Source organism: Mesorhizobium sp. WSM4306, from assembly GCF_007003975.1.
GTDB lineage: Bacteria > Pseudomonadota > Alphaproteobacteria > Rhizobiales > Rhizobiaceae > Mesorhizobium.
The window spans coordinates 56799-114469 of sequence record NZ_VFTC01000018.1; the positions used below are offsets into that span (position 1 = coordinate 56799).

48 protein-coding genes, 1 tRNA gene and 1 other RNA gene (1 of these 50 only partly in view) are annotated in these 57671 nt (G+C 61.4%); 28 read left to right on the forward strand and 22 right to left on the reverse strand.

Annotated elements, in window-relative coordinates:
- The 3 genes from pgi to FJV77_RS20630 all read left to right on the forward strand — a co-directional run.
- Window positions 1-1275 carry the 3' portion of a glucose-6-phosphate isomerase gene (gene pgi, locus FJV77_RS20620; protein WP_246691316.1) on the forward strand. Its footprint begins 333 nt before the window's first position, so only the last 1275 of its 1608 coding nucleotides appear in the window; the start codon falls outside the window, past its left edge; it ends in the stop codon at window positions 1273-1275.
- Window positions 1272-2003 carry an HAD family hydrolase gene (locus FJV77_RS20625; protein WP_142868478.1) on the forward strand — a complete coding sequence of 244 codons (732 nt, stop codon included), beginning with the start codon at window positions 1272-1274 and terminating at the stop codon, window positions 2001-2003. Before pgi ends, FJV77_RS20625 begins: the two co-directional genes overlap by 4 nt.
- Before the next feature lie 289 nt (window positions 2004-2292).
- Entirely contained in the window at window positions 2293-5664 is a 3372-nt protein-coding gene (locus FJV77_RS20630; protein ID WP_142868479.1) for an adenylate/guanylate cyclase domain-containing protein, read from the forward strand.
- 235 nt (window positions 5665-5899) lie between these two features.
- Here FJV77_RS20630 and FJV77_RS20635 read toward each other — a convergent pair whose 3' ends face one another.
- Together FJV77_RS20635 and FJV77_RS20640 are read right to left on the reverse strand one after the other, a co-directional pair.
- Window positions 5900-6583: a methyltransferase gene (locus tag FJV77_RS20635; RefSeq protein WP_142868537.1), complete on the reverse strand. Its 684-nt coding sequence runs from the start codon at window positions 6581-6583 to the stop codon at window positions 5900-5902.
- A 73-nt stretch (window positions 6584-6656) separates the two neighbouring features.
- Entirely contained in the window at window positions 6657-8642 is a 1986-nt protein-coding gene (locus FJV77_RS20640; protein ID WP_142868480.1) for a long-chain fatty acid--CoA ligase, read from the reverse strand.
- Between the two features lie 477 nt (window positions 8643-9119).
- On the opposite strand from FJV77_RS20640, the gene FJV77_RS20645 reads away from it, so the two are divergent.
- From FJV77_RS20645 to FJV77_RS20665, 5 genes are read left to right on the forward strand one after another with little or no spacing between them, the layout of a single operon-like run.
- The gene (locus FJV77_RS20645; RefSeq protein WP_142868481.1) at window positions 9120-10718 is read left to right on the forward strand and encodes an ABC transporter substrate-binding protein; all 1599 of its coding nucleotides are present in this window, start codon (window positions 9120-9122) and stop codon (window positions 10716-10718) included.
- 47 nt (window positions 10719-10765) lie between these two features.
- Window positions 10766-11773: an ABC transporter permease subunit gene (locus FJV77_RS20650; protein WP_142868482.1), complete on the forward strand. Its 1008-nt coding sequence runs from the start codon at window positions 10766-10768 to the stop codon at window positions 11771-11773.
- 26 nt (window positions 11774-11799) lie between these two features.
- Window positions 11800-12684 (forward strand): ABC transporter permease subunit, encoded by an 885-nt coding sequence (locus tag FJV77_RS20655; protein WP_246501501.1) that lies wholly within the window; start codon window positions 11800-11802, stop codon window positions 12682-12684.
- A complete protein-coding gene (locus FJV77_RS20660) occupies window positions 12684-13529 on the forward strand; it encodes an ABC transporter ATP-binding protein (protein WP_142868484.1) in 846 nt (281 codons plus the stop codon). Before FJV77_RS20655 ends, FJV77_RS20660 begins: the two co-directional genes overlap by 1 nt.
- Window positions 13529-14359 (forward strand): dipeptide ABC transporter ATP-binding protein, encoded by an 831-nt coding sequence (locus FJV77_RS20665; protein ID WP_142868485.1) that lies wholly within the window; start codon window positions 13529-13531, stop codon window positions 14357-14359. The genes FJV77_RS20660 and FJV77_RS20665 overlap by 1 nt, the downstream gene beginning before the upstream one ends.
- 120 nt (window positions 14360-14479) lie before the next feature.
- Here the strand turns inward: FJV77_RS20665 and FJV77_RS20670 are convergent, their stop codons facing one another.
- The 5 genes from FJV77_RS20670 to FJV77_RS20690 form a co-directional block, all read right to left on the reverse strand.
- On the reverse strand, window positions 14480-16276 hold the full coding sequence (locus FJV77_RS20670) for an ABC transporter ATP-binding protein (protein WP_142868486.1): 1797 nt from the start codon (window positions 16274-16276) through the stop codon (window positions 14480-14482).
- Complete coding sequence (locus FJV77_RS20675; RefSeq protein WP_142868487.1) at window positions 16276-17322, reverse strand: glycosyltransferase family A protein; 1047 nt, start codon at window positions 17320-17322, stop codon at window positions 16276-16278. Before FJV77_RS20675 ends, FJV77_RS20670 begins: the two co-directional genes overlap by 1 nt.
- Window positions 17319-18431 (reverse strand): glycosyltransferase, encoded by a 1113-nt coding sequence (locus FJV77_RS20680; RefSeq protein WP_142868488.1) that lies wholly within the window; start codon window positions 18429-18431, stop codon window positions 17319-17321. Before FJV77_RS20680 ends, FJV77_RS20675 begins: the two co-directional genes overlap by 4 nt.
- On the reverse strand, window positions 18428-19603 hold the full coding sequence (locus FJV77_RS20685; protein WP_142868489.1) for an acyltransferase: 1176 nt from the start codon (window positions 19601-19603) through the stop codon (window positions 18428-18430). Before FJV77_RS20685 ends, FJV77_RS20680 begins: the two co-directional genes overlap by 4 nt.
- A gap of 965 nt (window positions 19604-20568) precedes the next feature.
- Window positions 20569-21477 (reverse strand): LysR family transcriptional regulator, encoded by a 909-nt coding sequence (locus tag FJV77_RS20690; RefSeq protein ID WP_142868490.1) that lies wholly within the window; start codon window positions 21475-21477, stop codon window positions 20569-20571.
- Between the two features lie 1578 nt (window positions 21478-23055).
- Here FJV77_RS20690 and FJV77_RS20695 point away from each other — a divergent pair.
- From FJV77_RS20695 to FJV77_RS20730, 8 genes are all read left to right on the forward strand, one after another.
- Complete coding sequence (locus tag FJV77_RS20695; RefSeq protein WP_142868491.1) at window positions 23056-24261, forward strand: tyrosine-type recombinase/integrase; 1206 nt, start codon at window positions 23056-23058, stop codon at window positions 24259-24261.
- A gap of 213 nt (window positions 24262-24474) precedes the next feature.
- Window positions 24475-24735, forward strand: a complete 261-nt coding sequence (locus FJV77_RS20700) for a helix-turn-helix domain-containing protein (protein WP_142868492.1) — start codon at window positions 24475-24477, stop codon at window positions 24733-24735.
- Window positions 24736-24889: 154 nt separating this feature from the next.
- Complete coding sequence (locus FJV77_RS20705) at window positions 24890-27367, forward strand: hypothetical protein (RefSeq protein ID WP_142868493.1); 2478 nt, start codon at window positions 24890-24892, stop codon at window positions 27365-27367.
- Window positions 27368-27767: 400 nt separating this feature from the next.
- Entirely contained in the window at window positions 27768-28343 is a 576-nt protein-coding gene (locus FJV77_RS20710; RefSeq protein WP_142868494.1) for a hypothetical protein, read from the forward strand.
- The gene (locus tag FJV77_RS20715) at window positions 28340-28750 is read left to right on the forward strand and encodes a hypothetical protein (protein ID WP_142868495.1); all 411 of its coding nucleotides are present in this window, start codon (window positions 28340-28342) and stop codon (window positions 28748-28750) included. The genes FJV77_RS20710 and FJV77_RS20715 overlap by 4 nt, the downstream gene beginning before the upstream one ends.
- Entirely contained in the window at window positions 28750-29115 is a 366-nt protein-coding gene (locus FJV77_RS20720) for a hypothetical protein (RefSeq protein WP_142868496.1), read from the forward strand. Before FJV77_RS20715 ends, FJV77_RS20720 begins: the two co-directional genes overlap by 1 nt.
- Window positions 29116-29127: 12 nt before the next feature.
- The gene (locus FJV77_RS20725) at window positions 29128-29871 is read left to right on the forward strand and encodes a hypothetical protein (protein ID WP_142868497.1); all 744 of its coding nucleotides are present in this window, start codon (window positions 29128-29130) and stop codon (window positions 29869-29871) included.
- 3 nt (window positions 29872-29874) lie between these two features.
- Entirely contained in the window at window positions 29875-30447 is a 573-nt protein-coding gene (locus FJV77_RS20730) for a hypothetical protein (RefSeq protein WP_142868498.1), read from the forward strand.
- Between the two features lie 21 nt (window positions 30448-30468).
- Here FJV77_RS20730 and FJV77_RS20735 read toward each other — a convergent pair whose 3' ends face one another.
- Complete coding sequence (locus tag FJV77_RS20735) at window positions 30469-31245, reverse strand: hypothetical protein (RefSeq protein WP_142868499.1); 777 nt, start codon at window positions 31243-31245, stop codon at window positions 30469-30471.
- A gap of 140 nt (window positions 31246-31385) precedes the next feature.
- Entirely contained in the window at window positions 31386-32255 is an 870-nt protein-coding gene (locus FJV77_RS20740; RefSeq protein ID WP_142868500.1) for a hypothetical protein, read from the reverse strand.
- 193 nt (window positions 32256-32448) lie between these two features.
- Between FJV77_RS20740 and FJV77_RS20745 the strand changes: the two genes are divergently transcribed.
- The gene (locus FJV77_RS20745; protein WP_142868501.1) at window positions 32449-32844 is read left to right on the forward strand and encodes a hypothetical protein; all 396 of its coding nucleotides are present in this window, start codon (window positions 32449-32451) and stop codon (window positions 32842-32844) included.
- A gap of 175 nt (window positions 32845-33019) precedes the next feature.
- On the opposite strand, the gene FJV77_RS20750 is transcribed toward FJV77_RS20745, so the two are convergent.
- Window positions 33020-33095 (reverse strand) — tRNA-Thr (locus FJV77_RS20750).
- Between the two features lie 351 nt (window positions 33096-33446).
- Here FJV77_RS20750 and FJV77_RS20755 point away from each other — a divergent pair.
- Complete coding sequence (locus FJV77_RS20755) at window positions 33447-34640, forward strand: hypothetical protein (RefSeq protein ID WP_142868502.1); 1194 nt, start codon at window positions 33447-33449, stop codon at window positions 34638-34640.
- Window positions 34641-34647: 7 nt separating this feature from the next.
- Here FJV77_RS20755 and FJV77_RS20760 read toward each other — a convergent pair whose 3' ends face one another.
- Window positions 34648-36246 (reverse strand): cisplatin damage response ATP-dependent DNA ligase, encoded by a 1599-nt coding sequence (locus FJV77_RS20760; protein WP_142868503.1) that lies wholly within the window; start codon window positions 36244-36246, stop codon window positions 34648-34650.
- Between the two features lies 1 nt (window position 36247).
- Window positions 36248-37258: a ligase-associated DNA damage response exonuclease gene (locus FJV77_RS20765; protein ID WP_142868538.1), complete on the reverse strand. Its 1011-nt coding sequence runs from the start codon at window positions 37256-37258 to the stop codon at window positions 36248-36250.
- A gap of 105 nt (window positions 37259-37363) precedes the next feature.
- On the opposite strand from FJV77_RS20765, the gene FJV77_RS20770 reads away from it, so the two are divergent.
- Window positions 37364-38293, forward strand: coding sequence for a methyltransferase domain-containing protein (locus FJV77_RS20770; protein ID WP_142868504.1), 930 nt, complete (start codon window positions 37364-37366; stop codon window positions 38291-38293).
- A gap of 108 nt (window positions 38294-38401) precedes the next feature.
- Complete coding sequence (locus tag FJV77_RS20775) at window positions 38402-38761, forward strand: hypothetical protein (RefSeq protein ID WP_142868505.1); 360 nt, start codon at window positions 38402-38404, stop codon at window positions 38759-38761.
- A gap of 12 nt (window positions 38762-38773) precedes the next feature.
- On the opposite strand, the gene FJV77_RS20780 is transcribed toward FJV77_RS20775, so the two are convergent.
- The 7 genes from FJV77_RS20780 to FJV77_RS20810 form a co-directional block, all read right to left on the reverse strand.
- Window positions 38774-39715 carry a glyoxylate/hydroxypyruvate reductase A gene (locus FJV77_RS20780; RefSeq protein ID WP_142868506.1) on the reverse strand — a complete coding sequence of 314 codons (942 nt, stop codon included), beginning with the start codon at window positions 39713-39715 and terminating at the stop codon, window positions 38774-38776.
- A 94-nt stretch (window positions 39716-39809) separates the two neighbouring features.
- Complete coding sequence (locus FJV77_RS20785) at window positions 39810-41438, reverse strand: ABC transporter ATP-binding protein (protein ID WP_142868507.1); 1629 nt, start codon at window positions 41436-41438, stop codon at window positions 39810-39812.
- Window positions 41435-42574, reverse strand: a complete 1140-nt coding sequence (locus FJV77_RS20790; protein WP_112560684.1) for an ABC transporter permease — start codon at window positions 42572-42574, stop codon at window positions 41435-41437. Before FJV77_RS20790 ends, FJV77_RS20785 begins: the two co-directional genes overlap by 4 nt.
- Window positions 42574-43671 (reverse strand): microcin C ABC transporter permease YejB, encoded by a 1098-nt coding sequence (locus FJV77_RS20795; RefSeq protein ID WP_142868508.1) that lies wholly within the window; start codon window positions 43669-43671, stop codon window positions 42574-42576. Before FJV77_RS20795 ends, FJV77_RS20790 begins: the two co-directional genes overlap by 1 nt.
- Before the next feature lie 30 nt (window positions 43672-43701).
- The gene (locus FJV77_RS20800; RefSeq protein WP_142868509.1) at window positions 43702-45570 is read right to left on the reverse strand and encodes an extracellular solute-binding protein; all 1869 of its coding nucleotides are present in this window, start codon (window positions 45568-45570) and stop codon (window positions 43702-43704) included.
- Window positions 45570-47447, reverse strand: a complete 1878-nt coding sequence (locus FJV77_RS20805) for an extracellular solute-binding protein (RefSeq protein ID WP_142868510.1) — start codon at window positions 47445-47447, stop codon at window positions 45570-45572. The genes FJV77_RS20800 and FJV77_RS20805 overlap by 1 nt, the downstream gene beginning before the upstream one ends.
- A gap of 153 nt (window positions 47448-47600) precedes the next feature.
- Window positions 47601-48260 carry a cytochrome c family protein gene (locus FJV77_RS20810; protein ID WP_142868511.1) on the reverse strand — a complete coding sequence of 220 codons (660 nt, stop codon included), beginning with the start codon at window positions 48258-48260 and terminating at the stop codon, window positions 47601-47603.
- A gap of 191 nt (window positions 48261-48451) precedes the next feature.
- Between FJV77_RS20810 and FJV77_RS20815 the strand changes: the two genes are divergently transcribed.
- Complete coding sequence (locus FJV77_RS20815; RefSeq protein ID WP_142868512.1) at window positions 48452-49180, forward strand: 3-deoxy-manno-octulosonate cytidylyltransferase; 729 nt, start codon at window positions 48452-48454, stop codon at window positions 49178-49180.
- Between the two features lie 9 nt (window positions 49181-49189).
- Complete coding sequence (locus FJV77_RS20820; RefSeq protein ID WP_142868513.1) at window positions 49190-50053, forward strand: prephenate dehydratase; 864 nt, start codon at window positions 49190-49192, stop codon at window positions 50051-50053.
- Here the strand turns inward: FJV77_RS20820 and FJV77_RS20825 are convergent.
- The 3 genes from FJV77_RS20825 to FJV77_RS20835 are packed head-to-tail and all read right to left on the reverse strand — an operon-like array spanning window position 50050 to window position 51775.
- Entirely contained in the window at window positions 50050-50355 is a 306-nt protein-coding gene (locus tag FJV77_RS20825; RefSeq protein WP_142868514.1) for a Dabb family protein, read from the reverse strand. The genes FJV77_RS20820 and FJV77_RS20825 overlap by 4 nt on opposite strands.
- A gap of 22 nt (window positions 50356-50377) precedes the next feature.
- Entirely contained in the window at window positions 50378-51319 is a 942-nt protein-coding gene (nudC, locus tag FJV77_RS20830) for an NAD(+) diphosphatase (protein WP_142868515.1), read from the reverse strand.
- Window positions 51320-51355: 36 nt separating this feature from the next.
- Complete coding sequence (locus tag FJV77_RS20835) at window positions 51356-51775, reverse strand: HIT family protein (RefSeq protein ID WP_142868516.1); 420 nt, start codon at window positions 51773-51775, stop codon at window positions 51356-51358.
- A 158-nt stretch (window positions 51776-51933) separates the two neighbouring features.
- Here FJV77_RS20835 and ffs point away from each other — a divergent pair.
- The 6 genes from ffs to FJV77_RS20865 all read left to right on the forward strand — a co-directional run bounded on the left by ffs (window position 51934) and on the right by FJV77_RS20865 (window position 57477).
- Window positions 51934-52030, forward strand: an RNA gene (ffs, locus tag FJV77_RS20840) — signal recognition particle sRNA small type.
- 104 nt (window positions 52031-52134) lie between these two features.
- Window positions 52135-53967: a DNA polymerase III subunit gamma/tau gene (locus tag FJV77_RS20845; RefSeq protein WP_142868517.1), complete on the forward strand. Its 1833-nt coding sequence runs from the start codon at window positions 52135-52137 to the stop codon at window positions 53965-53967.
- Window positions 53968-53997: 30 nt separating this feature from the next.
- On the forward strand, window positions 53998-54321 hold the full coding sequence (locus tag FJV77_RS20850) for a YbaB/EbfC family nucleoid-associated protein (RefSeq protein ID WP_112560695.1): 324 nt from the start codon (window positions 53998-54000) through the stop codon (window positions 54319-54321).
- A gap of 217 nt (window positions 54322-54538) precedes the next feature.
- A complete protein-coding gene (locus FJV77_RS20855; protein ID WP_142868518.1) occupies window positions 54539-55507 on the forward strand; it encodes a cell wall hydrolase in 969 nt (322 codons plus the stop codon).
- 97 nt (window positions 55508-55604) lie between these two features.
- Window positions 55605-56210 (forward strand): recombination mediator RecR, encoded by a 606-nt coding sequence (gene recR / locus FJV77_RS20860; RefSeq protein WP_142868519.1) that lies wholly within the window; start codon window positions 55605-55607, stop codon window positions 56208-56210.
- 25 nt (window positions 56211-56235) lie between these two features.
- The gene (locus tag FJV77_RS20865) at window positions 56236-57477 is read left to right on the forward strand and encodes a lytic murein transglycosylase (protein WP_142868520.1); all 1242 of its coding nucleotides are present in this window, start codon (window positions 56236-56238) and stop codon (window positions 57475-57477) included.
- Window positions 57478-57671 lie beyond the last annotated feature (194 nt).

Consider the following 57671-nt stretch of genomic DNA (forward strand, 5'->3'; position numbering starts at 1 on the left):
GGCGCCTTTGCCGACGCCATTCGCTCGGGTAAGGCCGCCGGCGCCACCGGCAAGAAGATCACCGACATCGTCAACATCGGCATTGGCGGCTCAGATCTCGGCCCGGCCATGGCGACGCTGGCGCTCGCCCCCTATCACGACGGCCCGCGCGCGCACTACGTCTCCAACATCGACGGCGCCCATATCCACGACACGCTGAAGGGCCTTTCCGCCGAAACCACCTTGTTCATCATTGCCTCGAAGACCTTCACCACGGTCGAGACGATGACCAATGCGCAGACGGCGCGTGACTGGGTGCAGAAGGCGCTGGGCAAGGAAGCCGTCGGCAAGCATTTTGCCGCCGTCTCGACCGCGCTCGACCTGGTGGCCAAATTCGGCATTGAGGCCGATCGCGTGTTCGGCTTCTGGGACTGGGTCGGCGGCCGCTATTCGCTGTGGGGCGCCATCGGCCTGCCGGTGATGATTGCCATCGGCCCGCGCAATTTCCGCGCCTTCCTCGATGGCGCGCATGAGATGGACGAGCACTTCCGCACCGCCCCCCTGCAGAAGAACCTGCCGGCGCTGCTGGGACTGGTCGGCTGGTGGCATCGCGTGATCTGCGGTTATCCGGCCCGTGCCGTCATCCCGTATGACCAGCGCCTGTCCAGGCTGCCGGCCTATTTGCAGCAGCTCGACATGGAATCGAACGGCAAGGGCGTCACCCTCGATGGCACGCCGGTGACGACGCCGACCGGGCCGCTGGTCTGGGGCGAGCCCGGCACCAATGGCCAGCACGCCTTCTTCCAGCTGTTGCACCAGGGCACCGATTTCATCCCGGTCGAGTTCCTCGCCGCCGCCGTCGGCCATGAGCCTGATCTCGAGCACCAGCACGATCTGCTGCTCGCCAATTGCCTGGCGCAGTCGGAAGCGTTGATGAAGGGCCGCACGCTCGAAGAGGCGCGCGCGCAGATGCTGGCCAAGGGCATGAAGCCGGCCGATGTCGACAGAATAGCCCCGCACCGCGTCTTCTCCGGCAATCGTCCGTCGGTGACCATCCTTTATCGCAAGCTCGATCCGCGCACTTTCGGCCGGCTGATCGCGCTCTACGAGCACCGCGTCTTCGTCGAAGGCACTTTGTTCAACATCAATTCGTTCGATCAGTGGGGCGTCGAACTCGGCAAGGAGCTGGCGACCGGCCTTTTGCCTGTCGTGGAAGGCAAGGAGAGCGCCGCCAAGCGCGACGCATCGACGGCCGGGCTGGTGGCGCGCGTCCAGCAGCTGCGGGGTGCGCAATGAAAAACCCGGCGGACATCAAAGGCATATTGTTCGACAAGGACGGCACGCTTGTCGATTTCAACGCGACCTGGCTCAGCATCGCCGATTTCATGGCCATGGACGCCGCCGAGGGCGATCGCTGGAAGGCCGACAGGCTGCTTTCGGCGGCAGGCTTCGATTTTGTCGCCAAGCGCTTCAAGCCGGATTCCATCTTCGCTTCCGGCACCAACATGGATGTCGTCGAACTGTGGTTCCCGCGCCTGTCCGACGAGGACCAGATGCTGGCCGTCGCCCGCTTCAACGAGATCACCTCCGTGCAGGGCTCATCGATGGCGGTGGCGCTGCCCGGCATCGTCGGGGCGCTGACGGCGCTGCACAAACGCACCTACCGGCTCGGCGTCGCCACCAATGATTCGACCGCCGGCGCGGAGAAGACCATGGTCACGCTCGGCGTCGCCCAGCTCTTCGACGCCGCCTATGGCTATGACGCGGTTGCCAATCCGAAACCGGCGCCCGACACCATCCTCGCCTTTTGCGACCTGACCGGGCTGAGGCCGACCGAGATCGCCATGGTCGGCGACAACCGCCACGACCTGGAGATGGCGCGAGCCGGCGGCTGCGGGCTGGCGATCGGCGTGCTCTCCGGCACCGGCACGCGGGAATCGCTGTCGGCGATCGCCGATGTCGTTCTGGATTCGGTTGCCGATCTGCCGGATTTTCTGTCGGCGCGGGTCAAGGAGACGGTCTGACGGGGGAGGCCTCGGCAAAACGGCACTTGCCGTCAATGGCCGAGATGGGGCCGACAGCGGAATGGCGGCTTCTGGCGTCCGAAGAACGATAGCGGACGTTCAGCTCAGCGCGAGCATCGTCCTGACCTGACCCTCTCCAGTCATTGGTCGACGCCGAACTCGATGTCGCGGATAGGATGAATGTTGCCATTCCCTGCGTCTGCCGCGGCGGCAGCAGCGCAACGCCGGGAGGGGTTCCGCCGTGCGCCCGCGTAGTGCTAAGCTTGTCTCAGCCTGCACGGAGGGTGTCATGGACATTGCCGCTTGGCTCTCGAGCCTTGGGCTCGGCAAATATGCCACAGCCTTCGCCAAGAACGAGATCACGCCCGAAGTGCTCCCGCATCTGTTGGATGAGGACCTCAAAGCGCTGGGGCTGCCGATAGGCCCGAGGAAGCTCGTGTTGGCCGCGATCGCGGAGCTTGGCAAGCCCGATATGCGGGGTCCCAATCCGGCGGCCGGGTCAACGCCCCGCCCGGAGCCAGAACGTCGCCAGTTGACGGTGATGTTTGTCGATCTGGTTGGATCGACCGCATTGTCAGGTCGGCTGGACCCGGAAGAGATGGGGGAAGTGATCCGGAAGTACCAGAACGCGGTGGCCGCAGAAATCACGCGTGTGGATGGCCATGTGGCGAAGTTCATGGGGGATGGGATCCTAGCCTATTTCGGGTGGCCTCGGGCCCACGAGAACGAAGCCGAGCGGGCGGTGCGGGCCGGGCTCGCCATTGCCGGCGCGGTCGCCAAGCTGGCGACCCCCGCGAAAGAGCCACTGGGCGTGCGTGTCGGCATTGCCACGGGTCTGGTGATGGTAGGCGACTTGGTCGGCGAAGGTGCAGCGCAGGAGGAGGCGGTGGTCGGCGAGACGCCGAACCTCGCAGCCCGGCTGCAGCAGGCCGCAGGGCCGGACCAGGTTGTGATTTCGGAAACCACCCGGCACCTCGTCGGAGGGATTTTCGACCTGGAGGACCTGGGAAGGCAGCCGATCAAGGGGATCGGCCCCTCGGTAGCCCTCTGGCGGGTCCACGGCATCGGGCGCAGTGAAAGTCGGTTCGAGGGACTTCACGGCACGATGCTCACGCCGTTCGTCGGCCGAGGCCGCGAGATCGATCTGCTGCTCGAACGCTGGGGGCGGGTCAGGCGAACGATGGGCCAGTGTGTCCTCGTAACCGGGGAGCCCGGGATCGGAAAATCGCGACTGGTGCGCTTTCTCGGGGATCGACTGAGAGGGGACCGGCTCCAGGAAATCCATTTCGACGCCTCGCCGTACTACGCGAACTCGGCGCTACGGCCCGTCATCTCTGAAATCCGGCGCTCCGCAGAGTTTGCAAGCATTGACCCGGACGAAACACAGCTCAGGAAGCTCGAGCATCTTCTGGGAAGGGCTTTGTCCGATACCAGCGGCGCCATCCCTGTCATCGCCGATCTGCTCGGCGTTCGAACCGGCGAGCAGCATTCGTTACGTGATCTGACCCCTCAGCACAGGAAGGCCATGACGTTTGCAGCGCTGCTGAACTGGGTTGAGGGGCTCGCGACCCGGCATCCGCTGCTCGTGGTCGTCGAGGACGCACAATGGCTCGACCCGACGACGCTGGAACTGGTCGATCGGATCAACGATCGGATCGCCCAATTGCCGGTGCTGCTGCTCGTCACTTTCCGGCCGGAGTTCAAGCCGGCCTGGAGCGGCGCACACGTTGACTGGATCGTGCTCGAACGGCTCGATCCGATTGAGGCGGCCGCAGTGGCCGAGGCCGTTGCGGGCAAGCGTCTTCCGCAGGAAGTCTTGAACGAGATCGTCGCGCACACCGACGGCATTCCGCTGTTCATCGAGGAATTGACCAAGGCGATGCGCGATCTCAACGTCCTTGTCGACGCAGGAGATCACTTCGACCTTTTGGGATCTCTGCCTGCAGTCACGGTTCCCGTGACACTTCAGGACGCGCTGATGGCTCGGCTCGACCGCCTGCCGCCCTCCGCAAGGCATGCCGCGCAAGTCGGTGCCGTGATTGGGCGGGAGTTCGATCGTGCGCTGCTGGCGAGCGTGAGCGACATGCCTGCCGGTGAACTGGAGACGGCGCTCTCGGAACTGATCGGAGCCGAGCTAATTTTGAGCGGCGGCACCGCGGCCAGCCCGGCACACATCTTCAAGCACGCTCTCATTCAGGACGCCGCCTACGGATCGCTCCTCAAAAGGCGCCGCCGGGAACTGCACGGCGCGATTGCCGACGCGCTGGTCAACAGATTCAAGGACACAGCCACAGCTCATCCCGAACTCATCGCCGGCCACTACGGCAGGGCCGGGCTCGTCGGGAAGGCAGTGCCATATTATCAGGCTGCGGCACGCACGGCGATCATGCGCTCGGCGACAAGGGAAGCGCTGGACCAGCTTGATAACGGTCTCTCGCTTCTCGAAACGCTGCCGGAAGGCTTAGAGCGCAACCGATTTGAACTCGGGCTCCGCCTTGCGCTCGGGGATGCGCTCCGGGCGGCTAGGGGCACGGCGGCGGTCGAAACGGGCACCGCTTATGCTCGCGCCCGATTCCTGGCAGGGCAAACGGGAGCGGAGCACGAGAACCTCCGGGCCAGCTACGGCGAGTTTCTCTGTTACTACAATCGCGCGGAGCTCGACCGCGCGCGCGAAGCCGCCAACGAGCTAATGCGCGCGGCGGCGCGCGCATACGGCGAGGGTGGCCCAATCGGAGTGGACGCAGCCGGATTCGTTGCCCTTTGGATGGGCGATTTTGCCACCGCACGCTCTTTCCTGGAGCAGCGGGTCTCGACAAGGGCACTTGACCTGGATCCTCTGCTCGGTGCCGACATCGCCGACGCCGGACCGAACCTCTACCTTGCCCGGACGCTGCTCATTCTGGGCTACCCCGAGCTGGGGTACCGGCGGTGCCGGCAGGGTCTGGAAACCGCGGAGAAAACGCGCCAGCCCTTCGCGATCGTGTTGGCTCTCGCCAACACCTGCGTCTACTACCACTTGTGCAAAGACTGGCTCGCCCTTCGGCGCGACAGCGAGCGCCTGATTGCTCTCGCGTCCGAAAAGGCCATGCCTGCGATGTTGAACAAGGGACGGGGCTTTCGAGCTGCCGCACTCATCGCTGAAGGAAATGCAACCGAAGGCCTCGAGACCCTCAAATCCTGCTACGAGCACGACGTGAACGCCGGTTACCTGGTGATGATGCCGTACTACGAGTCCATTCTGGCTGAGGCTTACCTTAGTAGTGGCAGCGTTGAAGATGCGCGACGCGTGCTGGACGACGCGTTCGAGCGTGCGACTTCGACCGGCGAGCGTTGGTTTGATGCCGAGCTGTACCGACTGAAAGGGGAGTTTGCTTTGCGCGAGCCTGGTCGCGACGGCGACTTGGCGGCGGAATCTTTCGGCAAATCGGTAGAGACTGCCCGGGCGCAGGCCGCCAAATGGTGGGAGTTGCGAGCCGCGACGCAGCTCGCACGCCTGTGGGCAGAGCGAGGCGCCGGGGAGAAAGCCCACAGTTTTCTGACACCCGTTCGCGACTGGTTCACCGAGGGTTTCGAAACCGCCGACGTCAGAGAGGCCGAGGCCCTGCTCAGCGAGCTGGAGCGTGCTACGCTATATGACACGCCCTCGGCTCGGCGGGAATAGCCTTGGCCGTTAGTTGGTGGAAGGGGCAGCGCGTTCAACGGGCGCGGTCGCGCCAATTGCAGTCATTCCAGAACACGTTTGACTGGTGCTACCGGCGCGACCGCGACCTCCGGCCTGACCGCCGGTAATGTCCGCTATAAGGCGGTGGCAAGCCTGACTTCAACGGCCGAAATGAGGCGCCAGGCAGTCGTTCACGTCGGTGCCGGCGTAAGTCGGCTTGGGTAGAACCGATCATTCAGTGATCGGGCTTTGCCGCATCAGCGCCCTCAGCCTCAAACGAAAACACCCCGCTCGGCCTGATCACGGCACCCTTCGCGTCACCAAAATCCGGCACCGTATACTCAGCCAGCAACCGCAGCCGGGACAGTGGCAGATCGTTGCGGCGGGGATCGCCGACCAGCACCTCAATGCCGGCTGCCAGGCAGCGGTCGAGGAATGGGGTGACATGCAGAGCGACCTCACGGCCGTAGAAAACGTCGCCGGCGAGCACGAGGTCGACCGCCGGCGGCGGGCCCGTGGTGATGTCCTTGTCGACAATGGTGATCTCGACGCCGTTGGCCTCGGCGTTGAGGCCGATGGCGGCAACGCCGTTGCGGTCGATCTCGGCCGCGATCACCGTGCTGGCGCCGGCCTTGGCGGCGGCGATGCCGACGAGGCCCGAGCCGGCGCCGAGGTCGAGCACGCGGCGGCCGGCCACGCTTTGCGGATGGTCGAGTATATAGCGCGCAAGCACCGCGCCGCCGGCCCAGGCATAGGCCCAGTAGGGCGGCTGTGGCTCAGGCGCGTCGTCTTCGAGCGCGACTGCATCGTCGTCCGCGTCGCCGCTTTGGCGCGGCTCGGCAAGCCGCCTCAGGCCACTGGCCGGATGGGCTGTGTAGAGCAGGATTTCGGGAAGTGCTGGAACAGGCGCAAGGCGCATGTTCGCCTTGATGAACGTCGCCGCCTCGGAACGCGGATTGTCGTCTGCACCGCGACTACACTCGTCGCTCAAATTATTCCCGCAGCGCCCGGCGCAAAATCTTGCCCACCGGCGTCTTCGGCAGTTCGGTCCGGAACTCGATGTATTTCGGCCGCTTATAGCCGGTCAGGTTCTCGCGGCAATAGGCGGTCAGTGCCTCGACGGTTAGCGCCGGGTCCTTCTTGACTACGAACAATTTTGGTACCTCGCCCGAATGCTCGTCCGGCACGCCGATTGCCGCCACTTCCAGCACGCCCGGATGCTGGGCGACGACTTCCTCGAGTTCGTTCGGATAGACGTTGAAGCCTGAGACCAGGATCATGTCTTTCTTGCGATCGACGATCTTGGTGTAGCCGCGCTCGTCCATGAAGCCCATGTCGCCGGACTTGAAGAAACCGTCCTTGGTCATCACCTTGGCGGTCTCGTCCGGCCGGTTCCAGTAGCCGGCCATCACTTGCGGACCGCGGATGCAGATCTCGCCGACTTCGCCCAGCGGCAGATCGTTGCCGTCGTCGTCGCGGATGGCGATCTCGGTCGACGGCAGCGGCAGGCCGATCGTGCCGGTGAAATTGCTGTCGCTGAACCTGTTGGCGGTGGCCACGGGCGAGGTCTCCGACAGCCCGTATCCCTCGGTGATCGAGTTGCCGGTCAACGCCTTCCAGCGCTCGGCAACCCCCTTCTGCACCGCCATGCCGCCGCCCAGCGTCATGATCAGCGGTTTGAAGTCGAGCTTGCGGAAATCCTCATTGTTGAGCAATGCGTTGAACAGCGTGTTGAGGCCCGGGAAAATGTGCATCGGGTATTTCTGCAGTTCCTTGACGAAGCCGGGAACGTCGCGCGGGTTGGGAACGAGCACGTTCTGGGCGCCCTGCTGCATGCCCATCAGCGCGTTCACCGTCAGCGCGAAGATATGGTAGAGCGGCAGCGCGCAGATGAAGTTGAGATGCGCCGGCTTCGGCTTGATCGCGTAGGCGTCCTGCAGCCACAGCGTGTTCTGCGCGACATTGGACAGCACATTGGAGTGCAGCAGCACAGCACCTTTGGAAATCCCCGTGGTGCCGCCGGTATATTGCAGGAAGGCGACGTCGCTTGCTTCCATCTTGGCTGGCTTGAAGGCGATACCGGCGCCGGCCTTCACGGCCGCATTGAACTTGACATGGCCGGGCAGCGACCAGGCCGGCACCATCTTCTTCACCCGGCGCACGACGAGGTTGACGATCGTGCCCTTGAGGCCGCCGAGCATGTCGCCCATCGCCGCGACCACCACATGCTTGACATCAGTCCTGGCAATCACCGCGTCCAGGGTGCTGGCGAAATTCTCCAGAATGACGATCGCCTGCGCGCCGGAATCCTTGAGCTGATGTTCGAGTTCGCGCGGCGTGTAGAGCGGATTGATGTTGACCACGACATAGCCGGCGCGAAGCACAGCCATCATCGCCACCGGATATTGCAGCACGTTCGGCATCATCAGCGCCACGCGGGCGCCCTGCTGCAGACCCTTCGATTGCAGATAGGCGCCGAAGGCGGCCGATTGCCGCTCGAGTTCGGCATAGGAGATCGACTTGCCCATGCAGACGTATGCCGGCTGGCCGGAAAACTGTTTGCAGGCGCCGACCAGGAAGTCGCCGATGGAACTGTAGGGCAAGGCGCCGATCTCGGCCGGCATGGCTTTCGAATAGCTTTTAAGCCACGGTTTGTTCGGCAAGCCTGCGGCAAGTGCCGTCAGCGTCTTCGGTAGTTTTTTGGCCGGGCTAGGCGCCGGTTTTGAGGCCGGCTTTGCCGCCACCGGTTTCGCTGCAGGGCTGGCGGGCTTTGCAACAGGTGCTGTCTTCGCGGCCGCGGGCTTGGTCGCAGGTTTCGCTGCCGGCTTGGCGCTTGCGTTCGCCGGCGCGCTGGCTGCCTTAGGCTTGGCGGCGGTCTTGGCCGGTGGCGCTTTCGGCTTGGCGGCAGCGGCGGCGGGTTTTGAAGCGGTTGCCGCTTTTGCTTTCGCCGGGGCCGTTGTCTTTGTTGCTTTTGCCACCTCTAGCCTCCCTAGTCGTTCGTTGCCTGCTCCATGCTGCACCGCCTCGGTATTGTGAGGCGTCCTCCGCTGCAGCGATGTCGCGTATTCCCGGGAAATCCGGCGTGTCATCTATCTATTGCGACTATCGGCGGCCGTGCAAGTCTTGCCCCAACGGCAGAACGGCAAAGATTTGCCGTCAAAATCTGTCCCGCGCTGTCGCCTCCGCCTTCGGCCCGCCGTGACAGCTGCGAGGAGCTCCCGGCCTGTGGATCATTGTTCCACCAACACCCGCAATCAATAAAAAAATGCGGTCGTTAACATTGTCGTGATTAGGAAGTTTTGCCAATTTTTTCCGAAATCTAGCAAAGAGCGAGAAATATTTTCTGCTTACGGTGGGGTAGGCAAACAGGGAGTTCCAAAGCCGGAAAAACGGTGCTTATATGCGCCCTTCGCGAGCCTGCTAGAGGGGCTTGGAAGAACATCAGGGAGTGCTCAATGAAAAAGAAACTGACTTTTGCAGCCGCGTTGCTGGCTGCAAGCGTCCTCGGCGGCGTGGCCAATGCCAAGACGCTGGTCTATTGCTCGGAGGCCTCGCCGGCCAACTTCGACCCGGGTACCACGACGGGCGGCAATGACTTCGACGCCTCGTCGCGTACCGTCTATTCGCGCCTGGTCGAGTTCAAGCATGGCGGCACCGAAGTTGTGCCCGGCCTTGCCGACAAATGGGAGATCTCGGACGACGGCCTGGTCTATACTTTCCACCTGCACCCGGGCGTGAAGTTCCAGACAACGGATTTCTTCAAGCCGACGCGTGACCTCAATGCAGACGACGTCGTCTTTTCCTTCGATCGCCAGTTCAACAAGGAAAACCCCTGGAACGGCGAAAAGTACCTGCCGAACCTGACCTGGGACTACTACACCGGCATGGACATGCCGAAATACGTCGCCAAGTGGGAAAAGGTCGACGACCTGACCGTCAAGCTGACGCTGACCGAGCCTAACGCGCCGATGCTGGCCAATCTCGGCATGGACTTCGCCTCGATCGTGTCGAAGGAATATGCCGACCAGCTGGAAACAGACGGCAAGATGGCCGACTTCTCGACCAAGCCGATCGGCACCGGTCCGTTCCAGTTCGTCGACTACCAGCTGGATTCGGTCATCCGCTATGCGGCCAACCCGGATTACTTCAAGGGCAAGGAAAAGATCGACGATCTCGTCTTCGCCATCACCCCTGACGCGACCGCCCGCATCCAGAAGGTGCTCGCCGGCGAATGCGACATCGCGCCCTATCCGAATCCTGCCGACATCGGCACGATCAAGGCCAACAAGGACGTGACCTTGATGGATCAGGCTGGCCTGAACATCGGCTATATGAGCTACAACACCACCATCCCGCCGCTCGACAAGCCTGAGGTGCGTCATGCACTCAACCAGGCGATCGACCGGGCATCGCTCATCAAGTCGCTGTTCCAGGACGCCGGCGCCACGCCGGCCGAAAACCTGATCCCGCCGACCATGTGGTCGTGGAACAAGGACGTGAAGTCCGACGCCTATGATCCGGAAGCGGCCAAGAAGGTGCTGGCCGATGCCGGGCTGAAGGAGATCCAGCTCTGGGCCTCCGATCGCGTTCGTCCCTACAACCCGAACTTCCAGCGCGCCGCCGAACTGATCCAGGCTGACTGGGCCAAGGTTGGCGTCAAGGCGGAGATCGTCAGCTACGAGTGGACGAAGTACCGCGAGGAAGGCAAGAAGAAGGAACGCCCCGGCGCCTTCCAGATCGGCTGGACCGGCGACAATGGCGATCCGGACAACTTCTTCGCCACGCTGTTCGCCTGCTCGGCCATCGGCGTGTCGAACTACTCCAGCTGGTGCGACAAGGACTTCGAGGACCTGATCCAGAAGGCCAAGAAGACCAGCGACCAGGCCGAACGCACCAAGCTCTATGAGCAGGCCCAGGTTGTCTTTGCCAAGCAGGCTCCGGCCTTCCTCATGGCACACAGCCAGGTCTACGCAGTCGTGCGCAAGAATGTCAGCGGCTTCATGATGGACCCGCTCGGCATTCATCGCTTCGACGGCGTCGACAAGGCCGAATAGAACTGTTAGGCGGGCGGCGCGCAATCAGGCGCCGCCCCCTTTTTAAGATGCTCCGATATCTCCTCAACAAAATCGTCTTGGTGCTCCCGACGCTGATCGGCATCACCATCTGTGCCTTCGCTTTTGTCAGGCTGCTGCCCGGCGATCCCATCCTTGCCATGGCCGGCGAGCATGGCGTGTCGCCCGCGCGCTACGAAGAACTGAAGGAACAGTTCGGCTACAATCTGCCGATCTGGCAGCAATACGCGCATTATGTCCGCGATGCCGCATCCGGTAATTTCGGCGTGTCGATCTCGTCCAAGCGCCCCGTCATCGAAGATTTCATGACGCTCTTCCCGGCAACCATCGAGCTCTCTATCTTTGCCATGATCTTCGCCATGCTGCTGGGCATTCCCGCGGGCATCTTCGCCGCGGTCAAGCGCGGCTCCTGGTTCGACCAGGGGCTGATGGGCACAGCCCTTGTCGGCTATTCCATGCCGATCTTCTGGTGGGGCCTGCTGCTGATCATCTTTTTCTCCGGCTATCTCGGCTGGACCCCGGTTTCCGGCCGCATCGGCCTGCAGTTCTTCATCAAGCCGATCACCGGCTTCCTGACCCTCGACAGCCTGCTCTACGGCAAATGGGATGCTTTCCGCTCGGCATTGAGCCATCTGGTGCTGCCGACAATTGTGCTCGGCACCATCCCGCTGGCGGTGATCGCCCGCCAGACGCGCTCGGCCATGCTCGAAGTGCTGGGCGAGGACTATGTGCGGACCGCCCGCGCCAAGGGGCTGTCGTCGTCCCGCGTCATCGGCGTGCACGCGCTGCGCAATGCGCTGATCCCGGTGGTCACCACCATCGGCCTGCAGGTCAGCACGCTGCTTGCCGGCGCCATTCTCACCGAAACCATCTTCGCCTGGCCGGGCATCGGCAAGTGGATGGTCGATTCCATCTCCAAGCGCGACTATGTCGTCGTGCAGTCGGGCTTGCTCTTGATCGCCCTTATCGTCATGGCCGTGAACCTGATCGTCGACGTGCTTTATGCCGTCATCAACCCGCGCATACGGGCGGCGTGATGAGCCAGTCGACCGAAATCGCCCCGATGGCCGCCGGCAATCCTGATCGCCTGACCGGCTTCAGGACCTTCTGGCACTATTTCTCGGTGAACCGCGGCGCCGTCATCGGCCTGTTCGTCTTCATCCTGCTGGTGCTGGCAGCTCTGTTTGCGCCGCTGCTAGCGCCCTATGCGCCCGACATCCAGGACAAGACCGCTTTCTTGCGGCCGCCGGCATGGCAGGCGGGCGGCAGCGCCGAATATCTGCTTGGCACCGACGCGGTCGGCCGCGACATGCTCTCGCGCCTGCTCTATGGCGCGCGTTTCTCGCTGCTGATCGGCGCCGTCGTCGTCACGCTGGCACTTACCGGCGGCATTACGCTCGGCCTGCTGGCCGGCTATTTCCGCGGCTGGGTCGACGTGGCGATCATGCGCGTCATGGATTTGATCCTGTCCTTCCCGTCGCTGCTGCTGGCGCTGGTTCTGGTCACCATCCTCGGCCCCGGCCTGTTCAACGCCATGCTGGCCATTGCGCTTGTCCTGCAGCCGCATTTCGCGCGCCTGGTGCGCGCCGCTGTCATGGCCGAAAAGAGCCGTGAATATGTGGTCGCTGCCAAGGTTGCCGGCGCGGGACATATAAGGCTGATGCTGCGCACCATCCTGCCCAACTGCCTGGCGCCGCTGATCGTCCAGGGCACGCTGTCCTTCTCCAACGCCATCCTCGAGGCGGCAGCCCTTGGCTTCCTCGGTCTTGGCGCCCAGCCGCCGACACCGGAATGGGGAACCATGCTCGCCTCGGCGCGCGAATTCATCCTGCGCGCCTGGTGGGTGGTGACCTTCCCCGGCCTCGCCATCCTCATCACCGTTCTCGCCATCAACCTGATCGGCGACGGTCTGCGCGATGCGCTCGATCCGAAGCTGAGGAGGTCCTGATGGCGCTGCTCGACATCCAGAACCTCGTCGTCGAGTTCCAGACAGCGTCAGGCCCGTTCCGCGCGGTCGACGGTGTCTCGCTCCATGTCGACGAACGCGAAGTGCTGGCCATCGTCGGCGAATCCGGCTCCGGGAAGTCGGTGTCGATGCTGGCGGTGATGGGCCTTTTGCCGTGGACCGCGACGGTCACTGCCGACGAGATGAGCTTCAACGGCCGCGATCTCCTGAAGATGAGCCCGGCCGAGCGCCGCAAGATCGTCGGCAAGGACATGTCGATGATCTTCCAGGAGCCGATGGCCAGCCTCAATCCCTGCTTCACCGTCGGCTTCCAGATCGAAGAGGTGCTGCGCTTCCATATGGGCATGGACAAGGCCCAGCGCCGGGAACGCGCCATCGAATTGTTGACGCAGGTCGGCATTGCCGAGCCGGCGGAGCGGCTGAACTCGTTCCCGCACCAGATGTCGGGCGGTCAGTGCCAGCGCGTCATGATCGCGATTGCCATTGCCTGCAATCCGAAGCTGTTGATCGCGGACGAGCCGACCACCGCGCTCGACGTCACCATCCAGAAGCAGATCCTCGATCTGCTGGTGTCGCTGCAGGTCAAATACGGCATGGGCCTGATCATGATCACCCACAATATGGGCGTCGTCGCCGAGACCGCCGACCGCGTCATCGTCCAGTACAAGGGCCGCAAGATGGAAGAGGCCGACGTGCTGTCGCTGTTTGAATCGCCGAAGAGCAATTATACGCGCGCACTTTTGTCGGCGCTGCCGGACAACGCCGTCGGCGACAGGCTGCCGACCGTCTCAGACATGCTGTTCGAACCGGCTGCTGGAGTCGCCTGATGAGCATCAAGGTCGTCGAAGGCAAGAACATCAAGCGCGACTATCACATCGGCGGCGGCCTGTTTCGCGGCGCGCGCACCGTGCATGCAGTCAAGGGTGTTTCGTTCAGCGTCGACAAGGGCAAAACGCTGGCCATCGTCGGTGAATCGGGCTGCGGCAAGTCCACGCTGGCGCGCATCATCACATTGATCGATCCGGCCACGTCCGGCGAGCTGTTCATCGACGGCAACAAGGTCGACATCGCCAGGAACAGCCTGACCAAGGAGATGCGCCGCAAGGTGCAGATCGTCTTCCAGAACCCTTACGGCTCGCTCAACCCGCGTCAGAAGATCGGCGACGTGCTGGGCGAACCGTTGCTCATCAACACCGACAAGCCGGCCGAAGAGCGGCGCGACCTGGCCATGAAGATGCTGAAGAAGGTCGGCCTCGGAACCGAGCACTACAATCGCTACCCGCATATGTTCTCGGGCGGCCAGCGCCAGCGCATCGCCATCGCCCGCGCGCTGATGCTGAACCCGAGCCTTCTGGTGCTCGACGAGCCGGTTTCCGCGCTCGATCTGTCGGTGCAGGCGCAGGTGCTCAATTTGCTTGCCGACCTGCAGGACGAATTCCAGTTGACCTACGTCTTCATCAGCCACGATCTGTCTGTCGTGCGCTACATCGCCGACGATGTGATGGTGATGTATTTCGGCGAAGCGGTTGAATACGGCTCGCGCGAGGAGGTTTTCGCCGACCCCAAGCACAGCTATACGAGGACGCTGTTCGCCGCGACCCCACGCGCCGACGTCGCCTCGATCAAGGCGCGACTGGCGAAGAAAAAGGCCGCCTGACCTCCCTGGCAATTGCTTTGCACAATCGGGAATGCGTCGCGGCGGTGGTTTGCCGGCAGGATTGATCGCAATCCGCGAGTTGCCGGGCGCAAGCCGCGTCGCAGATTCGGGTGTGTCCCATCACTCACCCGCTCCGTGTTGGTAAAGCTCGTCCATGCTGAGCTTTGCCAGCGTTGCGAAGGCGGCCTGTTTCTTCACCCGACCGCGGCTCAAGATCACCACGTCGTCGCAGAACGAGATGGTGCTGTGGTGATGACTGATGACAATGGTGGTGCGGCGGCCGGCCCGCGACTTCAGCGTCTCGACAATAGCGGCTTCCGACAACCCATCCACCGCACTGGTGGCTTCGTCGAGGATGAGAATATCGGGATCGCGCACCAGCGCCCGCGCCAGGGCGATCCTTTGCCTTTGTCCGGCTGACAGGTTGACGCCCCGGTATCCGACAAGTGTGGCGTAACCCAGCGGCAGGTGCTCGATGAATTCATGTGCCTCGGCCAGCCTTGCGGCGTGCATGGCGTCGCTGGCCGACGCCGTGTCGTGGCCGTAGACAATGTTTTCAAAAATTGTGCCGTCGACCAATTCCAGGTCCTGGCTGGCCAAGGCAATGTTCCGCCGCCACTGGCTTGGGTCGATTTCAGCGAGCGGTGCCCCATCGACGAGGATCCTGCCGCTGTCGGGTTCGACGAAGCGGCACAGGAGATTGACGATCGTCGTCTTGCCGGCGCCCGAGCGGCCGATCAGCGCCGTCGAGCGGCCGCTGCGGATGTCGAACACCGCCTGATGCAGCACCGCCTCGCGCGCGTCGGGGCCGGGCAGGGCACCGGAATAGGCGAAGCTCACATCATCGAAGCTGATCCCTTGGCGCAAGCCGTCGAACGGCAGGCTGCCCTGCGGCGCCGCGGGCTTGTCGGAAGGATCGAGCAGCCATTGCACCTCCTCCAGCGAGCCGCTCATACCTTGCAGCTGACTCCACGACATCTGCAAGGCGCGCATATGAGGCTGCAGTCGGTAGAGCAGGATGAGGAAGGCGACGGTCAGCGGGAAGCTTACATTCGCCAGCCAGGCTCCGATCACCACCGCCAGGAACAGCATCGCATGCAACACCTCGGTCAGTGGCGGCAAGACGCCCTGGCGGATCGAAAGCACGAAAGCCGCCCGCCGCACCCCATCGGACGCTTTGGCGAAAACCGCCTTTTCGTGGTTCTCCTGCCCGAAGATGCGGATCAGGCGCCCAGCATGCACCAGATGCAGCATCTGTGACGCGAGTGCGCTGTTGCGTGAGACGACGCTGCGGCTCGGCGCCTTCAGATTGGACGACAAGATCCCGTGCGCCAGCTGGACAAGCGCCAGCCCCAGCGTCACCAGCAGCGTCATCTGCCAGGACAGGAGCAGGAGGAAGGCGAGCAGGATGACGGCGGCCGAGGCACTGACGATCGCGCCGAGCAGGGCCTGGATAGCGTCGGACGCTCGCCAGGATTCGTTGGAGATGATGTTGAGCAGCCGTCCGGGGCTTTGCTGCAGGAAAAAGGGGTAGCCGACCCTGAGCAACTGCTCCGATAGTGCGCTGCGGATCGAATAACCTGCCTTGCCGTAGATGAAGCTGGTCAGCAGCGTGTTGGCGAAGGCAAAGACATTCTTCAGCACGATCGAACCGAGGATGGCGGCCGAAATGGCTATCAGCCGCTCGCGTTCGCCGAGGTCCGCTCCAACCTGCTGGAGGAGGGCGGAGAAACCGGCCATGCCTGATGTTTCGCCACGCCCCATAATGATGCCGAGCAGCGGAATGATGAGGCCGATGCCGAGGCCTTCCAGCGCGGCGCCCGCAAGCCCGAGCCCCACCACGACGGGAACGAGCCGCAACAGCCTGCCACCAAGCGCGCGGCGCAGCATCGGCAAGGCTGACGGGATCCGTGACATTATCGCGCTCTGGCCTCCGCATTGGCTTCGCTGGCTTGCCGGTCCTGGCGCAGCGGCAGCCGTTTTGGCCATCCCATCATGACGAGCAGCGCAAATCTCGCGGCACCTGCCAGATTCATGACGACAATAGGCCAGTGCGACAGATCGAGGTCGCGGTCGAAGCGTGGACGGCCCACCAGTTCCTTGAACGCGGCACGCGCGGACCAAAAGACATGGCGAAGCAGCCAAGGGGCGTGGCGGACATGTTTCAGGCACAGCGCACCATTACCGAGGCTATAGTCGCGGTGCAGCTTGTCGATCGATTTGCGGTCTCGCCGCCCGTGATGATGCAAGACGGTCATGTCGGGCACATACTCGACCGGCATGCCGAGCAGCATCGCCCGCACGAGATAATCAGTATCCTCAGCCGAGCGTAGCGGGCCGCCAGCGCCGAAGCGTTCGTCGAACGGCCCGATGCGGGCCGCGACGTCGCGGTGCATGGTCATGTTGCAGCCGAGCACGAAGCCGCCCGGGTGGACCGCCGGGGTCAGCCGCTCGCGCGCCTCGCAACGCTTGATGGTGAAGGGCAGGTCCCGGGCATCACCGAGCTCGACGCGGCCGCCGCGGATCAGCCATTTCTCGCCGCTCCGGTAGTGCCGCTCGAGGTCGCGGAGATAGTCGCGATCGAGCTTGCAGTCATCGTCGATGAAGACCAGCACGCGGCCTCGCGCTCGCGCCAATCCGGCATTGCGGGCAGCGGCTAGTCCGGGACGGGGCTCCGAGACGGCTGTGACTGGGATGTCTGACGTTTCGGCGATACTGGCCAGCCGCTTTGACGTGCCGTCCCGTGAACCATTGTCGACCACCACCAACTCAGCCGCGAAGGCGGCGTGCGCCCGGCATGCAGCCTGGATCGACGCTATGCAGGCCTCCAGCACAGCGGCGCGGTCGCGCGTGCAGACGATGAAGCTGACCTCAAGCGACGGCCGCTCCGATCGGGGAGATGTCGGGACGGGCGCACTCGCAAACGGGTGCTCGCGCAGGAGCGGGTGGGGCCTGTCGGTCATACAAGTCCTCGCTGATAACGCGCAAGCACCGCTTCGGCCGGCGTGGTTTTGAAGAAGTACGCTACCGCGTCCGCCTGCTTTCCGGCCGCTATCGAGGCCAGGCTGAGCCAGGGCGCCCAGACGCCGGGACGCAGCGCATATTGTTCGCGGCGCCGGATGAAGTTCCATCTCGCTGTCCGCGTCAGCAATTCGTGCGTCAGCGGCGGTTCTCTTTCATCGCTGACGAGCTGGTAGAGGAAATAGAACAGGTTCAGCGCGCCGGCCTCGAAGCTTGGCCGTGTGCTGGCCGGCAGCGTGGAAATCCGCTCTTCCAGCGCACGGATGAAATCGGCTGCGCGCGCAACCGTGTCGAAAGAGACGACCTCGCCGATGTCGCGCAGATCCGCGGTGGCTTCCACGAGCCCCTCACGCTCGAGATTTTCGGCCACGATCCGCAAATGCGTCCTGCGCATTTCCTTGGCATGCCGCATGGTCACGCTTCCTGCATGGATGCGATAGACGAGCAGGTTATCGGGCGAGATGGTCGCCGGGAAACGGCCAGCAAGCCGCCTGAAGAGATCGAAATCCTCGGCGTGCCTGTATTCTGGATCGTAATAGAGATCGTCGGTCCGTATGACCTTCCTGTTGTAGACCACCGTCGGATGCATGAATATCGTAAAGAACATCGACAATATGTCGAGCCGGCCGAACCGGAACACCGGGTCGAGCCTGCCCTTGGCGATGCGGCCGTGAAGCAAGGTATCGACGCAGGAGCCGCAGAAGCCGAGCTCGGGCCGCTGCTCGAACAGTGCCACCTGGCGCGAGAGACGCCAGGGATAGGCGACATCGTCCGCATCCATTCGCGCGACCAGCTCGCCCTGGGCCAGTCGCAGCCCTTCATTGAGGGTGGCGACGAGGCCGCGGTTTTCACGCGAGATGACAGAAACGCGATTGTCGGCCCGGCGGCATCGTTCGAGGATATCGAGCGAATTGTCAGTCGACCCGTCATCGATAGCGATGACCTCCAGGCGATCGTAGTCTTGCCGCAGAATGCTCCCCAGCGCAGCGGCGAGATAAGGCCCGGCATTGTAGACCGGCAGCAGGACGGAGACGAGCGGCGCGGTGGTCATCGCTGTGCATCCGTTCGCTGTAGATCGAGCGCGGCGCGGCCATTGGGGCTGGGATAGGCGTCCGCCGCCCTGCCGAGCCAGCCGGTATCGGCGGCCCGTGCCTGGGAGCGGCGGCGCGCGACATAGGGGAAGCGGCGCTTGAGGCCGTTGAGCGGCCTTTCGAAAACCGTCCACGAGATCGAAGCGACGGCGATCGTGGCGGCGCTCGCGACCAGGAACCGCCCTGGCCCCTGCTCCGAGACATTGAGTGGAATCCAGGGCTGTGACTTGACGGCGAGCGACAGAAGGATCGGATGGTAGAGATAGACGCCGTAGCTGATGCGGCCCAGTGACAGCAGCGGCGGCAGTTCGAAAACCCTGCCGAGCGCGCCGCCAAGGCCGGCTGAACAGGCGACGACAACGGCCACCAGCGGCACCAAGGGCAGGATCTGCAGCAGCGCCCAGCGGGCCCATTCCAGCATGGGATCGGCCGGCGCCGGGACAAGCCATTCAATCGCCAGGAAGGTGGCCGCAAGGACTGGCCAGCCTAGCCGCATCCATTGCGGCAGGCCAGCGCCTCTGGTCCGCCGGCAGGCAAGCAAAGCACCCGACGCCAGCGCATCCATCGATGCCGGCGGCAGCAGGTCGCGCGCCAGTGCCGGGGTGGCGGTGATCGGCCAGTAGAAGCGATAGGTCAGCGACAACAGGATGACGCCTATAGTGATCGCTTCCACGCGCCGGCGCGGTGCAAGAAGCACGACCAGCGGCCAGGCGATGTAGAACTGCTCCTCGATGCTCAGGCTCCAGAAATGGCAGAGTAGCCAGGGCGTCCATTCGTTGCGCAGCGCGTACCAGAAATTCGACAGGTAAAGCGCATGCCAGACGAGCGATCCGCTGGACTGCTCCAGATCGGTCAGCCAGACGAACCCGAGCACGGCGAAATAGGGCGGGAATATGCGCAGCGCGCGCCTGATGTAGAAGGATCTCAACGCAGGCCCGGCTTCGAATTCGGCCGCGGCGCGGGCTTCGAGCAGCAGTCGGGTGATCAGGAAGCCGCTCAGCACGAAGAACAGCCGCACGCCGATATGGCCCCAAAAGGAGGACCCGTTGGGTGCCAGGAAATGAGAATAGAGAACCATCGTGACAGCGATGGCGCGCAGCGCGTCCAGCTGATTGTCGCGCGTAACCATCAGCCATTTCCGCCGGTCTGATATCTCCGAAGAAGCCGGCAGCCTGCCAGCGTTGAGAGTGCGCAGACAACATCAAACCCGCGCCTTGTGCGCGAGGCAGCCTCGAAATCGGTAGTGGCCAGCGAAAAATTCAAGCTGGTCAACTTGGCGGAATCCTCCACGGCGCACGTTCCGGTACTGAATCCCCCAGGAAATGGTGCAGCCGGGCAATGGTGCGGTGCAACACAAAATATCTATCGAACTGTAATGTTTATGTGAGTGAGTGCTAAAATGGATATGATTTGCAAGTGTGCCGTGTCGTTGACGGACTTGCTCGCGCGTCGGGCGAGTTGTATCATATCAGAAAGACCCGGTTTAATTGCATGCAACGAATCTGGATCGCTTGATGTCTTCGGTAAGCTAACAAAATAGCTTAAGAAGACAGGTATTTTATTTTATGATTGAAGTTTATATTGTTGGATAATCGACAAAATCGAAACTATCGATTTTGCGCAATGCAGCATAGTCGATGGTCAATCGCCTGACGACGCTCGGTAGCACGAACGTCCTTTTTTCCTGACCGCAAAGGAGAAGTTTATGATGAACAAACGCAGCCCGAGAAGCGACCGTACAGCAGCATTTGGTGCTGAGTAGGCAATACCCGGTCAAACACCTTGCGTTTGTCTACGGCCTTTTATGAGGACGGCCGTACCAGCCTGGGAAAGATGATCGCGACAAACGGGACAAACGGATTGAACGGTCCACCACGCGCCGAAGCCTGCATTGGATGATGCGCTTTCCGTCGTGACTTCCACGCCGCTTCAGAAAGGACCGGTATACTGGTGGGCTTGGCGGCCTGTTAGCATTGTCTTGGGCCGACAAATGGCCGGACAGTGCCGCCTCACCCTCACGGTGCGTCTACACCGGCAAGGCTTGCAACCACGCGACAGCCCTTTTTCCAGGTGCATCAAGCTGAGTGGCAGGTGCCATCACGACACGTCATACTGCTGCGCCAGCGAGGCGAAAAGCTGGTCGGCGAAACGGGCAGCGGCCACCGGTAGGGTGCGGCCCTTGAGTTGGCCGACATAGAGCATGCCAGCGGGCACGTCGCGCGGGTCGAGCGGCCGGGAGGTCATGTCACCGGTCATCGCCTGGTGGGACAGGCCAATTGGGAAATGGAAGGTGATGATATTCTCCGAGATGGCGTGGTTGCGCAGGAATTCGAAGCTGTCCGACTGAATCACCGGCTCCAGCTGCAGCGATGACGATTGCGCCCCGATGTCGAGCAGGTAGCGCACGCCGTAACTTGATGTGGGAAGCGCGATTGGATAGTCGAGGCAAGCGCGCAACCGCACCGTCTCGTGAGAAGCCAGCGGGTGATCGGGCCGCATAACCGCATGCACCGGCTGGTGCACCCGCATCAGCGTCATGAAAGCAGCCAGCCGGGTTGGCTCGTAGACGATGGCGATGTCGGCCGTGTGATCGACCAAGGCGCGCTCGGCCTCCTCCCGGTCGCGCAGGTGCACTCCGAAGGTCACATTCGGATGTTCCTTGCGGTAGAGTGAGATCTGCATCGGCAGATGGTAGGGCAATAGCGCCTGGCTGCAGGCGATCGCCACATGGCCGCGCCGGGCGCCAGCAAGGTCTGCAATCCGCGATTTCACGTGCTCCATATCGGATAACTGGTTGCGCATGTGCTGCACTAGAAGTTCGCCGGCGCTGGACAATCGCACGCCGTGAGGCAGTCGCTCGAAAATCGCAACGCCCAGTTCGGCCTCCATCGCCAATATACGCCGGTTGAGCGCCGTCGAGGTTATGGCGAGCAATTCCGCGGCGGCGCGGATCGAACCGGTCTTGGCCACCACATCGACATAGTGAGCGGAGTTCAGGTAACGCATCGGCAGCCTCCGGCATCACCGCTGCAATTCTTGCAGCAGGCTGAACAAAACATAGCACAAGACAGCAGCACCGTCATCGACATAATTAAACCTGTCGACATATGAGTGAAGAAGTATCTTCAAGCGACATTGATCATTTAAAATCAATGAAAGCCGGTGCAATGGATTTGCTCCAGCTCCCTCAGTAAATTATTAATCAAAAAGGAGAAATCATGCGCTACATATCGTTTGTAAGCTTAGCTTCTCTCGGTTTTGTTGCCATTATAAATGTATCTGCGATTGCCGCCGAGCAATGCAACGATACGAATGAGTCATCGAGCCTACCAGGTTATATTCATCAATGTAGTGTGACTTCCAAGACAAATATCGATGAAAGAGCCCTAGCAGACGCCGGAGAGCGTAAAAGCTGCGGTTCGGATTGTGCGCAAGTTTACAGTATGTGCAAGCCCAGCAGGGGTAGAGATTGCCGCCAAGAATACAAATCCTGTTCTTGGAAGTGCGTCTTTGGTGCGGAAACAACGATTAGTCAGTAGAGAAAATCTGACATTTGAAATCTTTGTGCGGAATTCTTGTTTGGCGTTTAGTGCGCGAGTCGGGCGGATACGCGCCGAAGTTCCCATAACTGTTTCGCCCGCCGACCGCTGCGTGTGCACAAGGAGGCTTCTTCCTTGTCAAAAGAAAGGGCCGCGCCGTTGCTCTGGCCTTGTTCTTCTATGCATTGTTCATCGCGGGAATCACTTTTGCTGCCAGAATCGGGATGAACGATGGCGGAAGAAATATTTTTCTTGCCCTAATTATCGTCGCAATCGGGTGGCGCGGCATTCTAGCGACCCGGGTCTACCGCGAGGCACACAACCTCAAGACCGGTGGAAGAGAGTGATTGCGGTTTCGGCCCTTTTCATGGTTCTGGCTATCTTGGCTGTCGTCGGTCTGACTTTTGTGCTGGGTCTGGCTAGACACAGGTTTCGTGCCGACAAATGCCTAGACGCTGCCGCTTCACGCCTGACGGGTGCGCCTCACCGGCAACACGTGCCAACTACGCGACAGCCTTTATGTCCAGGTGCATCGGATTGAAGGCACGCCGGTGGGCAGTTCGGCGAGTCATGTACGGTCGAGACTTGGAAGCTTAACCTCACCAAGAGCCTAGACCGGTGGATCTCAGGAACCATCGCCGGTGAATCTGATAACTTGGCGCACAGCCGTTTGCTCATTTACCCAGAACGAAGTCCGTTGGGAGGGGGCCGGTCCTGATTTGCGGTATGGCTGCCAACGAAGCCTTCTAAGGTGGGTTTTCGGGTGGATGGAAATCCATCCAGTTCTTGTATCCTACTGGGAATAAAGCATTTTCAGTAGAAAATTGGTGCCGCTTAGGTGACTCGAACACCTGACCCCATCATTACGAATTAGCTCCATACACGAATAGCGTGTTTTATAAATAATGCCTTTGACCACTCAAGGCATTGATTTCGCTGGATTTTATGGCGAACTCCACATAACATCCCCTGATTGTAAAACAACCTAGGGTAGCGCAAATAAGGTAGTTTTCCTTATTTGCATTTGTTCAATGAGGAGTGTGTCATGTCGCGTATCAAGCTTACAGAACGAGTCATCGATCGGCTGGCAGCGCCGGATCCTAGTGGCAAGCAAGTGCTGCACTGGGATGCTGACCTGAAGGGGTTTGGCGTCCTCTGCTCGGGCGTCACCAATTCGAAAACCTACATCGTCCAGCGCACGCTTCCCGATGGACGGACGCGGCGCGTCACGGTCGCAGCTGCAAATGAGATCGATCTCGCTAAGGCACGTGAAGAAGCTGCTGAAATGTTGGTCGAGCTGCGCAAGGGACGGGACCCGAAGCTGCGCTCCGCAACCCTGCAAACCACACTGGATGGCTATCTAAAAAAGAAGGGCGAAAAGCTCAGCGATGCGTCGGTCCAGAACTATAAGACGATGGTCGAGAGGCATCTCAGTGCCTGGCTGTCGAAGCCACTGACCTTCATCACACGCAAGGATGTGGAGGACCGTCACGCCGCAATTGCCAAAGAGATAGCAGAGGCTGGCGGCGGGAAGGGCGAGACGAGCGCCAACGCTGCGATGCGAACTCTTCGCCTACTCTGGAACTTTGCAGCGAAGAACGATCCCTCGCTCCCTGCCAATCCCGTTAACTTGCGTGGAGATTGGTTTGAGGAAAAGCGCAGAGATCGGATTGTCGAAACAAACGAAATGCCAGGCTTCTACAACGCCGTGATCGCGCTGCCCAATCCCGTCGCTCGCGACTACATTCTGTTCGTTCTCTTCACCGGCTTACGGAGACGCGAGGCAGCGATGCTCAAATGGGATCATATCGACTTCGATCAAAGACTGATCCGAATTCCCGCTGACAACACGAAGGCCAAGCGAAAGCTTGATCTGCCCATGACGGACTTTGTTCGCAACCTGCTCGTAGCACGTCGGAGCGTTGGCAAGGACACGAGCGGTTATGTCTTCCCCTCGCATGGCAAGAAAACGGGCTATATCGCCGAGCCCAAGTTCCCCCTGGATGCTGTCGGTAAGGCCTGCGGCATCAGCGTTTCGGTGCATGACCTGCGTCGCACGTTCATCACTGTAGCGGAGGAAACAGAAATCAGTCCGATGGCCTTGAAGGCACTGGTCAACCACTCCCTCGGAAAAGATGTGACCGAGGGATATGTGCAGATGAGAGTTGAGCGCCTTCGCGCGCCGGCTCAGAAGGTTGCGGATAGCTTGAAGTCGCTCTGCGGCATCTTCCAGTCGATGATGAAAAGGTAGCGGTGCTGGCGTGACCAAACGTTCTGCTTGTGGGTTTTATTTTGCGCCCCTATTGTAGCCCAGTCCGTAGGCTGCCTGCTGAGGTGGCATAGGGCCTTTCGGGATCGTACCCGTATATACGATCCATTCAACGACAGGCTCTCGTGTGCAACATGCGCGCGAGGGCTTTTTTGTCTCTAGGCCCCGCGCGTCCCGTCAAGAGGACGCCTGCTTATGGAATTGAACCTGCATCTCGACAAACGAGCCGACAGCCTCGTCGCGGCTGTAGCCGGTGACGACGAGGACCTTCTGAATACGGCTCAGACCGCAAAGCTTTTGGGCGTCAGCACCCAGTGGCTTGAGATTGGGCGGACGAAAGGTTACGGCCCGCCTTTCATCCGGATTGGGCAGCGAAACATTCGCTATCGGCGCGACTCCCTGCGCGGATGGCTGAAGGCGCGCGCCGAATATCGCTCTACCCGCGACTACGCCTGACGCTTGGTCGAACAAGACAACGCCGATCCCTGGAGGGGGACCGGCGCTGGAGAAGGACGTGGACCAGAAGGAGCCAAGGTGTCGTGCGGACCGACCTTGGACCAACTCCAAGCAATATAGCCGCTCAAAAATAACCAGTAAATGACGCCGGCTAATGAACTTTCCGAGGCTGAATTCTACCCTCAATTTCAGCTATGACTCAGATGGGATTGTGCGCGGCAACCGCGACAACTTCATCACTGCTGTTGTGGCCGCTACGATTAGAGCGCATCCAGAAGGCTCGGAGGCTGCGGGCCTGCTTGCCTATGCGTGCGCATGGATTCGAGAGAAGGCGGACCTAAGCAGGACACATGATGGCAAATGGCAGTGGAGCGACGACAGCCAACTTGAACGTTTTGTCTCCAAGAAGATTTCCTACGCCCTCAAGAAGGAAACGGCCATCCGCGCTGGCGGACAGAAGCGTGGCCTCGTTCCAGGGATAGCTCCCACCCGTCGCTCAAATCCGATGACGCCCCATGCCGCAACCGAAACGTTGCGGCGCGTGTTGATGGATTTCAGGGCCGCGCTTCCCTTCGGGAATTCGGTCGAGAAGATGGATGCATATGTGGCGAAAGGCCCATGCCCTGAAGCGACTGTTCCGCGGCTGTTAGTTGCCGGCGCTGCTGGACTAGGCAAGAGCACGATGCTGCTGGCCTTGCTCGCGGATCTATTCGCATCCAGCGCGGCACGAGGGGACATGAAGCGCCGCGTTTTCTACCTCTGCCCGACCATAGAATTGTGCGAAGAGTTGGCCCTTAAGTACAAGGCAATGGGCGGGCGGGGCATTGTGATACGGGGCCGCACACATGGGCTGGCCAAGGACCCGGAGAGCACGCCCTGTCTTAAGCCTGGCGACGTTGAGATCGCTGCCAGCGCCGGGCTCTACATCCAGAGCTCGCTTTGCAAGCGGTACGACGAAGAAACGAAGACCCTGCACCTTTGCGAGCACTATGAAAATGGTTGCCGGTACTACGCACAGGCTGATGAAAGCGCCGACCTCGTTTTCATGACCCACGACATGGCAATGGTGACGCTTGACGAGGAACTGTCCGGCAGAGCCGACCTACTCATTATCGACGAATCCATACTCAGCAAATTGACCAGCACGGGTGGCGGCATCGCGTTCGATGACATGCTGCGCAGCGAAAATCTGACGCGCCTGCATACGGCGCTGTCCGAAGACCCGAAAGCCGACCCAATCCAGACGCTCATAGCGATGGGCATCACATGGCAGGATCTTCGTGACGAGCAGGTTGCGATGGAGGAGGCCGACAAGGCAGCTCGCCGCAACGTCTCCTATCCCGGCATCGACAGCACCCGACTAGCCAAAAACGCTTCCGCCTTCAAAAAGGAGCGCAGCAGAACGACAACCATACGCATGCTCCGCAATCTCAAGAACGAGATGAAGGCCGGCCGGACGCACGACACGCGGTCATTTACCTTTGCGCCAGAAGTAGCGGTCGCGGCGACGGACAAGGTTCCAGCCCACACGACAAAACTGATATTTCTTCAGCACCGGCCAAAGGTGAAACTGCTCCGGCAAGATTTGCCTGTCCTCATGCTCGACGCGACCGGAGATGCGCGTCTGATGGCATACAGCTTCCCCGGCATTGAACAGGTGACGATTGAAGCTGAGCGCAATGCATATGTGGTCCAGACCACCGGGAACAGCGGCGCCATGGGCAAGATCGGAAGCGTCTCCACCGACAAATACCGCGAGGAAGTGGCGCACGTGGCGCGCGATATGGCGATCCAGCGTGGGCATCGCGGCCTAGTCGTTGCAACGAAGGAGTCGCTTGAGCTTGGCATCCGGGAGATGCTTCCCGAAGGAGTTGATGTCATCTACTTCGGCAATCTGCGTGGCATCGACAAATACAAGGATCGCGACTGGGTTCTGATAGCCGCGCGCATGCAGATAAAGGCACTGGACGCAGAACGCTACGCTAAGGCACTGGCCTATGACAGCGTGGAGCCGCTTTCGTGTCCGGGGAGCTATACCGAGGCCGTCGTTGGCTACGATCTATCCAGCTACGAGGACAGGCAGGGCATCCAAGCCGTCCGCCACGTCGATCCGTTGGTGGAGGCAATACGGCGGCAGTTCACCGAAGCGGAAAGCGTTCAGGCAATTGATCGGCTTCGGCTGGTATTCCGGGGATATGGCGGCGACTTGCCCGATCAGTCGGCGCAATGGCTCCGACCGGGGAAATGTGCATTTGTCTGCATCCTGTCTGAAGTGCCATTGCCGGGCATCGTTGTTGACGAATTGGTGCCGTATAAGGATGTCGTCGGGCGCACCGGCGAAAGAGGCGGTGGTGGCGGTCCCGGCAGTCGTTTGAAGAAATGGTACGACGAGCTTGGCGGCGTGCTTCCGATCCAAAAACGGAAATGGCTGGCGCAACGCTTTGGAGTGACGGTTCGAGCGGTCGACAACACGATTGATGACTTCAAGACGCGCGGCGACGGCAACTTCGAGAAGCTTCTGGCCGCGGTGCCTGTATACGTGCAGGGCGTGACGCCGGGTACCGTGTACGCATCTACGCGCCAGAGGGCGCTAGAGTTTAGCCGGGATTGGCAGGAGAAAGGACACCGGTAGTCCCTCCGGCCGTAAAACACTGCAAACCCTATATATGCACTTATAGCTTTTGCAGTGTTTTTGCACTGGAGGGACTATTGCCCCGCGTTTTCCCGGAAATATCGGGAGATGACGAATTCACAGAGGCAGCGCGATTTTATTGCGCCCCAGCTTCGCACCGCATGCGTAGCGGCAACGCCCTCGGACGCCAGCCCCGAAAGGCCGCGCTTAAGGTCGATTTTTCCTTATTGCTAAAGCAAAAACCATCATAAGGCATTGTAAAGGTTCAGCTTTACGCACCAAAGCAGCTAATATATTGTTAGCTGGCTCACTAGTTTTGAAGCAAAACTCGTCCGCCAATAGCTAGCCGATCGCCACCGGACCGTGATTGCTTCGCCCCTCGAAAGATAGCACTTCGCCCATGGCCAGCGACTACCCACGTCCCCGAAGCAGGCAGTTTCGCAGCCGCGTCACCAACGGCAAGGAGCTTCTGCCGGGCATCGATGGCAGGTCCAAGTGGGGTCGGCGACTGCACGATCTAATTGCAAACCACGTTGCCGACCTCGGTGGGCCTGAGCACATCACCCAAAGCCAGTACATCTTGGTCAAGAGCGCCGCTAACGCGACAATCGTGATGGAGCAATGGGAGATTGAGTTTGCGAAGGAGGGCACTGCAAGCCTGCCAGTGTTCCTTGCCTACCAGACTATCTCAAACAGTCTTCGCCGCATCTTCGAGACGCTGGGGCTTAACCGCGTTGATCCCCCGCGTGATGGCAAGGTGGTCTACGACATCAGCAAGCTGAGTGACGCTGAGCAGCACCGTCTCAAGATTCTGAACCACAGGGTAGATCAGCACGGGCTGCCTGCCCTGTCGGACAAGGATGCGAAAGAGATGAAGATGCTGCTCGAGAAGTGCATGGGCAGGGGATACGGCCCTTCAGCCACAGAGCCAGGTCCCCGTGACCGTCCCTTCCACGAGATCGACTATTCGAGATGAACGTGCGCATTGGTGATTACGTCAAATCAAATTCCGGCAAGACATGGGTCGTCGCCAATGTCATCCCCGATGGCTGGTATCCTGTGCTGGGCGACGGTAGGCACATATTTCTCATTCGCGACGAAATGAATGCAGACGGCGATACCGATCTCGTTTGCACGATGCAGGCCGAAGATGACGTTTATCTCGGCTGGCGCACTGGACCCGCCTTCGAAAAGGGGCAGCGCTTCATAGTCGAGGGCGAGCGTGTCGAGGTGCACAGCGCCACTCCCCTGTTCGTCTTCTTCCGAATGCAAGACCAGCTGTTAACGTCCCTGTGGCGCTGGCAAGCATCCCTGCTCGTGCAGCGCAAAAAGACGATGAGCTTTGAGTGCGCGGACATGCTGACTTTGGAGGGAGCTATCTGATGGCCCAGCTTGGCGATATCGTCGTGTCGGGCAGCGGACTCAAGTGGGTCGTGCTCGCGCTTACTGGAAACGCACACGGAGGTCAGGACGCGCGCCTTATCCGTCCATCTGATGACGGGCGTTACACCGGCCTTCTCAAGGATATAAGCGGGCTGATCGTTACGGAAAGCCCATCGTTTCAGCCAGGCGATCCCGTGACAGTGAACGGGCTGAAAGGCGGCTATCTGGGCACTGAAGATGGCGTTGCCCGCGTGCTGCTGGCTGAGCGTCAAATGCAAACGAAGACCGGCGTGAACATAGGCATCGACGCATCTGTGGCGAGGATGAACATCGGCCTACTCGTCCTCGAAAATCGCAAAATATGAAGGAGAAGACACATGGCAAGCGTTGCCGAATTTGAACAAAAACTGCACGTCAGCCCATCAATCAATGAGCTGACAATCGATCACTTTGCCGAAAGGCCGAGAGGCAATGAAAAGCCGGAACCCGATCTGGAGCATGTCGCCCTATCGGCGGCGATGCGGGAAGCGCGGGAGCAGGCCCATGCATTGGTCGCGCTTGCTGACAGTGTATACGCGGACGGGTCGCAGACGCCCGCTGCTGCGGTCATCCAAGTAGCTAGCGCCGCGCAAAAGACTGGCGAGCGTGTCGCGGCGAAGCTCGTTGCTGCTCAGGAGAAGACCGACGCCACCATTTCTTCGATCGAAAAGGCGACGTTTGCTCCCCCACCCGACGCGGAGCTTGGGACGCAGTACGACAAGGAAATCCGATACGCTCTCAAGAGCATGACGCCCGACGAACGCTCCGAGGCTCTGACTGAGGCACTGGAAGCCGGCGATATGACAATGATCGGCCCAGTGTTGCGCGCCCCGGCCCTGCTGTCGGGGATGAAATCAACTGAGCTTGCGGCGCTTCGGCATCGGTTCCAGCAGAAGCATTTCCCTGCCGAGATGCGCCGTCTTGAGCGCCTCCGGAAGATGCGCACGGCATCAGACATCGGCGGCAGGGCATTCGTCGCACTCGTCACGCAGGCGACCGACACCAAATTCGCCAACGGCGCTATCGCTGCTCGCACGAAGCGGGAAGCAGTGTTGGCGACCCATCAGCAACAGGAGGCATGAGAAATGGCCAAGTCAGACCTCTACATCGGTGATGGCCTTCGCCTACGCCGGAAGCTCGTCAAGACCGACCTTGCGTCGGTCCCGGAGGAATATCGCCTAGCCTACCGTCCGGTTGACGAGGACGATGACGATTGCGAGGGTTATGACTTCATCCTGTGTGTCAGCGCCGCCCACTACGTCACCGAGGCAAAGGCTGAGATCGCCCGCCTCGCAGCGGCACTTGAAAAGCTTAAAGTTGAAGGCCCTGCGCGAGTGGCAGCCGCCAAGCAGGAGGCGCGCGACTTTGCAGTCGATTTAGCCCTTCGTTCCTCGCTCAGCAAAGCCGGGGTTAAGCCCGGGCTCATGCAAGGCGCCATCGCAGTGTTGCAAGAGGAAAATGACTTCGAGGTGGGGGAGACTGATGACCGCAAGAAGAAGCGCGTCGTCCTCGCCCGCACACAGCTTGGGCTAGTCCCGGTTGACGCGCTCGTCCAAGAGTTCGTCGCGGGCGAAGGGGCAGCTTATCTGGAACGGCGCGCTGCCCCCGCTGGTGGCCACTTCAGTCAGCTACAGTCGGGCTTGAAGCGGGCTCACTGACGTCAAGTCAAGCTCAGCGCATCAAGGTGTTGTATGAACCGCCATTGTTGGCACAAGCGTCGAAAGCCACGTTAGATCGATCAGATTGTAAATGGCAGCTACGGATACAACAGCGGCAAGGATTGGAAGCACTCCATCAATGCCATACAGCCTGAACAGATACATAGAATGAATTGAGTACCTCCACGGGCGAAGAAAAATCCTATAGAGGTGAACCCGCAGTCCGTAACGCCAAACATTTGTTTGAGCGATAGCAGCAAGCCCTGCGTATGCAGCGTCGGAGCTCAGAACCCACTTGCCAGATTTCTCGCCGGGCAAGTGGTGGAGGACTCTAATTATCGCATCGTGGCCGCCTTTTAAGAACTCACTCGGCTCTAACTTTCTGGGCCACACTAGATCTGCCTCTCTGAGAATCTTCTGGTAACTTTGATGGTCGAAAACAGGGCTATAGTTCTCCGGCAGAGCTCCATCGATTTCTAGCTCTACTTTAGCGGATGTCTTAGAAGTAAACTTATCGACCTTTTTGTTATATGACTCATCCGTCCTGCTGATGTGTGCCGGAATTTGAGAGTCCTTTATATCAATAATATAATATAAGATAAAAGTGACGCCGAAGTAGATGATTGTAACCACTAGCAAGAAAGAAAACACTCCGGGATCAAATCGAATTGACAGACCGGCTATCGGAATTGTCTGCAGAGATATGTTGAAGGTCTTTGCTGTTATAGCAATGGTCGATACCGCAAGAAGATTTCTTCGCTCTACTCTTGTCGTGCCGGACAGTGGATCGATGGCCATCTGTAGCGCCCTTGCGAATCAATCAGTTTGATGGGGGATGATATATAGGGTCACTGCCCTTACATAGGCGCTGCCCGCACACTTGGGGCGACGCGCATGGCTCTGCGGCTGTGGTCGCGGAGCCCGCGACCCACACGGAATTATTCCTTGGGTGCAGCAGCTTCCGGCTTGGCCTGCTGCATCTTTTTGAGCAATTCAGGAATTGGGCCGGCCCTAAATCGCACCGGCGCTTGCGGATTGCGCTCGCCCTCGGGAATCTCATAGATAGCAATATGCTTGAATGGCGTTGTCCGAAGGACCAAATCGGACAAAAAATCCTCTGCCAACGTGAGCAGATTGTGGATGAATATCGTCATGTCATTCACAATATCCGTTTCAGGCAAACCCGTCCGATTCCACGACGGGGGTATTAATCCCGCCGAGTTCGGATTGGCCCGGATATTTTTGACGGCTAGAACTCCAGAGAGCTCCCCTGGATGTTCAACAGCGTTCCGTTTTCGGATCAGTTCGGTCGTCCAAGCCTGTTCGGATTTCAATAGGGCAACTAGCCCATCATTCGATCCGAATTCGTTTTCAGCCCATACCGCAATTTGAATCACACCTTTTCCCGGGAGATCGCCGAATACCTTCGCGTCTTTTAATTTGCAGCCATAGGCAATTCGAAATAGCCCCAGTAAGTCTCTTAGGTAATTTTTGGCTGCATAGAGAAAATCCTCCACGTCGTCGTTCAATCCGACGACGAAAGGAACTTCCCTTGCCCTTGGGTCTTTCCGAAGATTTTCAATCACGCGTCCGATATCGTTTTTTACCTTATCATTTATGGCATTCATGCACTTTTCACATTTGATCAACCTCTGGGTGAGGTCAAAGATAAAAAGCCCAGTTATTGCCTCTTGCTTCTCCTTGTCGAGCCCGCTGAATCCAATTAAGTCGCCGGTCTGAATTCCCAATCGCGCAACGATTGGGTTATTCGCGCCAACATCGGAAATCTTTTGAAATTGAAACGGCATAAATTCTTATAACCGATTCCCTTTTTAGTCCAAAACGCCGGCCCGATGCGGGCAGGCCCGCGCCGACCTTGACTCGATATTCATGCCGTGGTCTGGTTTGGGTGCGAGCAAGAGCGCTCCAACGAGTTCCCGGCCACCCTCTCGGAAAAATGCCGGCGGTTTTAGAACCGCCTTTTTCGAAAGGACAGTGTCGATGACTACCAAACTCAAAAACGAGTTCCATCAAGCCATGCTCGAAGCGGACGCGGCAGCGCGTAGCTTACCCGGATACAGCGGGCACGTGTTCCGCCGAATGATTGCCGATAGTGGCGGTTGGAAAGCCGCCAAGCTGGTGCTTCAGCCTATGCCGAACGGCAAGGTACAAGACGGCTTTGTCGAACTCTGGATGTGTGACGGACTCGAGCTCACCGTTGAGGCCATCGTCCTGGAGCAAAAGTGGTATGATCTTTTCACGGCAAACGATCGCAAGGAAGCCTACCGAAGGCTCATCTCAGTCGGATGTGACATTGCACGCCAACTGACGCCGCATAAAGTGCAGTATATCGTGCTGCAATACAGCCGCCCGCTTCGGCCAAAGCGCCGCGCCTAGCCACTGAGCCCTGACGCGTCGCCCCAACTATGCGGGCGGCGCGTCTCTCGCTTCTTGAAGGCGCGCTGGCCGTCGCCTGTACGAACTCCCCGGGTTTTCATTATTTGGGCTTGGGTGCCAAATAAGTTTCGGTGATGAAAACCGGGGTGAAGCGATTCTAAACGTTGGAAAATTATGGTGCCGCTTAGGTGACTCGAACACCTGACCCCATCATTACGAATGATGTGCTCTACCAACTGAGCTAAAGCGGCCCGGGAAGCGCAGGGCTTCCAAGATCGGCTGGGTGATAGACTCAACCGGCCGCTAATTCAAGATGGGCAACCGCGATTTCAAGGCGGCATCCGGCAATTCGTCCCGGCATTTCCCGTTGGCGCGGAATGACCCGCCGTGCGGTTTTGTTGTTGGGTCGCAAGGTTGTCTCGGCCGATCGGGCTCAAATTGCCCCGGACGTCGGTGAAACAGGTTGATTTCATTGTCAAAAAGTACCGAAATAGGCTTTAGCCGGGCCGCCGAGGCAGAATGCGGACGCTCGCCCGTTGATTGATTGGTCGCCTGCGGCTAACGATCATGGCAATGTGAGCGAACGGACAGGGGAAATTCGCTTGGACGCGATCGAAAAAGCGATCCGCAACGCCTTCGAGAAAGGCAATGCCGAGGACCGGGCGTTTCGCGAGAGGGTCTATCGATCGGCCTTCGCGGCGCTGGACCGCGTCCTTCAGGCCAATCCCGGCGTGACGGTGGAAGCCGCCATCAAGCGCCGCAAGTCGGTGCAGGAAAAGATCGCCGAGATCGAATCCGAATTCCTGCCGGCGGTCCCTGATGTCGCCGCGCAGACGCAAGACGCTGCGCAGACGCAAGGCGCCGCTCAGACGCAAGATGCCGCACAGGCGCCAGGCGCCACCGAAGCGCCCGCAATCGACGCCCCTACAGGCGTCGCAGCCGGGCCATCGCCGGCGATCGTCGTTGACGGACCAGTGCAGCCTGACGCATCCGACGCGCCGCGCTCACGCATCCTGCCGGTCGTCCCCGACATCATGCCTGACGCCATGCTTCCCGGCGCCCCGGCGATCGATATGGCCGATTCCGCGCCGGCCGAGGTCGCGACGGAAGTGGCGCCTGACCGCGACGAAAGGCGGATAAGGGGCCGCCGCCTGCCGCTGACGGCGATCTTCTTCGGCGTGACGCTGCTTGCCGCCGTCGGCATCGGCCTCTATTTCGCCGTCCAGACTGGCGTCTTCAAGACGCCGGCGCAGCTCGACACGGCCCCGCCCGAGGCGCCGCCGACGGTCGACGATGACGATTTCACGCCGCCGGCCTATACAAACGCGCCGCAACAGCCTGGTGCGGCCGAACAGACGCGTGACTGGATCAACGTGTTTACGCCTACCGATCCGACGCATGTGGCGACGCCCTCCGACGCCAAGGCCGATGTCGTGCAGGACGATACCGGCTCCTTCCTGCGCATCCGCTCCGGCGCTTCCGGCTCGGCCATCAGCTTCGATGTCGGGCAGGGCGTGCTCGAGAAGCTTGCCGGCAAGCATGCCGTGTTCGACATCGTCGCCCGCGCCGAGGACGGCAAGGACACACAGATCTCCATCGACTGCAATTTCGGCGATCTCGGCGACTGCGGCCGCAAGCGCTACGCTGTCGGCCAGCAGCGCAACGAATATCTCTTCGACGTAAAATTCCCCGACAAGCCGCCTGGCGCCGCCGGCAGCATCGCCATCAACTCCGATTTCGACAAGCAGGGCAAGGCGGTCGACATCTACGAGATCCGCGTCTCGATCGAGCCGTAAACTACGCCTAACGATCCAACAGCGCCTGCAGCGTCTCGATGCGGTCGGCTTCGGCGGCCGGCTTGTCCCAGCGCAGCCGTGAAATGCGGGGAAAGCGCATGGCGACGCCGGATTTGTGCCGGGTCGAACGGTTGAGGCCTTCGAACGCCACTTCCAGCACCAGCCCCTGCTTGCGGTCGGCGCGCACCGAGCGCACCGGGCCGAAACGCTCGACCGTGTTGTCGCGGACATATTTGTCGATCTGCTTCAGCTCCTCATCGGTGAAGCCGAAATAGGCCTTGCCGACCGGCACCAGTTCTTCCGCGCCTTCCGGCCCCGACCAGACGCCGAACGTATAGTCCGAGTAGAAGCTCGAGCGCTTGCCATGGCCGCGCTGCGCATACATTAGCACCGCATCGACCGTGTGCGGGTCGCGCTTCCACTTGAACCACGGGCCTTTCGGCCGTCCCGCGATATAGGGCGAATTCCAGCGCTTCAGCATCACGCCTTCGATGATCGGGTGCGGCGGTGCCCGGCGCAGTTCCTCCAGCGACGGCCAATCTGAAAATTCGACGAACGGCGAAAGATCGAAGCGCTGCGGGTCGAGCGTTTTGATGAAGGTCTCAAGGCGCTTCCGGCGCTCGAAGAAGGGCAGCGCGCGCAAATCCTCGCCGTTGATCTGTAGCGCATCGTAGCAGCGCATGAAGGCCGGATACTGTTGCTGTATCTTCGGCGTCACGCTCTTGCGGTTCAGCCGCTGCTGCAGGTCCGAAAACGTGCCGGTCGCGGCGGGTTCGCCGACCAGCAATTCGCCATCGAGCGCGGCAGAAAAATTCATGGTTTCGGCGAGATCGGGAAAGGCGCCGGACACATCGTCGCCGGTGCGCGAATAGAGCCGGCGTACGCCGCCCTCGCACACCGCCTGGACGCGGATGCCGTCCCATTTCCATTCCGCGGCATAGTCGGCCGGATCGAGCTTTTCGAGATCGCCGTCGCCGACCGGGTTCGACAGCATCACCGGGCTGAACAGGGCGAGCGCCGTCCGCTGCGGCTTTTCGGCCTTGCCCTCCAGCCAGGCGAACAGCGAGATGTAAGGCGGCGTCAGGCCGTGCCACAGCTCCTCGATCTCGGCGACATCGACCTTGCCGAAATCGGCCAGCGCCTGTTTGGCGAGCCGCGCCGAAACGCCGATGCGCAGGCCGCCGGTGACCAGCTTGATGATGGCAAAGCGCGCCGAAATGCCGGCGCTGTCGAGCAGCCCGGCCAGCACCTTCGGCCCGTCGGAGCGGCTTGCCGCCTGCAGTTTCGCCACGACATCGCCAAGTGTCGGCTGTCGGTTCGGGATATGCCCCGGCGTCTGCGGCCAGACCAGTGAGACCGTTTCGGCGAGGTCGCCGACATAGTCGTAGGAATAGCCGAACAGCACCGGGTCCATGCGCTCGGTGACCAGCGTGCGCAGCATGGCCGGCTTGACCGCCGCAATGTTGAGGTCGCCGGTAATGGCTGCCAGCGCCAGGCCGCGATCGGGATCCTCGACGCTGCGGAAATAATCGGTGAGCAGTGTCAGCTTGCCGTTGCGCGACGGCGTCAGCACCAGGCGGTCGAGGAGTTCGGCGAAGCGGTTCAACTCAATCGCCCTCGTCCTCATAGCCGACCAGATGCAGCGGCCGCGCGGCGATGCCTTCCAGCTCACACCAGCGCACCAGCGCTTCCTCGCGGCCATGCGTCACCCAGATTTCGCCCGCACCGGTCTCCTTGATAGTGGCGGTCAGTTCGTCCCAGTCAGCATGGTCGGAGATGATCAGCGGCAGTTCGACGCCGCCTTGCTTGGCGCGCTGGCGGATGCGCATCCAGCCGGAGGCAAAGCACGAGATCGGATCGGGAAAGCGCCGCGCCCAGCGGTCGGCAAAGGCCGATGGCGGGCCAACGACGATGGCGCCGGTGAAATCCTGCTTGCCGCCGCTGTCCACCGTTGCCGGCTCCAACGTGCCTAAGTCGATGCCCTGGCTCTGATAATACTCGCTGAGCTTGGCCAGCGCGCCGTGGATATAGATCGGCCTGTCATAGCCGGCATCGCGCAGCAGCCGCATCACCCGCTGCGCCTTGCCCAGCGCATAGGCGCCAATCAGATGCGAGCGCTCGGGAAACTGCGCCGCCGATTTGAGGAGACGAGCGATCTCTTCCGTGTCGGGCGGATGGCGAAACACCGGCAGGCCGAAAGTCGCCTCGGTGATGAACACTTCGCATTTCACCGGCTCGAAGGGAGCGCAGGTCGCATCCTTCTGGCGCTTGTAATCGCCGGAGGCGACGATGCGCCTGCCCTTGTGCTCGACCGCGATCTGCGCCGAGCCCAGCACATGGCCGGCCGGATGAAAGGTAACGGTGACATCGTTCAGCGCCATTGCCTCGCCGAGGGCTGCGGCCTGCGTCGTCCCGGCAAAGTCCTCGCCATAACGCAGTCCCATAATGTCGAGCGTCTGTTGCGTCGCCAGCACCGAGCGGTGGCCGGAGCGGGCATGGTCGGAATGGCCGTGCGTGATCAGGGCCCGGTTGACCGGCCGCACCGGGTCGATGAAGAAATCGCCGGGCGGGCAATAGAGGCCTTCAGGCCGGGGATGAAGCAGGTCACTCGCACGCATCCCGTCAAGATAGTGGCTAATGCCGGTGCGGGAAGCCTGTTGCAAGAGACTGCTGACTCGTCCTACAGCCAGCCACCGGCCGCATCAGCCGGCGGACCCATCGCCATGCAACCGCTGAAAACCTCGTCCGGCGACCTGACCGCCGATCGCCGCGCTGACTATGCCGAAATGCTTTTCGGCTCGGGCGACCCTGCGGCAGCAGCGGAATTGCTGCTCGGCGCGCTGGAGCTGGCGCCGCAATGGGCGGCGGGCTGGTACCGCCTCGGCGAGATGCAGGAGACAAGCGAGCAGTTCGACCTGGCGGCGCAGGCCTGGGCGATGGCACTGAAACTCGACCCGGCGGATCGCCTCGGGGCTGCGCTGAAGCTGCAACTGATCGGCAAGGCGCCTGCTGCCGCGGCGCCACCCAGCGCCTTCGTCGAAACGCTGTTCGACCATTATGCCGAAAGCTTCGAGGGTGAGCTGGTCAACAAGCTCGGCTACCGACTGCCGGAGTTTCTCGATCGCGCCATTCGAGCGGCAAGGCCCGGTCGTTTTCCGCTTGCTCTCGACCTCGGCTGCGGCACCGGCCTGATGGGCGAAAGACTGCGGCCGATCGCCGACCGGCTGGAGGGCTACGACATTTCCGCCGCCATGCTAAAAAGAGCTCGCGCCAAAGGTGTCTACGACCTGCTTGCCAAGGCCGACCTGCAGCACTTTGCCTATGCCGGCCCGAAAGCCGATCTGGTGGTGGCGGCCGACGTGTTCATCTATGTCGGTGCGCTCGATAGCGTGGTGAAGGCCGTCGCCGGCATTCTGGCCGGCAATGGCCTGTTTGCCTTTTCCGTCGAGACGCCGGCCGAAGGCGAGGCGGCGGGCGAAGCCGGTTTTGCGCTGCGGCCATCGCGCCGCTACGCCCATTCTCAAGCCCATGTCGAGAGGGTGCTTACCGCCTGCGGCCTGTCGGCCCTGTCCATGCAGCCCACGGTCATCCGCTGGGATCGCCGCCAGCCGGTCGATGGGCTGGCCGTGCTGGCGACACTATCGTCCGGCTGATGTCTCGTCCTGTTCGAAAATGTGAATAGGATTTTTGCGGCTGGCGCGGCATCAAATAGGATATCTGCCGAGAAAAGGTCCGCTCGGTTTGGCATTGAGGAGAAACGGATGCGCTGGAACATGATGGTCTTGGCATCTTGCCTGGCGATGACCGGCTGCATGGGCAGTTCGATGTCCGAACGGCAGGACCAGGACGTGCAATCGTCACTGCAGTATGACAGCGTGCCTTGCGACCAGTTGCTGGCTCAGCGCAATGGGCTGGCGCAGCAATATCATCTATCGACGGATGCAAAACCGAGCTTCTCCAATCCGGCGATGGGCTTCGGCCCGTTCACGCCGGATATGCGCTCCAAAGGCAAACGCGACACCGACCTGGCAAGCGGCAAGATCGACGCCATGAACCGCTCGATAGAACGCCGCGGCTGCGGCAAGCCCAACAAGCAGAAGAAGTTCGCCCTGCCGAGCTGAACCTGGACTTTCTCAGTAACCGGCCTTGCGGTCCACGAGATTGTCGAGCTGTTCGCCGCGCTCGAAGGCATCCATCTGGCGAAGCATGATCGGCGCCAGGTGGACGGGGTCCGAGGTTGCCGCCGCATGCGGCGTCACGAACACTTTCGGATGGCTCCATAGCGGGCTGGTTTTCGGCAGCGGCTCGACCTCGAACACGTCGAGGCTCGCCTCCTTCAACGTGCCATCATCCAAGGCGCGTAAAATATCGGCGTCCTTTTGCAGCCGGCCGCGCCCGGCATTGATCAGCACCGAGCCGCCGAGACCGTTGCGCTTGCGCAGTTCCTTCAGCACGCCGTAATTGATGATGCCTTGCGTGTCGGGCGTCAGCGGCAACAGCACCACAAGGATGTCGGTGGCGTTGAGGAAGGGGATCAGCCCGGCTTCGCCGGCATAGGTCGAGACGCCTTTCATGGTCTTGTCGTTGCGCGACCAGCCGTTGACGGCAAAGCCGAGCGACAAAAGCACCGACGCGGCGGCGCGGCCGAGATTGCCGAGCCCCATGATGCCGACCGAGATGTCGCCGGCCGGCCGCTGCGGCGGCTCGTGCCAGGTCTTCTTCGGCTGCTGGGCGCGATAGAGCATGCCTTGGCGGTGATGGTCGAGCACACGCCAGACGACATATTCGGTCATGTATTGGGTAAGATTGTCGGCGACCACCTTGACGATCGGCACGTCGGGCAGGCCGGGATCGGCGAAGATGTGATCGACGCCGGCGCCGATCGAGAAGATCGCACGCAGATTGGGCAGCGACTTCAGGAGGTTCGGCTTCTGCTTCCACACCACCGCATAGGTGATCGACGGGTCCGAGGCGCCGTCCGGCTCCAGCACCACTTCGCGTTCCGCCGACAGCAGCTCGCGCCAGCGCTGCGGATGAAAGCCGGTGACGGCAAGCAGGATTTTGCCTTTTTCCATTTGCGGATTTTTCTTCCCTGTTAGTCCAGCCTGAAGCAATTCCAGGAAAAGTGTAAAGCGGTTTTCCGTCCGGAATTGCGTAAAAACAAAATATCTATTCGCTGACGATGCCGACCGGCGCCGTCTCGATCCTGAACGCGGCCGAGATCAGTGCCTTGGTATAATCGGTCTGCGGCCGCTCGAAAATCTGTTCGGACGGGCCGGCTTCGACGATCTTGCCATTGCGCATGACGATGACGTCGTTGGCAAGGGCGCGAATGACCTTCAGATCGTGGCTGATGAACAGATAGGCAAGGTCGTGCTTGGCCTGCAGACTGCGCAGCAGGTCGACCACTTGCGCCTGCACGCTCATGTCGAGCGCCGAGGTCGGCTCGTCCAGCATGACGAAGCGCGGATTGAGCACCATGGCGCGCGCAATGGCGACACGCTGGCGCTGACCGCCGGAGAATTCATGCGGATAGCGGTTGCGTGTGGCTGGGTCGAGCCCGACCTCTTTCAGCACCGCGACCACCTTGTCGTCGCGCTGGTCGGGCGACTGCTTCGGCTCGTGGATTTTCAGCCCTTCCTCGATGATCTCCGACACCGACATGCGCGGGCTGAGCGAGCCGAACGGATCCTGGAAGACGATCTGCAGTTCGCGCCGCAGCGGCCGCATGGCGTTGAACGACAACTGGCTGATGTCGCTGCCGTTGAACTGGATGGTTCCCGTCGACGAGATCATCCGCGCCAGCGCCAGGCCAAGCGTCGTCTTGCCGGAGCCGGATTCGCCGACAACACCGAGCGTCTGGCCTGCGCGCACGGTAACATCGATGCCGTCCACCGCCTTCACGTTGTCGACGGTCTTTCGGAAGAACCCCTTCTTGATCGGGAACCACACCTTGATGTCCTTGCCAGTCATGACCGGCTTGGCGGCATCGTTGGCGGCCGGCGGCTTGCCTTTCGGCTCGGCCGCCAGGAGGTGCTTGGTATAGGCGTGCTGCGGGTTGGCGAAGATCTCCTTGGTCGGCCCGGTCTCGACGATCTTGCCCTTGGTCATCACGCAGACCCGGTCGGCGATCTTCCGGACGATGCCGAGATCATGGGTGATGAACAGCATCGACATGCCCTTGCGGCTCTTCAGCCCCGCCAGCAATTCCAGGATCTGCGCCTGTACGGTGACGTCCAGCGCCGTCGTCGGCTCGTCGGCGATCAGCAGTTCCGGCTCGTTGGCCAGCGCCATGGCGATCATGACGCGCTGGCGCTGGCCGCCGGACAGCTGATGCGGAAAGGCGTCGAGGCGTTTTTCCGGCTCGCGAATGCCGACCTCGTTGAGCAGCGCCAGCGTCCGCGCCTTGGCCTGGCGGTCGCCCATGCCCTGATGCAGCGCCAGGATCTCGACGATCTGCTGCTCGATCGTGTGCAGCGGATTGAGCGAGGTCATCGGCTCCTGGAAGATCATGGTGATCTTGTTGCCGCGCACGCTGCGCAACTGCTTTTCGTTCATCGCCAGCAGGTCGGCGCCCTGGAACAGGATCTTGCCCGAGGGATGACTGGCTGTGGGGTAGGGCAGCAGCTTCAGCACCGATAGCGCCGACACCGATTTGCCCGAGCCGGATTCGCCGACCAGCGCCACCGTCTCGCCCTTGGCGAGATCGAAGGAGATGTGGTCGACGGCGATCGACTGGTTGCCGCCCTGAGTGAAGGCGACGCTGAGGTCGCGGACGGAGAGCAGGACCTCGCTCATCGGAACGCCTTGCGCGGATCGAACGCGTCGCGCGTGGCTTCACCGATGAACACGAGCAGCGACAGCATCAGCGAGATGACGACAAAGCCGGATATTCCGAGCCAGGGAGCATTGAGGTTGCTCTGCGCCTGTTTTAGCAGTTCGCCGAGCGAAGCGGTGCCTGGCGGCAGGCCGAAGCCGAGATAGTCGAGCGAGGTCAGCGTTGAGATTGAGGCGCTGACCAGGAAAGGCATGAAGGTCAGCGTCGCCACCATGGCGTTGGGCAGAAGATGTCGCAGCATGATGGTGCGGTTGGACACGCCGAGCGCGCGGGCCGCATTGACATATTCGAAGTTGCGGGCGCGCAGGAATTCGGCGCGCACCACGCTGACCAGCGACGTCCAGGAGAACAGCAGCATCAGCCCAAGCAGGATGAAGAAGCCGGGCGGCAGGATGGCGGCAACGATGAGCAGCAGATAGAGCAGCGGTATCGCTGACCAGATTTCTATGAAGCGTTGAAACAGAAGGTCGGTCCAGCCGCCGAAATAGCCTTGCAGCGCGCCGGCCGCGACGCCGATCACCGACGAGCCCGCGGTCAGGATCAGTCCGAACAGAACGGAAATCCTGAACCCGTAGATGATACGCGCCAGCACGTCGCGCGCCTGGTCGTCGGTACCCAGCCAGTTCCAGTTGCCGACAATGCAGTCGGGATCGGCGGCGCCCTGCGGATACTGGCTGCATCGCTTTTGCGCGTCGTATTCCCACGATGGTTTTGCCGGAGCGGCGTCGGGGATCGCATTGTTGACGGTGCGGTAGGAATAGCGGATCGGCGGCCAGATCATCCAGCCATTGGCATTGATCTCGTCGCGAATGACCGGGTCGCGATAGTCGGTGACGGCGTAGAAACCGCCGAATTTTTCTTCCGGATAGGCGACCGCCACCGGGAACAGGATCTCGCCCTTGTAGTAGGCGACGATCGGCCTGTCGTTGGCGATCAGTTCGGCAAACAGCGACAGCACGAACAGAGCGAGGAATATCCACAGCGACCAGTAGCCGCGCCTGTTGGCCTTGAAGTTCTGCCAGCGCCGCAGGTTGAGCGGTGACAGCCAGGGTCGCGCGATCCTTGTCGGTGTCGTCTCGGCTGCGGCCTGCGTCATCAGACGTCTCTCCGCTCGAAATCGATACGCGGATCGACCCATGTGTAGATCAGGTCGGACAGCAGCGTCACGAACAGGCCAAGCAGCGAAAATATATAGAGGTTGGCGAACACCACCGGATAATCGCGCGCCAACACGGACCTGAAGCCGAGCAGCCCGAGACCGTCGAGGGAAAAGATGTTCTCGATCAAAAGCGAACCGGTGAAGAAGGCCGAGATGAAGGCAGCGGGAAAGCCGGCAATGACGATCAGCATGGCGTTGCGGAACACATGTCCGTAGAGCACCCGCCCCTCCGACAGGCCCTTGGCGCGGGCGGTCACCACATACTGTTTACGGATCTCTTCCAGGAAGGAGTTCTTGGTCAAAAGCGTCGTCGTGGCGAAGGCCGACAGCACCAGTGCCGTCAGAGGCAAGGTCATGTGCCAGAAATAATCGACGATCTTGTCCGGCCACGACAATTGGTCCCAATTGTCGGAGACGATGCCGCGCAGCGGGAACCAGTCCCAGAACGAGCCGCCCGCGAAAAGCACCATCAGCAATATGCCGAACAGGAAGGCCGGTATGGCATAGCCGATGATGATCACGCCGCTGGTCCAGACGTCGAAGGCGGAGCCGTCCTTGACCGCCTTGCGGATGCCGAGCGGTATCGAGATCAGATAGGACAAAAGTGTGATCCACAATCCGAGCGAGATCGATACCGGCATTTTCTCCAGGATCAGGTTGAGCACCGAGATGTCGCGGAAATAGCTGTCGCCGAAATCAAAGCGCGCGTAGTTCCACAGCATCATGCCGAAGCGTTCGAGCGGCGGTTTGTCGAAGCCGAACTGTTTTTCCAGCTTCTTGATGAATTCTGGATCGAGCCCTTGCGCGCCGCGGTATTTCGAGCCGACATCGCCGGCCACATCGAAATTGCCGCCACCTCCTGCATCGCCGCCGCCGCTGCCGAGGCGGTCGCTGCCGCCCTGGTTGGTCAGGCTGGCGATAACCTGCTCGACCGGTCCGCCCGGTGCGAATTGAGTGACGACGAAAGCGACCGCCATGATGCCGAACAGGGTCGGGATCATCAGCAGGATGCGTCGCAGTATGTAGGCGCCCATCAGGCCGCCAGTCCTGCGCGAATGGTCATGTCAGGCTTTGCCAATTTTTGCCGCCTTGCCCTTGTCGACCCACCACAGCGCTTCGACCGGAAAGCCGAAATCAGGTTTCCGCTCGGGAAAACCGAACATGTCCCAATAGGCGCTTCGGTGATTCGCCAGGAACCAACTTGGAATCCAATCGCGTCGTGCACGCAAGACCCGGTCGAGCGCGCGCATGGCAATTGTCAGGCTTTCGCGGTCCTCGGCGGCGCCTGCAGCGTCGACCAGGGCGTCGATGGCCGGGCTCGATGTTCCCGGCAGATTGCGTGTGCCCGACAGGGTGGCGGCTCGCGAATGAAAAAACAGTTCCAGATCGTCACGGGTTGGCGTGGCGCCGAAAATGAAGGCAGCCGAAATGAGGTCGTAATCGAACGAATTCTGTCGCAGCTGATACTGCGCCGCATCGACCAGCCGGATCGAGGCATCGATGCCTACCGCCTTCATGTTTTCGATCCAGGGAGAGTAGACCTGTCCGAAAACCTGGTCGTCGACCAGGAACTCTGCCGATAGCCGCCCGCCCTTGTCGTTCACGACGAAATCGCCGGAGCGTTTCCAGCCGGCGTCGGTTAAAAGCTTGGCCGCCTTGCCAAGCAATCGGCGGTCACGGCCGGAGCCGTTCGATACGTCTTGGATCACGGCTTCGCCAAAAGCCTCAGCGGGGATCTGATCTCGCAGCGGTTCGAGAAGAGCCAGCTCTTGCGGCGGCGGCAAGCCTTCGGCACGAAAATCGGATTGCTCGAAGCAGGATTGCGAGCGCTCATAGGAGCCGTAAAAGAAATTGCGCCGCGTCCATTCGAAGTCGAAGCAAAGGCCGATCGCCTGGCGCACGCGCGCATCGCGGAACTGCTCGCGCCGCTGGTTGACGGCAGTGGCCTGCATGGACGGCATGGTTTCAGCCGGGAATTCGTGCTTCACCACCTTGCCGGCGACAAACGCCGGGAAGTCGTAACCGGTCGCCCATACGCGCGAGACCGCTTCCTCCTTGTAGAGGATTTCTCCCTTCTTGAACGCTTCGAAGGAGGCATTGCGATCCTGGTAGAATTCGACGCGGATGCGACCGAAATTGTTCTGGCCGCGATTGACCGGCAGGTCGTTGCCCCAATAGTCAGCCACGCGCTCATATTCGATCCACGCTCCCGCCGACCAGCGGCCGACCTTATAGGCGCCTGACCCCAGCGGCGGGTTCATCTGCGAGGAATCGAACGGGTTGGCCGTATAGAAAGCCTTTGACAGGATCGGGAACGCGACGACGTTGAGGATGGTGCGGCTTGTCTGCTTGCCGGAGAATTTGAGCTGCAGCGTGTGGGTATCCACGGCGATCGCGTCATCCAGATGCGTCAGTGTCAGCGAAAAGTCCGGATGCCCCTTGTCCTTGAGTAGCTTGAAGGTGAAGGCGGCGTCTTCAGCGGTAAGCGGCGTGCCGTCATGGAAACGGGCTTGCGGGCGCAGCGAGAAGGTGAAACCGTTGCGGTCGTCGGAGATCGTCACCCCGTCGGCGATCAGCCCGTAGACGGCGTCAGGCTCATCATATGCCCTCACCATCAGCGCGTCGAAACACATCTCCATGCGCTGCGGCGAATCGCCCTTGGGCACGAAACAATTCAGCGTGTTGAAGGTCAGCGGCGTCTGGTTCCAGCCCCAGGTGCGTGGCAGGAAATTGAAGGTGCCACCTTGCGGCGCATCGACATTGACATAGTCGAAGTGGGTGAAGTCCGGTTTGTACTTGAGGTCGCCGAAGGCCGACAGCCCGTGCAGTTTCACCCCGGTCGGGCTGGCAGCGAAAGCCTTGCCCGGAAGCAGCGCAGCAGCGGCCGCGGCGCCACCGAGGGCCAGAAAGTCGCGGCGAGGAAGCACCGCCATCAATTGCCGCCCTTGTACTTTGCGACCAGCGCCTTTTCCTTGTCCGCATCGATCCACCAGGAATCGATGTCAGCGCCACGGTAGCCGGGCTGCTTTTCCGGGATGCCGAACTTGTTCCAGTAAGCGAGCCATACCACGGCGCGGTAGTATTGCGGCACGACATAGTAATTCCACAGCAACACGCGATCGAGCGCATGCGTGGTGGCGACGAGGTCATCGCGGTCCGTGGCAAAAATGATGCGGTCGACAAGGTCATCGACGACCGGGTTCTTGATGCCGGAATAGTTGCGCGATGCCGGTGTGTCGGCTGCTTTCGAACTCCAGAAATCGCGCTGCTCGTTGCCGGGCGATTCCGACTGCTGAAGCTGCCCTGTGATCACGTCATAATCGAAATTTCTGACGCGGTTCGTGTACTGGCTCGGGTCGACGATGCGCAATGTCGCATCGACGCCGATCTTGCGCAGATTGGCGATCCAGGGGCTGGAGATGACCTGGTCGGTTTCACCCGAGCCGAGGATTTCAAACTTGAATGGCTCGCCGGTCTTGGCGTTGACCATCTTGCCGCCCTTGATCACCCAGCCAGCCTGGGCGAACAGGTCGACCGCCTGCTTCAGATACTTGCGCTCGGCCTGCGGCGAATCGTAGACCGGCAGCTTGAATTCCTGGGTGAACAGTTCGGGCGGCAGCTTGTCGCGGTACTTCTCCAGGATTTCCAGTTCCTTGCCTTGCGGCAGGCCGCTCGAGGCCAGTTCCGTGCCTTGGAAATAGCTGTGGGTCCGGCTGTTGAAACCGAAGAACAGCGTGCGGTTCATCGATTCGAAATCGAAGGGGTAGGTGAGCGCGGCCCTGACCAGACGATCGGCAAAGAGCGGATGTCTCTGGTTGAGCATGAAAGCCTGCATCGGCTCGGGCGAGGTGGTCTTGAATTCCTGCTTGATCACGTCGCCGGCCTTGATCGCCGCGAAATCGTAAAACGTCGCCCAGCGCTTCGAGCTGTTTTCCGGCTTGATGTCGTCAAGCCCCCCCTTCTTGAACGCCTCCCAGGAGGCGTTGTCGTCAAGAATGTAGGTGAAATGCTGGGTGTCGAAATTCTCGCGGCCGATTTTCACCGCCAGCTTGGCGCCCCAATAATCGGGCACGCGCTGCCAGACGATCTCCGAGCCGGCTTTGAAACTGGCGATCTTGTAGGCAGCCGAGCCCAGCGGCGGCTCCAGCGTCCCCTTGGTGATGTCGCGCTTCTTGCCGTTGGCGTCGGTGCCTTCCCACCAATGCTTGGGCAGCACGACGAGGTCGCCGAGGATCTTGGGCAATTCGCGATTGCCCTTCTGGTCGAAATGAAATTCGACCTCACTGTCCGAGACCGCGACGGCGTCGGTGACGTTTTCGAAATAGCGGCTGTACATCGGGCTGTTGGCCTTCAGCACCTGGAACGACCAGATCACGTCCTCGGTGGTTATCGGCTGCCCGTCATGCCATTTCGCGCGTGGGTCGAGTCGGTAGGTGGCCGAGGAATAGTCGGTCGGGTATTTGTAGGCATCGGCGATGAGCGGGTGGCTGACGCTGCCTTCGTCAGTCGCCTGATCCATCAGCGTGTCGTAGAGCAGGCCGCCGCCAAATGGCTGCAGGCCGGCCGCCGGCGAGCCCTGCACGATGTAGGGATTGAAGCTGTCAAATGTGCCGGAAACCACCGAATTGTAGGTTCCGCCCTTCGGCGCGTCCGGGTTCACATAATCGTAGCGTTGGAAATTCTCGCCATATTTGGAGGGACCGATCAGCGAGGAGGTGGTGTGCCATTCATCCGCCAAGGTCGCCTTCAGGCCACCTGCGAGAGCGGCCACAACCAGAAAGGACCTCAGAAGCGCTCGGCCAACCGTCATGCGTTCTCCTCTTCGCGATGCCCCGACAATCCTAGATGATTTGACGCCGGAGAAAACCGCCATGCGCCGGCTTTGTCGCCGCATATGCGATTTTCCTAACAAAAAAGCCGGGCTAAACCCGGCTTTTCTGAGGTCATCGAGATGACAATTCGGTTATTTGGCAGGCGCCGGAGCCGGTGCTGCGGGAGCGGCACCTTCAGCCGGCTTCGCCGGAGCGGCGCCCTCGGCGGGCTTGGCCGGCGCCGTTGCATCAGCGGCGGCACCTGGGGTCGGCAGCGGCTTCGGGCTGTCCGAAAGCGTGCGCAGATAGGCGATGACGTTGGCGCGGTCCTCGTCCTTCGGCAGGCCGGCAAAGCCCATCGCCGTGCCCTTCACGAATTTCTTCGGCGAGGTGATGAAGTGGTTGATGTTGTCATAGGTCCACTTCTCGGTGCCGCCCTTGGAAAAATCCTTCATGCCGGCCGAATAGGCGAAGCCTTCATGCTCGGCGACGGGGCGGTCGACGATGTCCCAGAGGTCCGGGCCGACCTTGTTCGGGCCGCCCTTTTCGCCGGAATGGCAGGCCTGGCATTTCTTGAACACGGCGGCGCCCTGCTCGACATTGGCGCTGGCCAGAAGATCGGCGATCGGCTTGGCCTCAACGGCAGGGCCGGCGCCGCCGCCTTCGGCAGGCTCGGTCGCCTCGATGGCGTAGCCGGGCTTTTCCGGCGCCGGCGAGGCAAACAGCGCGTCAGACACCAGGCCGACCGAGAAAACGACGAAACAAGTTCCGAGCAATCCGGCGAGCAGCTTGTTGACTTCGTTGGAATCCATGCGCCCCTTGCTCCCTTTTCCGGCGGACCGATCGTCCACTCCGTCCGTCGGTATCGTGACCCGCCCCGTCGAGCCGGTCAAATCGGGCGGAAACTAGGTCTTTTGCTCCAGCGTTGCAACACCTATAAGGGCGCTTCCAGTGAGACCTTTTGCCACTTTTCCCATTGCCTTTCCGGACGCCAGCAACCCTGATGTCGACGCTCATCCTGATCCCGGCCCGCATGGCCTCGACGCGCCTGCCGGGCAAGCCGCTGGCCGATATAGAAGGCGCGCCGATGATCGTGCATGTCGCCCGTCGCGCCGCCGAGGCCGGGCTTGGCCGGGTGGTGGTGGCAACCGACACGCAAAGCGTGGCTGAAGCGGTGCGCGCGCACGGTTTCGAGGCGGTGATGACTCGCATGGACCATGAATCAGGCTCCGACCGCATTTTCGAGGCGCTGACCGCGCTCGACCCCGGCCACAAGGTCGAAACCATCGTCAACGTCCAGGGCGACCTGCCGACCATTGACCCGGAGATTATAGGGGCGGCGCTGCGGCCGTTCGAAGACCCCGCGGTCGACATCGCCACGCTTGGCGTCGAGATTGTCCGCGACGAGGAAAAGACCAACCCCAATGTCGTCAAGATCGTCGGTTCGCCGCTCTCGCCGACGCGGCTCAAGGCGCTCTATTTTACTCGCGCCACCGCGCCCTGGGGCGAGGGGCCGCTCTATCATCATGTCGGCCTTTACGCTTATCGGCGCGCAGCACTCGAACGCTTCGTGGCGCTGAAACCGTCGCCGCTGGAACGGCGCGAGCGGCTGGAGCAGCTGCGGGCGCTGGAGGCCGGCATGCGCATCGACGCCGAGATCGTGCAATCGCTGCCGCTTGGCGTCGACACGCCGGAAGACCTCGAACGCGCCAGAACCATCCTTTCAACCTGAGACATCGGCATGCCTGAAAAGACCAACAGAATATCCTTCCAGGGCGAGCCGGGCGCCAATTCCGACACCGCCAGCCGCAACATGTTCCCGTCGATGGTGCCGTTGCCGTGCCCGACCTTCGAGGATGCGTTCAACGCGGTCGAGACCAACAAGGCCGACCTCGCCATGATCCCGATCGAAAACACTATCGCCGGCCGCGTCGCCGATATCCACCATCTGTTGCCGGAATCGAAACTGCACATCGTCGGCGAATATTTCCTGCCGATCCATTTCCAGCTGATGGTGCTGCCGGGCGTCAAGCGCGAAGAGATCAAGACCGTCCACAGCCACATCCATGCGCTGGGGCAGTGCCGCAAATACATACGCAAGAACGGCTGGAAGCCGGTGGTCGCGGGCGACACGGCGGGTTCGGCCAAGCTGGTTTCCGAGCTCAAGGACCGCACCATGGCCTCGCTCGCGCCCGCACTTGCCGCCGAGCTCTACGGCCTCGACATCATCGAGAAGAATGTCGAGGACACCGACTCGAATGTCACCCGTTTTGTCGTGCTGACCAAGAACAAGCAGTGGGCCGAGCGGCCCTCGGCCGACACCAAAATGATGACGACCTTCATCTTCCGCGTCCGCAACGTGCCGGCCGCGCTCTACAAGGCGATGGGCGGTTTCGCCACCAACGGCATCAACATGACCAAGCTGGAGAGCTATCAGCTAGGCGCTTTCACCGCGACGCTGTTTTATGCCGACATCGAGGGCCATCCCGACGATCCGCTGGTCAAGCTGGCGCTCGACGAACTGCGCTTCTTCTCACGTGAAGTGCGCATCCTGGGTGTCTATCCCGCTAGCGAGTCGCGCGAGCAGTGGAAGGTCGCGGACTAGACCAAAAGTGCCAGCGGCACGTAGTCGATTTCCATGAAGGTCGCGACTTCCGGCACCCAGCGGTCGCGCACGAAGGCGACGTGGTCGGGATGCTCATTGTATCTGGTATAGGCCGCCTGATCCGCGAACTCCATCGAGAAGCCGAAGTGATAGTCGTTCTTGGGACTGACCTGCCGCAGCGGCTCGAAATGGGCAACGCCCTTGATCGCGCTGAGAATGCGCTTGGCGTCGGAGAGGAACCGTTTTTCCTCCAGCGAGTACTGCGGGTGCTTCAGGGTGAAAACCACGGTGTGACGGATCATTTTTTGCTCCCGTTATCCCTATTTACTCGCTGTCGACCCAGGCGCGGATCAAATGATGCGCGATGGCGCCTTTCGGCGGCGTCACGAGATTGTCCTTGTGCGTCCTCTCCAGCATAGAGCGCACCTCGTCGCGGAAAAACCAGCGGCAGTCCTCCAGCTCGTTGAGGTCGGCCTGGATGTCCTCGTTGAGCGGTTCGCCGAAACAGCCGATCATCAGCGAATAGGGGAATGGCCAGGGCTGGCTGGCATGGTAGACGACGCGGCCGAGCCTGATGCCGGCTTCCTCGAGGGTCTCGCGGCGCACCGCCGCCTCGATCGTCTCGCCGGGCTCAATGAAGCCGGCAAGGGCTGAGTACATGCCGGGGCCGAAATGCCGGCCACGGCCGAGCAGGCATTTCTCCCGTGTCGCCGTCAGCATGATCGCCACCGGATCGGTGCGCGGAAAATGCTCGGTGCCGCAGTTGGGGCAGTGTCGCTTGTAGCCGCCGGCACGCATTTCTGATTCATGGCCGCATTTGCTGCAGAAACGATGGCTGACATGCCAGGCAAGCAGCGCCGCGCCTTGTGCCAGCGCGCCGGCGGAAGCCTCGTCGATCAGCCCCTGCATGTAGACCGAGCGATAGTCGATGGCCTTGATGGTCTCCGGCAGCTGTTCAGGATCGAGGCCGACCGGCACGGCGAGCACCGGGCCGCTCTCGGCAAAGCCGAGCAGCACGCCATGCGCGAAGGACGGTTGGAGTAGCTCGCTGCCGGCAACATCGAACCAGGGGTCGAAGATACCGCCGCTGAGTTTCAAATACAGCCGACCACCATGCATTGGCAAAAGCCGTGCTTTGGGATCGGCGAGCGCCCTTTCGACGGAATCGTCAGCGCGGTTCTCGGATTGCCGGTCGATCGTGTTGCCGGCGAAACCGACGAAGTGGCTCGGCTCGCGCAAGGGCGCGTCAAACAGGCGAAAGGTCATGGAAGCTCGAACGTTCAGGATGGACACGGGCGCAGTTTATAGCGCCGCCTTTATCTGTTGCGCAAACCGGCGGATGTCGGAACGTTGATAGGGCTCGCGCATGCCGTGCCCCCATACCGGGCCAGGCCAGCCCGGATCGCCTTCCGAGCGGGCAATGACATGGACATGCAGTTGCCGCACGATGTTGCCGAGCGCGCCGGTATTGATCTTGGTGCAGCCGGTGGTTCTTTTCAGCGCCTGCGCCACCATATTGGTCTCGAAGGTCAGCATCGCCTGGTCGAGCGGCGTCATGTCGTGGATTTCCTCGATGCCGGGCCGCTGCGGTACAAGGACCAGCCATGGCCATCGGCGGTCGTTCATCACCCTGAGTTCGCACAGGCCGAGCCACATCAACTGCTCGCTGTCCGCCTCCAGCCTGGAGTCGAGCGTGAATCCGGCCTTGAGGCCCGGCAGCATTGGCGTTTCCCTTGCGTTTCTCGCATTATTTCCCAAACCCAGAACGCTAGAGCGGCTGCACGGGGGCTGCAAGTGATTCATTGAGCGGAGGAGCTTGAGGGCGCCCGATTCTCAATGCACCCTTGCATTTCATCGCTGAATTGCCGATATGGAACGCGGGAGGTTGGTGGTGGACGATCCACTCGCCAACCGGGTCAGGTCCGGAAGGAAGCAGCCCTAACGAGCCCGGAACGGGTCATTGTTCCAGCCTCCCACCTCATCGGCCCCTCTCGCGACATTGACGACGCATTGCAGCGCGGGCGAGACTATTAGCAGGAATCGGCCACCTCCGACGCGGCCTTTTGGAGCTTTACGGGCGAATGAGCGAAGCCGGAAATTCGGGCCCAGAAAACCTGGATAAGCAAAAGGCCGCCGCCTATCGTGTGCTGGCGCGCAAGTACCGTCCGGCGAATTTCTCCGAACTGATCGGCCAGGAGCCGATGGTCCGCACCCTGACCAACGCTTTCTCCACCGGCCGCATCGCCCAGGCCTGGATGCTGACCGGCGTGCGCGGCGTCGGCAAGACGACCACGGCGCGCATTCTGGCGCGGGCGCTCAACTACAAGACGCCGACAGTCGACCAGCCATCGGTCGACCTTGCCGTCTTGGGCGAGCATTGCCAGGCGATCATGGAAGGCCGCCATGTCGACGTCATCGAGATGGACGCCGCCTCCCACACCGGCATCGACGACATCAGGGACATTATCGAGCGCGTGCGCTATGCCCCGGTGTCGGCGCGCTACAAGGTCTACATCATCGACGAAGTGCACATGCTCTCCACCCAGGCCTTCAACGGCCTGTTGAAGACGCTGGAAGAGCCGCCGCCGCACGTCAAATTCATCTTCGCCACCACCGAAATCCGCAAGGTGCCGATCACCGTCCTGTCACGCTGCCAGCGCTTCGATTTGAGGCGCATCGATGCCGGCGCGCTGGTCGCGCATCTCTCGTCGATTGCCGGCAAGGAAGGCATATCGGTCGACGACGACGCGCTGGCCACGATCGCGCGCGCCGCCGAAGGCTCGGCCCGCGATTCGCTGTCCATCCTCGACCAGGCGATCGCCCATGGCGGCGGCGCCGTCAGTGCCGAGGCGGTGCGTGCCATGCTGGGGCTGGCCGACCGCGCCCGCATCGTCGACCTGTTCGAACATGTGATGAAAGGCGACGTCGCCGCAGCGCTGGCCGAATTCCGCAACCAGTATGACACCGGCGCCGACCCGGCTGCGGTGCTCACCGATCTGGCCGAATTCAACCATCTCGTCACCCGGCTGCGCTTCGTGCCGACTGCCGCCGACGATGCCTCTTTGTCCGAGGACGAGCGCCGGCGCGGCGCCGAATTCGCGAGCGCGCTGTCGGTCAAGGTACTGTCGCGGACCTGGCAGATGCTGTTGAAAGGCATCCCGGAGGTGCAGTCTTCCAACCGCCCGGTCAGCGCTGGCGAAATGGTGCTGATCCGGCTGGCGCATGCCGCCGACCTGCCGACGCTGGACGAGGCGCTGAAATCGCTGGAGAGCGGTGTCTCAGTTTCGAGCGGCGCGCCGCGTCCGAACGGAGCGCCGGCCAGCCTCGGCCCGGCAACACCAGGCAATGGCGGCGCAAGTGCCGTGGCCCAGCCGCGCATGCCGAATTCCGGTGGCAGTGGCGCGCAGACCATGCGGCTGGTCGAGCCCGAACCGTTGCCGGCGAGCTTCGTTGCCGCACCCGAGCCGGTGGTCGAGACGCCGCCTGTGCCGGTGAAGTCGCTGGCCGATATCGTCGCCCTTGCCGACCAGCAGCGCGATATGGCCTTCAAGGTGCAGGTCAAGCGCTGCGTGCGACTGGTGCGCATCGAACCCGGCCGCATCGACGTCAGCCTGACCGACGATGCGCCGAAAATGCTGCTCAACGAGCTGACCGCCAAGCTGCGCGCCTGGACCGGCCGCAACTGGCTGGTGTCGCTGTCGAAGGAAGAAGGCGGCCAGACGCTGGCCGAGATGGAATCGACCAAGCGCGAGACCGCTTTCTCCGATGCGAAAAGCGATCCGGCGGTCGCCGCCATCCTGGCGCGCTTTCCCGGCGCCAAGATCATCGACGTGCGCATTCCCGACGCGCCGGACGTCGATGCGGACAAGGCCGAAGTGCCGGTCGAGCCACCGGGCGACGACGACGAAACCTGACCACAGCACGAATCCGCAAAGGACCTGACCATGAAAGATCTTCTCGGCCTGATGGGCAAGGCGAAGGAAATGCAGGCCAAGTTCCAGGCCATGCAGGACGAGATCGCCACGCTTGAAGCAAGTGGGCAGGCCGGCGGCGGCCTGGTCAGCGTCACGCTGACCGGCAAGTTCGAGATGAAGTCGCTGAAGATCGACCCGTCCCTGTTCAAGGAGGACGATGTCGAGATCCTGGAAGACCTGCTTCTGGCCGCCCACAATGACGCCAAAAATAAGGTCGAGCAGATCATGCAGGAGAAGACCAAGGCGCTGACGGCAGGCTTGCCGATCCCGCCCGGAATGAAATTGCCCTTCTGAGCCGGCTTCACCAGTTAATTGATTATGAACGGAAATCGGCTGCGGGGGCTATTGTTAAGACTTTCTCCGGCATTGCTCACGCGGACATATCCGAGCATTTATAAAGTTTTACCTATGCTGCACGAATGCTAATCCTTTAGCCATCTTTTTGCCTTTAAGAGTCTCATTCTTGCCACATCCTGGGACGGGTTGGCATCTGGAAAATGAGGCACTTTTGTTGATCGCGACGCGATGGAAGACGCCGCTGTTGCTCGGCATCATCTTCTCCCCCTTGTTCCTGGCGGGTTGCAGCCAGACCACTTCTTCGCACGGCATGTCGGTCGCCAGCCTGACCGACGCCATCACGCCCAGCTTCCTCTCGACTCGCGCCTACGGCCACACGCCGAAGGAGAAGGAATGTCTTGAGCGGGCAATGTTCTTCGAGTCCAACCGCTCGAGCCGTGACGGCATGATCGCCGTCGGCACGGTGGTGATGAACCGGCTGCGCTCCGGCAACCATGGCAGCACCATTTGCCAGGTGGTGGGCGAACCGGGCCAGTTCGCGCCCGGCGTGATGACGCGGCCGATGAATTCCAAGGCGATGCCCGATGTCGAGGAAGCTGCTGACGCCGTGCTCAAGGGCGAGCGCAAGGCCAAGCTTAAGAACACGATGTACTTCCACACCGCCGGCCTGAAGTTCCCGTACAAGAACATGCACTACACCATGGTTGCCGGCGGCAATGCTTTCTACGAGAAGCGCGGCCGCAACTGGCAGCCGCTGCCGGATGAACCGACAACCATGGTTGCTTCAGTGACGCCGCGCGCGCGCGTGGCTGAAGCGCCGGTGCAGGTGGCTTACGCCGAGCCGGTGGTGAAAACGATCGTCCGTCCGGACCCCGCCAAGCAGGCTGCGGCAGTTCGCGCGGCCAAGGCTAGCCAGGCCCCGGTCGAGCAGACCTATGTGACGGCTGCCGTGGCGCCCGCCAATGGCGCCCGCGTCGCCACCAAGCAGACGGAAGTGGCGATGCAGGAGCCGATGGCCGAGCCCGATGCCTCGCGCTTCGGTGGCACGCTGAACGCCCGCTACATCACCTCGGTACCTTCGGCGACGCAGGAAGCGTCGATGGGCTTCCAGTCGACGCCCGAGAACACCGACGCCATCGGCGCGATGATTGCCGACCAGACCCGGCCGCTCTCGGCCTACTGACGCCTGAAGCCTTTTCAGAGCCCGCCATGGCAGCATGGTGGGCTCCATGCGTTTGGTGCATGTTTCAAAGCGCGCCGAAAAATCCTAGATCAGTGCGATGTCCAAGCGAATCGCCGGTCCCGAGATCGAACGCCTGATCCAGCTCCTGGCCAAGGTGCCGGGACTTGGGCCGCGTTCGGCGCGGCGCGCGGCACTGCACCTCATCAAGAAGAAGGAGCAGCTTTTGTCGCCGCTCGCCGCCGCCATGGGCGAGGCCGCCGACAAGGTGCGCATCTGCACGACCTGCGGCAATGTCGATACGTCAGACCCGTGCATGATTTGCACCGATCCGCGCCGCGATGCCAGCACGCTGATCGTCGTCGAGGATGTCTCGGATCTCTGGGCGTTGGAGCGGGCAGCAGCGATGAATGTGCGCTACCACGTTCTTGGCGGCACGCTGTCGCCGCTCGACGGCGTCGGCCCCGAACAACTCAACATCCGCTCGCTGGTCGACCGTGTTGCCGGCGGAGAGGTCAAGGAGGTCATTCTCGCCGTCAACGCCACGGTCGAGGGCCAGACGACGGCGCATTACCTGACCGACCAGCTCTCGGGTTTCGAGGTCAAGGTGACACGGCTCGCCCATGGTGTGCCCGTTGGCGGTGAGTTGGACTATCTCGATGAGGGTACACTGGCCGCCGCGTTGCGATCGCGGACGGCGTTTTGACGCAATTGGCGGGGAGGGTGCTGAGATGACTGCATTCCTTCGCGCCGTTACGCTTCTCGCATCCCTTATCGCCCTGCTTTTTGTAGCTCCCGCCTCCGCCGCCAAAATCGACGACCAGTTCCGCGCCTGGCTGCAGACCGACCTCTGGCCCGAAGCAAAAGCCAAAGGCATCTCCAAATCCACCTTCGATGCCGCCTTCGACGGCGTGAAGCCGAACCTCAAATTGCCCGACCTCGTCCTACCCGGAGAAAAGCCCAAGACCCCGCAAAAGCAGCATCAGGCCGAGTTCGGCTCGCCCGGTGCCTATTTCGCCGAAAAAACGGTGCGCGCCGTCACATCAGGTGGGCGAACGCGCGAAGCGGCCAACGCCAGGACGCTGGCCGCCATCGAGAAACGCTACGGCGTGCCGGGTGAAGTGCTGTTGGCGATTTGGGGCCGCGAGACCGGCTTCGGCGCCGCGAAAATGCCTTACGACGCGTTCGAGGTGCTGGGCACCAAGGCGTTCATGTCGACCAAGAAGGATTTTTTTCGCACCGAAGTGCTGGCCGCCCTTGAGATCGTCGAGCGCGGGCTGGCCCAGGTCGGCGCCATGAAATCCTCCTGGGCCGGCGCGCTCGGCCAGCCGCAATTCATGCCGACCTCGTTCCTGAAGCATGCCGTCGATTTCGACGGCGACGGCCGGGCCGACATCTGGAATTCGACTCCCGACGTGCTGGCCTCGATCGCCAACTATCTCGTCCATTATGGCTGGGTGAAGGGTCGCGGCTGGGGTTTCGAGGTCACGGTGCCGGAAAGCGTCTCCTGCTCACTCGAAGGCCCGGACCAGGGCAAGAAAATCTCAGCCTGGGCGGCGATGGGCATCAGCCGTGTCGGCGGCAAAGCCTTTCCGGCCAGCGAGCTGAAGGCCGAAGGCTTTCTGCTGATGCCGGCCGGGCGCAGCGGTCCGGCCTTCATCGCGACGCCCAATTTCTACGTGCTGAAACAGTATAACACCAGCGACCTCTACGCCCTGTTCATCGGCCATGGCGCCGACCGCATCGCTCACGGCGATGCAGACTTCGCAGGCAAATGGGGTCCGGTCGGTGGCCTGCATCGCTCCGACATCGCCGCGCTGCAACGGGCGCTGGAGGCCAAGGGCTTCGATGTCGGCAGCGCCGACGGTCTGCCCGGCTTCAAGACGCGCCGCTCGATAGGCGGCTGGCAGGCCAAAAACGGCCGCGCCGCCACCTGCTTTCCCGACGCCGATCTGGTCGCCGCGATCAAGTAGTACGGACATGAGTAGATTTTTCCCGATCGGCGGCTGCAATTGGCCGGCCCATGCTTCGACGCGCGTGGCCTATTCCGCTCCAATGGGCCGGCTCATAAATGTCCGTTGCCGGTTGGAGGGCCGCCGGATAGGGTGTTGACCAAATGGACAAAAACCAACACGTTAGGGGTTGAACGGCCGTCCTCCGGCCGCGA

Coding starts and splice junctions, on each gene's coding strand:
- FJV77_RS20780 (WP_142868506.1), bottom strand. CDS start 39,715: ATGGAAAAAGGCAAAATCCTGCTTGCCGTCACCGGCTTTCATCCGCAG.
- FJV77_RS20805 (WP_142868510.1), bottom strand. CDS start 47,447: ATGACGGTTGGCCGAGCGCTTCTGAGGTCCTTTCTGGTTGTGGCCGCT.
- FJV77_RS20625 (WP_142868478.1), top strand. CDS start 1,272: ATGAAAAACCCGGCGGACATCAAAGGCATATTGTTCGACAAGGACGGC.
- FJV77_RS20715 (WP_142868495.1), top strand. CDS start 28,340: ATGAACGTGCGCATTGGTGATTACGTCAAATCAAATTCCGGCAAGACA.
- FJV77_RS20695 (WP_142868491.1), top strand. CDS start 23,056: ATGTCGCGTATCAAGCTTACAGAACGAGTCATCGATCGGCTGGCAGCG.
- FJV77_RS20725 (WP_142868497.1), top strand. CDS start 29,128: ATGGCAAGCGTTGCCGAATTTGAACAAAAACTGCACGTCAGCCCATCA.
- FJV77_RS20645 (WP_142868481.1), top strand. CDS start 9,120: ATGAAAAAGAAACTGACTTTTGCAGCCGCGTTGCTGGCTGCAAGCGTC.
- FJV77_RS20630 (WP_142868479.1), top strand. CDS start 2,293: ATGGACATTGCCGCTTGGCTCTCGAGCCTTGGGCTCGGCAAATATGCC.
- FJV77_RS20865 (WP_142868520.1), top strand. CDS start 56,236: ATGACTGCATTCCTTCGCGCCGTTACGCTTCTCGCATCCCTTATCGCC.
- FJV77_RS20845 (WP_142868517.1), top strand. CDS start 52,135: ATGAGCGAAGCCGGAAATTCGGGCCCAGAAAACCTGGATAAGCAAAAG.
- FJV77_RS20815 (WP_142868512.1), top strand. CDS start 48,452: ATGTCGACGCTCATCCTGATCCCGGCCCGCATGGCCTCGACGCGCCTG.
- FJV77_RS20665 (WP_142868485.1), top strand. CDS start 13,529: ATGAGCATCAAGGTCGTCGAAGGCAAGAACATCAAGCGCGACTATCAC.
- FJV77_RS20700 (WP_142868492.1), top strand. CDS start 24,475: ATGGAATTGAACCTGCATCTCGACAAACGAGCCGACAGCCTCGTCGCG.
- recR (WP_142868519.1), top strand. CDS start 55,605: ATGTCCAAGCGAATCGCCGGTCCCGAGATCGAACGCCTGATCCAGCTC.
- FJV77_RS20735 (WP_142868499.1), bottom strand. CDS start 31,245: ATGGCCATCGATCCACTGTCCGGCACGACAAGAGTAGAGCGAAGAAAT.
- FJV77_RS20835 (WP_142868516.1), bottom strand. CDS start 51,775: ATGCTGCCGGGCCTCAAGGCCGGATTCACGCTCGACTCCAGGCTGGAG.
- FJV77_RS20650 (WP_142868482.1), top strand. CDS start 10,766: ATGCTCCGATATCTCCTCAACAAAATCGTCTTGGTGCTCCCGACGCTG.
- FJV77_RS20635 (WP_142868537.1), bottom strand. CDS start 6,583: ATGCGCCTTGCGCCTGTTCCAGCACTTCCCGAAATCCTGCTCTACACA.
- FJV77_RS20660 (WP_142868484.1), top strand. CDS start 12,684: ATGGCGCTGCTCGACATCCAGAACCTCGTCGTCGAGTTCCAGACAGCG.
- FJV77_RS20655 (WP_246501501.1), top strand. CDS start 11,800: ATGGCCGCCGGCAATCCTGATCGCCTGACCGGCTTCAGGACCTTCTGG.
- FJV77_RS20710 (WP_142868494.1), top strand. CDS start 27,768: ATGGCCAGCGACTACCCACGTCCCCGAAGCAGGCAGTTTCGCAGCCGC.
- FJV77_RS20745 (WP_142868501.1), top strand. CDS start 32,449: ATGACTACCAAACTCAAAAACGAGTTCCATCAAGCCATGCTCGAAGCG.
- FJV77_RS20670 (WP_142868486.1), bottom strand. CDS start 16,276: ATGTCACGGATCCCGTCAGCCTTGCCGATGCTGCGCCGCGCGCTTGGT.
- FJV77_RS20705 (WP_142868493.1), top strand. CDS start 24,890: ATGAACTTTCCGAGGCTGAATTCTACCCTCAATTTCAGCTATGACTCA.
- FJV77_RS20810 (WP_142868511.1), bottom strand. CDS start 48,260: ATGGATTCCAACGAAGTCAACAAGCTGCTCGCCGGATTGCTCGGAACT.
- FJV77_RS20800 (WP_142868509.1), bottom strand. CDS start 45,570: ATGGCGGTGCTTCCTCGCCGCGACTTTCTGGCCCTCGGTGGCGCCGCG.
- FJV77_RS20850 (WP_112560695.1), top strand. CDS start 53,998: ATGAAAGATCTTCTCGGCCTGATGGGCAAGGCGAAGGAAATGCAGGCC.
- nudC (WP_142868515.1), bottom strand. CDS start 51,319: ATGACCTTTCGCCTGTTTGACGCGCCCTTGCGCGAGCCGAGCCACTTC.
- FJV77_RS20740 (WP_142868500.1), bottom strand. CDS start 32,255: ATGCCGTTTCAATTTCAAAAGATTTCCGATGTTGGCGCGAATAACCCA.
- FJV77_RS20775 (WP_142868505.1), top strand. CDS start 38,402: ATGCGCTGGAACATGATGGTCTTGGCATCTTGCCTGGCGATGACCGGC.
- FJV77_RS20795 (WP_142868508.1), bottom strand. CDS start 43,671: ATGGGCGCCTACATACTGCGACGCATCCTGCTGATGATCCCGACCCTG.
- FJV77_RS20820 (WP_142868513.1), top strand. CDS start 49,190: ATGCCTGAAAAGACCAACAGAATATCCTTCCAGGGCGAGCCGGGCGCC.
- FJV77_RS20720 (WP_142868496.1), top strand. CDS start 28,750: ATGGCCCAGCTTGGCGATATCGTCGTGTCGGGCAGCGGACTCAAGTGG.
- FJV77_RS20790 (WP_112560684.1), bottom strand. CDS start 42,574: ATGACGCAGGCCGCAGCCGAGACGACACCGACAAGGATCGCGCGACCC.
- FJV77_RS20680 (WP_142868488.1), bottom strand. CDS start 18,431: ATGACCACCGCGCCGCTCGTCTCCGTCCTGCTGCCGGTCTACAATGCC.
- FJV77_RS20690 (WP_142868490.1), bottom strand. CDS start 21,477: ATGCGTTACCTGAACTCCGCTCACTATGTCGATGTGGTGGCCAAGACC.
- FJV77_RS20730 (WP_142868498.1), top strand. CDS start 29,875: ATGGCCAAGTCAGACCTCTACATCGGTGATGGCCTTCGCCTACGCCGG.
- FJV77_RS20785 (WP_142868507.1), bottom strand. CDS start 41,438: ATGAGCGAGGTCCTGCTCTCCGTCCGCGACCTCAGCGTCGCCTTCACT.
- FJV77_RS20765 (WP_142868538.1), bottom strand. CDS start 37,258: ATGCGTGCGAGTGACCTGCTTCATCCCCGGCCTGAAGGCCTCTATTGC.
- FJV77_RS20825 (WP_142868514.1), bottom strand. CDS start 50,355: ATGATCCGTCACACCGTGGTTTTCACCCTGAAGCACCCGCAGTACTCG.
- FJV77_RS20770 (WP_142868504.1), top strand. CDS start 37,364: ATGCAACCGCTGAAAACCTCGTCCGGCGACCTGACCGCCGATCGCCGC.
- FJV77_RS20675 (WP_142868487.1), bottom strand. CDS start 17,322: ATGACCGACAGGCCCCACCCGCTCCTGCGCGAGCACCCGTTTGCGAGT.